General features: G+C 59.3%; 58 protein-coding genes and 1 tRNA gene (1 of these 59 only partly in view). 25 read left to right on the top strand and 34 right to left on the bottom strand.

The annotated features are described in order from the left end of the window. The 4 genes from AOA62_RS12335 to AOA62_RS12320 all read left to right on the top strand — a co-directional run. Window positions 1–903 carry the 3' portion of an alpha-L-glutamate ligase-like protein gene (locus tag AOA62_RS12335; protein WP_017134738.1) on the top strand. The gene continues 84 nt to the left of window position 1, outside the view, so 903 of the gene's 987 nt are visible here — the last part of the coding sequence; its start codon lies beyond the left edge, outside the window; its stop codon occupies window positions 901–903. A gap of 179 nt (window positions 904–1082) precedes the next feature. Further along, entirely contained in the window at window positions 1083–2426 is a 1344-nt protein-coding gene (pabB, locus tag AOA62_RS12330; protein ID WP_017134737.1) for an aminodeoxychorismate synthase component I, read from the top strand. A 227-nt stretch (window positions 2427–2653) separates the two neighbouring features. Beyond that, window positions 2654–2956, top strand: a complete 303-nt coding sequence (locus AOA62_RS12325; protein WP_099548789.1) for a type II toxin-antitoxin system HigB family toxin — start codon at window positions 2654–2656, stop codon at window positions 2954–2956. After that, complete coding sequence (locus tag AOA62_RS12320) at window positions 2956–3312, top strand: type II toxin-antitoxin system HigA family antitoxin (protein WP_099548788.1); 357 nt, start codon at window positions 2956–2958, stop codon at window positions 3310–3312. The genes AOA62_RS12325 and AOA62_RS12320 overlap by 1 nt, the downstream gene beginning before the upstream one ends. A gap of 109 nt (window positions 3313–3421) precedes the next feature. Here AOA62_RS12320 and thrH read toward each other — a convergent pair whose 3' ends face one another. Then, window positions 3422–4039 carry a bifunctional phosphoserine phosphatase/homoserine phosphotransferase ThrH gene (thrH, locus tag AOA62_RS12315; RefSeq protein ID WP_017134734.1) on the bottom strand — a complete coding sequence of 206 codons (618 nt, stop codon included), beginning with the start codon at window positions 4037–4039 and terminating at the stop codon, window positions 3422–3424. A gap of 151 nt (window positions 4040–4190) precedes the next feature. On the opposite strand from thrH, the gene AOA62_RS12310 reads away from it, so the two are divergent. The 3 genes from AOA62_RS12310 (at window position 4191) to AOA62_RS12300 (ending at window position 7658) form a co-directional block, all read left to right on the top strand. Continuing rightward, window positions 4191–4925: a phosphoadenylyl-sulfate reductase gene (locus tag AOA62_RS12310; RefSeq protein ID WP_017134733.1), complete on the top strand. Its 735-nt coding sequence runs from the start codon at window positions 4191–4193 to the stop codon at window positions 4923–4925. A 467-nt stretch (window positions 4926–5392) separates the two neighbouring features. Beyond that, window positions 5393–6922 (top strand): NCS1 family nucleobase:cation symporter-1, encoded by a 1530-nt coding sequence (locus AOA62_RS12305; RefSeq protein ID WP_099548787.1) that lies wholly within the window; start codon window positions 5393–5395, stop codon window positions 6920–6922. 13 nt (window positions 6923–6935) lie between these two features. Continuing rightward, window positions 6936–7658: an aspartate/glutamate racemase family protein gene (locus tag AOA62_RS12300; protein WP_099548786.1), complete on the top strand. Its 723-nt coding sequence runs from the start codon at window positions 6936–6938 to the stop codon at window positions 7656–7658. A gap of 201 nt (window positions 7659–7859) precedes the next feature. Here AOA62_RS12300 and AOA62_RS12295 read toward each other — a convergent pair whose 3' ends face one another. After that, window positions 7860–8783 (bottom strand): LysR family transcriptional regulator, encoded by a 924-nt coding sequence (locus AOA62_RS12295; protein ID WP_099548785.1) that lies wholly within the window; start codon window positions 8781–8783, stop codon window positions 7860–7862. A gap of 105 nt (window positions 8784–8888) precedes the next feature. Between AOA62_RS12295 and AOA62_RS12290 the strand changes: the two genes are divergently transcribed. Next, the gene (locus tag AOA62_RS12290) at window positions 8889–9635 is read left to right on the top strand and encodes a 3-oxoacyl-ACP reductase family protein (protein ID WP_099548784.1); all 747 of its coding nucleotides are present in this window, start codon (window positions 8889–8891) and stop codon (window positions 9633–9635) included. 91 nt (window positions 9636–9726) lie between these two features. Here AOA62_RS12290 and AOA62_RS12285 read toward each other — a convergent pair whose 3' ends face one another. Then, complete coding sequence (locus AOA62_RS12285) at window positions 9727–10416, bottom strand: HAD-IA family hydrolase (protein WP_017134640.1); 690 nt, start codon at window positions 10414–10416, stop codon at window positions 9727–9729. Window positions 10417–10637: 221 nt separating this feature from the next. On the opposite strand from AOA62_RS12285, the gene AOA62_RS12280 reads away from it, so the two are divergent. Continuing rightward, window positions 10638–11021, top strand: a complete 384-nt coding sequence (locus AOA62_RS12280) for a DUF2784 domain-containing protein (RefSeq protein ID WP_017134639.1) — start codon at window positions 10638–10640, stop codon at window positions 11019–11021. On the opposite strand, the gene AOA62_RS12275 is transcribed toward AOA62_RS12280, so the two are convergent. Then, window positions 10981–11949 (bottom strand): NAD-dependent epimerase/dehydratase family protein, encoded by a 969-nt coding sequence (locus tag AOA62_RS12275; RefSeq protein ID WP_099548783.1) that lies wholly within the window; start codon window positions 11947–11949, stop codon window positions 10981–10983. The genes AOA62_RS12280 and AOA62_RS12275 overlap by 41 nt on opposite strands. 93 nt (window positions 11950–12042) lie before the next feature. Between AOA62_RS12275 and AOA62_RS12270 the strand changes: the two genes are divergently transcribed. The 7 genes from AOA62_RS12270 to AOA62_RS12240 all read left to right on the top strand — a co-directional run bounded on the left by AOA62_RS12270 (window position 12043) and on the right by AOA62_RS12240 (window position 16862). Beyond that, window positions 12043–12927, top strand: coding sequence for a LysR family transcriptional regulator (locus AOA62_RS12270; protein ID WP_099548782.1), 885 nt, complete (start codon window positions 12043–12045; stop codon window positions 12925–12927). A 54-nt stretch (window positions 12928–12981) separates the two neighbouring features. Continuing rightward, window positions 12982–13560, top strand: coding sequence for a DUF4337 domain-containing protein (locus AOA62_RS12265; RefSeq protein ID WP_017134636.1), 579 nt, complete (start codon window positions 12982–12984; stop codon window positions 13558–13560). Window positions 13561–13676: 116 nt separating this feature from the next. After that, entirely contained in the window at window positions 13677–14336 is a 660-nt protein-coding gene (locus AOA62_RS12260) for a M24 family metallopeptidase (protein ID WP_099548781.1), read from the top strand. A 9-nt stretch (window positions 14337–14345) separates the two neighbouring features. After that, the gene (locus AOA62_RS12255; protein ID WP_099548780.1) at window positions 14346–14699 is read left to right on the top strand and encodes a gamma-glutamylcyclotransferase family protein; all 354 of its coding nucleotides are present in this window, start codon (window positions 14346–14348) and stop codon (window positions 14697–14699) included. A gap of 102 nt (window positions 14700–14801) precedes the next feature. Beyond that, window positions 14802–15137, top strand: coding sequence for a hypothetical protein (locus tag AOA62_RS12250; RefSeq protein WP_017138311.1), 336 nt, complete (start codon window positions 14802–14804; stop codon window positions 15135–15137). 68 nt (window positions 15138–15205) lie between these two features. Then, a complete protein-coding gene (locus tag AOA62_RS12245) occupies window positions 15206–16246 on the top strand; it encodes a DMT family transporter (RefSeq protein WP_099548779.1) in 1041 nt (346 codons plus the stop codon). Window positions 16247–16592: 346 nt separating this feature from the next. Further along, window positions 16593–16862: a short-chain dehydrogenase gene (locus AOA62_RS12240; RefSeq protein ID WP_099548778.1), complete on the top strand. Its 270-nt coding sequence runs from the start codon at window positions 16593–16595 to the stop codon at window positions 16860–16862. 124 nt (window positions 16863–16986) lie between these two features. Here AOA62_RS12240 and AOA62_RS12235 read toward each other — a convergent pair whose 3' ends face one another. The 6 genes from AOA62_RS12235 to AOA62_RS12210 form a co-directional block, all read right to left on the bottom strand. After that, window positions 16987–17889, bottom strand: a complete 903-nt coding sequence (locus AOA62_RS12235) for a LysR family transcriptional regulator (protein ID WP_218244118.1) — start codon at window positions 17887–17889, stop codon at window positions 16987–16989. A gap of 35 nt (window positions 17890–17924) precedes the next feature. Beyond that, on the bottom strand, window positions 17925–18659 hold the full coding sequence (locus tag AOA62_RS12230) for an isochorismatase family protein (protein WP_099548776.1): 735 nt from the start codon (window positions 18657–18659) through the stop codon (window positions 17925–17927). A gap of 49 nt (window positions 18660–18708) precedes the next feature. After that, entirely contained in the window at window positions 18709–19329 is a 621-nt protein-coding gene (locus AOA62_RS12225; protein ID WP_099548775.1) for a cysteine hydrolase family protein, read from the bottom strand. Window positions 19330–19815: 486 nt separating this feature from the next. After that, a complete protein-coding gene (locus AOA62_RS12220) occupies window positions 19816–20682 on the bottom strand; it encodes a patatin-like phospholipase family protein (protein WP_099548774.1) in 867 nt (288 codons plus the stop codon). A 76-nt stretch (window positions 20683–20758) separates the two neighbouring features. Next, a complete protein-coding gene (locus AOA62_RS12215) occupies window positions 20759–21364 on the bottom strand; it encodes an RNA polymerase sigma factor (protein WP_099548773.1) in 606 nt (201 codons plus the stop codon). A 442-nt stretch (window positions 21365–21806) separates the two neighbouring features. Beyond that, window positions 21807–21896, bottom strand: a tRNA-Ser gene (locus tag AOA62_RS12210). Window positions 21897–22232: 336 nt separating this feature from the next. Between AOA62_RS12210 and AOA62_RS12205 the strand changes: the two genes are divergently transcribed. From AOA62_RS12205 to AOA62_RS12195, 3 genes are all read left to right on the top strand, one after another. Then, window positions 22233–22925: a crotonase/enoyl-CoA hydratase family protein gene (locus AOA62_RS12205; protein ID WP_017138321.1), complete on the top strand. Its 693-nt coding sequence runs from the start codon at window positions 22233–22235 to the stop codon at window positions 22923–22925. A gap of 428 nt (window positions 22926–23353) precedes the next feature. Next, entirely contained in the window at window positions 23354–24094 is a 741-nt protein-coding gene (locus tag AOA62_RS12200) for a 1-acyl-sn-glycerol-3-phosphate acyltransferase (protein ID WP_099548772.1), read from the top strand. 134 nt (window positions 24095–24228) lie between these two features. Further along, complete coding sequence (locus AOA62_RS12195; protein ID WP_099548771.1) at window positions 24229–25200, top strand: magnesium and cobalt transport protein CorA; 972 nt, start codon at window positions 24229–24231, stop codon at window positions 25198–25200. Here AOA62_RS12195 and AOA62_RS12190 read toward each other — a convergent pair. The 3 genes from AOA62_RS12190 to AOA62_RS12180 all read right to left on the bottom strand — a co-directional run bounded on the left by AOA62_RS12190 (window position 25197) and on the right by AOA62_RS12180 (window position 29507). Further along, window positions 25197–25922 (bottom strand): amidotransferase, encoded by a 726-nt coding sequence (locus AOA62_RS12190; RefSeq protein WP_017138323.1) that lies wholly within the window; start codon window positions 25920–25922, stop codon window positions 25197–25199. The genes AOA62_RS12195 and AOA62_RS12190 overlap by 4 nt on opposite strands. Before the next feature lie 215 nt (window positions 25923–26137). Further along, window positions 26138–28285: a 3-hydroxyacyl-CoA dehydrogenase NAD-binding domain-containing protein gene (locus tag AOA62_RS12185; RefSeq protein WP_099548770.1), complete on the bottom strand. Its 2148-nt coding sequence runs from the start codon at window positions 28283–28285 to the stop codon at window positions 26138–26140. Window positions 28286–28301: 16 nt separating this feature from the next. Continuing rightward, window positions 28302–29507 carry an acetyl-CoA C-acetyltransferase gene (locus AOA62_RS12180; RefSeq protein ID WP_099548769.1) on the bottom strand — a complete coding sequence of 402 codons (1206 nt, stop codon included), beginning with the start codon at window positions 29505–29507 and terminating at the stop codon, window positions 28302–28304. Between the two features lie 648 nt (window positions 29508–30155). Between AOA62_RS12180 and AOA62_RS12175 the strand changes: the two genes are divergently transcribed. Next, the gene (locus tag AOA62_RS12175; protein WP_099548768.1) at window positions 30156–30962 is read left to right on the top strand and encodes a cytochrome c; all 807 of its coding nucleotides are present in this window, start codon (window positions 30156–30158) and stop codon (window positions 30960–30962) included. Between the two features lie 121 nt (window positions 30963–31083). Here the strand turns inward: AOA62_RS12175 and AOA62_RS12170 are convergent, their stop codons facing one another. From AOA62_RS12170 to AOA62_RS12100, 14 genes are all read right to left on the bottom strand, one after another. Next, the gene (locus tag AOA62_RS12170) at window positions 31084–31887 is read right to left on the bottom strand and encodes a transglutaminase family protein (RefSeq protein WP_099548767.1); all 804 of its coding nucleotides are present in this window, start codon (window positions 31885–31887) and stop codon (window positions 31084–31086) included. Beyond that, window positions 31884–32834, bottom strand: a complete 951-nt coding sequence (locus tag AOA62_RS12165; RefSeq protein ID WP_017138328.1) for an alpha-E domain-containing protein — start codon at window positions 32832–32834, stop codon at window positions 31884–31886. Before AOA62_RS12165 ends, AOA62_RS12170 begins: the two co-directional genes overlap by 4 nt. Window positions 32835–32837: 3 nt before the next feature. Further along, on the bottom strand, window positions 32838–34247 hold the full coding sequence (locus tag AOA62_RS12160) for a circularly permuted type 2 ATP-grasp protein (protein ID WP_017138329.1): 1410 nt from the start codon (window positions 34245–34247) through the stop codon (window positions 32838–32840). Between the two features lie 413 nt (window positions 34248–34660). Next, window positions 34661–35002 carry a ribonuclease E inhibitor RraB gene (locus tag AOA62_RS12155; RefSeq protein ID WP_003193463.1) on the bottom strand — a complete coding sequence of 114 codons (342 nt, stop codon included), beginning with the start codon at window positions 35000–35002 and terminating at the stop codon, window positions 34661–34663. 213 nt (window positions 35003–35215) lie between these two features. Then, window positions 35216–35452, bottom strand: coding sequence for a hypothetical protein (locus AOA62_RS12150; RefSeq protein WP_026013791.1), 237 nt, complete (start codon window positions 35450–35452; stop codon window positions 35216–35218). Window positions 35453–35555: 103 nt separating this feature from the next. Further along, window positions 35556–36161, bottom strand: coding sequence for an START domain-containing protein (locus AOA62_RS12145; RefSeq protein ID WP_099548766.1), 606 nt, complete (start codon window positions 36159–36161; stop codon window positions 35556–35558). A 41-nt stretch (window positions 36162–36202) separates the two neighbouring features. After that, a complete protein-coding gene (locus AOA62_RS12140) occupies window positions 36203–36457 on the bottom strand; it encodes a YkgJ family cysteine cluster protein (protein WP_017138333.1) in 255 nt (84 codons plus the stop codon). Between the two features lie 161 nt (window positions 36458–36618). After that, window positions 36619–37110, bottom strand: a complete 492-nt coding sequence (locus AOA62_RS12135; RefSeq protein WP_017138334.1) for a hypothetical protein — start codon at window positions 37108–37110, stop codon at window positions 36619–36621. A gap of 115 nt (window positions 37111–37225) precedes the next feature. Further along, window positions 37226–38665 carry a PLP-dependent aminotransferase family protein gene (locus AOA62_RS12130; protein WP_017138335.1) on the bottom strand — a complete coding sequence of 480 codons (1440 nt, stop codon included), beginning with the start codon at window positions 38663–38665 and terminating at the stop codon, window positions 37226–37228. A 285-nt stretch (window positions 38666–38950) separates the two neighbouring features. Beyond that, entirely contained in the window at window positions 38951–39766 is an 816-nt protein-coding gene (locus AOA62_RS12120; protein ID WP_017138336.1) for an OmpA family protein, read from the bottom strand. Next, entirely contained in the window at window positions 39763–40125 is a 363-nt protein-coding gene (locus AOA62_RS12115; protein WP_099548765.1) for a DUF4398 domain-containing protein, read from the bottom strand. Before AOA62_RS12115 ends, AOA62_RS12120 begins: the two co-directional genes overlap by 4 nt. Before the next feature lie 9 nt (window positions 40126–40134). After that, on the bottom strand, window positions 40135–40956 hold the full coding sequence (locus tag AOA62_RS12110; protein WP_099548764.1) for an ABC transporter substrate-binding protein: 822 nt from the start codon (window positions 40954–40956) through the stop codon (window positions 40135–40137). 83 nt (window positions 40957–41039) lie between these two features. After that, a complete protein-coding gene (locus AOA62_RS12105; protein ID WP_099548763.1) occupies window positions 41040–41969 on the bottom strand; it encodes an electron transfer flavoprotein subunit alpha/FixB family protein in 930 nt (309 codons plus the stop codon). A gap of 2 nt (window positions 41970–41971) precedes the next feature. After that, window positions 41972–42721 carry an electron transfer flavoprotein subunit beta/FixA family protein gene (locus AOA62_RS12100; RefSeq protein WP_017138339.1) on the bottom strand — a complete coding sequence of 250 codons (750 nt, stop codon included), beginning with the start codon at window positions 42719–42721 and terminating at the stop codon, window positions 41972–41974. A gap of 507 nt (window positions 42722–43228) precedes the next feature. Here AOA62_RS12100 and AOA62_RS12095 point away from each other — a divergent pair. Further along, entirely contained in the window at window positions 43229–44893 is a 1665-nt protein-coding gene (locus AOA62_RS12095) for an electron transfer flavoprotein-ubiquinone oxidoreductase (RefSeq protein WP_017138340.1), read from the top strand. 114 nt (window positions 44894–45007) lie between these two features. Here the strand turns inward: AOA62_RS12095 and AOA62_RS12090 are convergent, their stop codons facing one another. Then, the gene (locus AOA62_RS12090) at window positions 45008–45901 is read right to left on the bottom strand and encodes an AraC family transcriptional regulator (protein ID WP_017138341.1); all 894 of its coding nucleotides are present in this window, start codon (window positions 45899–45901) and stop codon (window positions 45008–45010) included. A 181-nt stretch (window positions 45902–46082) separates the two neighbouring features. Between AOA62_RS12090 and AOA62_RS12085 the strand changes: the two genes are divergently transcribed. Next, entirely contained in the window at window positions 46083–47135 is a 1053-nt protein-coding gene (locus AOA62_RS12085) for an NAD(P)-dependent alcohol dehydrogenase (protein WP_099548762.1), read from the top strand. Here the strand turns inward: AOA62_RS12085 and AOA62_RS12080 are convergent, their stop codons facing one another. From AOA62_RS12080 to AOA62_RS12055, 6 genes are all read right to left on the bottom strand, one after another. Next, on the bottom strand, window positions 47136–47939 hold the full coding sequence (locus AOA62_RS12080; RefSeq protein ID WP_017138343.1) for an IclR family transcriptional regulator: 804 nt from the start codon (window positions 47937–47939) through the stop codon (window positions 47136–47138). 186 nt (window positions 47940–48125) lie between these two features. After that, entirely contained in the window at window positions 48126–49091 is a 966-nt protein-coding gene (gene araH / locus AOA62_RS12075; protein ID WP_017138344.1) for an L-arabinose ABC transporter permease AraH, read from the bottom strand. A gap of 19 nt (window positions 49092–49110) precedes the next feature. Continuing rightward, window positions 49111–50610, bottom strand: coding sequence for an L-arabinose ABC transporter ATP-binding protein AraG (gene araG, locus AOA62_RS12070; protein WP_032865806.1), 1500 nt, complete (start codon window positions 50608–50610; stop codon window positions 49111–49113). Next, complete coding sequence (locus AOA62_RS12065) at window positions 50607–51587, bottom strand: substrate-binding domain-containing protein (RefSeq protein ID WP_017138346.1); 981 nt, start codon at window positions 51585–51587, stop codon at window positions 50607–50609. The genes araG and AOA62_RS12065 overlap by 4 nt, the downstream gene beginning before the upstream one ends. A 22-nt stretch (window positions 51588–51609) precedes the next feature. Beyond that, on the bottom strand, window positions 51610–52431 hold the full coding sequence (locus AOA62_RS12060; RefSeq protein WP_099548761.1) for an SDR family oxidoreductase: 822 nt from the start codon (window positions 52429–52431) through the stop codon (window positions 51610–51612). Between the two features lie 267 nt (window positions 52432–52698). Beyond that, window positions 52699–53178, bottom strand: a complete 480-nt coding sequence (locus AOA62_RS12055; protein WP_026013792.1) for a GNAT family N-acetyltransferase — start codon at window positions 53176–53178, stop codon at window positions 52699–52701. 189 nt (window positions 53179–53367) lie between these two features. Between AOA62_RS12055 and AOA62_RS12050 the strand changes: the two genes are divergently transcribed. From AOA62_RS12050 to AOA62_RS12040, 3 genes are all read left to right on the top strand, one after another. Next, entirely contained in the window at window positions 53368–54564 is a 1197-nt protein-coding gene (locus AOA62_RS12050; RefSeq protein WP_099548760.1) for an MFS transporter, read from the top strand. Between the two features lie 86 nt (window positions 54565–54650). After that, window positions 54651–54977, top strand: coding sequence for a hypothetical protein (locus AOA62_RS12045; RefSeq protein WP_017138350.1), 327 nt, complete (start codon window positions 54651–54653; stop codon window positions 54975–54977). 51 nt (window positions 54978–55028) lie between these two features. Further along, window positions 55029–55295, top strand: a complete 267-nt coding sequence (locus tag AOA62_RS12040; protein ID WP_017138351.1) for a hypothetical protein — start codon at window positions 55029–55031, stop codon at window positions 55293–55295. Window positions 55296–55386 lie beyond the last annotated feature (91 nt).

The raw sequence follows: 55386 nt of genomic DNA, 5'->3' as shown, positions 1-55386 counted from the left end.
AAGTACAACAAGCGCAGCCTGTACCCGATCGTAGATGACAAGATCATCACCAAGGAACGGGCGATTGCGGCGGGCATCCATGTGCCCGAGATGTACGGGATCATTTCCACCGAGAAGGAAATCGACAAGCTCGACGAGATCATCGGCGGGCGCAGCGACTTCGTGATCAAACCGGCCCAGGGTGCCGGCGGTGATGGCATCCTGGTGGTAGCCGACCGGTTTGAAGGGCGCTACCGCACGGTGTCCGGCAAGATCATCAGCCATGAAGAAATCGAGCACCAGATCTCCAGCATCCTCACCGGTTTGTACTCCCTGGGCGGCCACCGCGACCGCGCACTGATCGAATACCGCGTGGTGCCCGACCAGATCTTCAAGAGCATCAGCTACGAAGGCGTGCCGGATATCCGCATTATCGTGCTGATGGGCTACCCGGTGATGGCCATGCTGCGTCTGCCGACCCGCCAGTCCGGCGGCAAGGCCAACCTGCACCAGGGCGCGATTGGCGTGGGTGTGGACCTCGCCACCGGCCTGACACTGCGCGGCACCTGGCTGAACAACATCATCACCAAACACCCCGACACCACCAACGCGGTGGATGGCGTGCAACTGCCCAACTGGGACGGGTTCATGAAGCTCGCGGCCGGCTGCTATGAGCTGTGCGGGCTGGGCTATATCGGCGTGGACATGGTGCTGGACCAGGAAAAAGGTCCGTTGATCCTGGAGCTGAATGCGCGACCGGGGCTGAATATCCAGATCGCTAACGACTGCGGTTTGACGTTGCGTACCCATGCGGTTGAAGCGCGACTGGACGAACTCAAAGCGGCTGGCGTGACCGAAACTGCGGAAGAACGGGTGAAGTTTGTGCAGGAAATGTTTGGGCATATTCCTGCGGTAGAAGGCTGATGGCCTCATCGCAGGCAAGCCAGCTCCCACACGCGATCAACCAGTGGGCGCTGGCTTGCCTGCGATAGCTTTCTGACAAGCAACACCTCTATCCAGCTATCACCGACATCCCCTCTAGGACCAAACCCTTCAGGGGACTACAATCGCCACCCCCACGCCAACAGCTGATCCACCCTGCAATGTCGACCTGCTCCGTACACCCGATGCCCTACCGGGCCAACCCCGCCGACTACTTTGCGGCGATTCGTCATGCCCCTGGCGCAGTGCTGCTCGACAGTGGCCGCCCGGCTGCCGAACGCGGGCGTTATGACTTGCTCAGCGCCTGGCCGCGAGCGACATTGACGGTTGCGCCTGACGAAAGTGGCGGTGATTTCCTGCAACGCTTGCGGACCAACCTGACGCAGTTGGGCGAAGCGGATCTGCCTGCAGGTTATGCGCTGCCGTTTGCTGGCGGCCTGATTGGCTACTTGAGTTATGACTTTGGCCGGCACTTGGAGCAAATGCCTGATTGGGCTGTGGATGACCTGCACCTGCCGGATGCGCGCTTCGGGCTGTATGCCTGGGCGCTGATCAGCGATCACCAGGCACAGACCAGCCAGTTGGTCTTTCACCCCACGCTGGCCGACAGCGAACGGCTGCGGTTGGTCAACCTGTTCGGGCAACCTGCTGCTGAATCATCTGACACCTTCAAGCTCAACGGTCCCATGGCACCGGAGCTCACGCCCGAGGCCTACCGACAGGCCATCGCGCGTATTCAGGACTACATCCAGGCGGGCGACTGCTACCAGGTCAACTTTGCGCAACGTTTTCGCGCGCCCTGCAGCGGCGATCCCTGGGTGGCGTATTGCGCGTTGCGCGAGGCCTGCCCTACCCCGTTTTCCGGGTTTCAGAGCCTGCCCGATGACGGCGCGGTACTCAGTCTGTCGCCGGAACGCTTCGTGCAGATCAGCAAACGCCAGGTCGAAACCCGCCCAATCAAAGGCACCCGCCCGCGGGGTTTGACGCCTGAAGAAGACGCCGCCAACGCCGCCGAACTTCTGGCCAGCGCCAAGGATCGCGCCGAAAACCTGATGATCGTCGACCTGCTGCGCAACGATCTCGGCCGCACTTGCCGCACCGGCTCGGTGAAAGTGCCGGAGTTGTTCAGCCTGGAAAGTTATCCCAATGTGCACCATTTGGTGAGCAGCGTGACGGGGGTGCTGGCCGACGACAAAGACGCCCTCGACCTGATCGCCGGCAGCTTCCCTGGCGGCTCCATCACCGGCGCGCCGAAGATTCGCGCGATGCAGATCATCGATGAGCTGGAGCCGACCCGACGCGGGTTGTACTGCGGCTCGCTGGTGTATCTGGATGTACGCGGCGAGATGGACAGCTCCATCGCCATCCGCAGTTTGCTGGTCAAGGATGGGCACGTGAACTGCTGGGGCGGTGGCGGGATCGTGGCGGATTCGGAGTGGGAGGCGGAGTATCAAGAGTCGCTGACCAAGGTGCGGGTCTTGTTACACACTTTGGAAAACCTGTAGCACCCCGCCTTTCCTGGCGCTCGTACGCGGCGCCCAGCGACAGAAAAAACCTGAATCAGAACGGCTGTGGACGCAGTATGAGCGGGCGGATAGCGTCCGGCTCAGACCGTCCACCCGCCACCTGTGAAGGATCACATGAAGCGAATGCCTACTCGTCAGAAATTATTTCCGGGATTGCATCTCACACGAACCCCACCTAATATCTCCCAAATTGGGAGGGCGCAGCGATGCGGATAATCGCCCTCTCTACCTTAAGGACATTCTGGGAAAGCCATCGCGCTTATACCGATGCCAAGACACCGCTGGTCGAACTGTATCGCCATATGGAGAGGACCACTTACACAACGCCACAGGCACTCAAGGCAGAGCTTGGAACGGCGAGCATTCTCAAGGGCGGCAGAGTTGTTTTCAACGTGGGCGGCAACAAGTATCGAGTGATCATGGCGATCGACTATCAACGACAGCTGGGGTTCGTGCGTTTCGTGGGAACCCATATGCAGTACGACCAGATCAACGCGGAGACCGTGTGATGAACATCAAACCTATTCATTCCCAGGAAGACCTGACCGCTGCGCTTGCGCGTGTGGAGCAGCTCTGGGGCGCGGACATTGGCTCGCCAGAGGGTGACGAGCTGGAAATTCTTGCCGTGCTTATTGAGAAATACGAGGCGGAACACTTTCCCATGCCGCCTTCGGACCCAGTGGAGGCGATCAGATTTCGCATGGAGCAATTAGGCATGACTGCCCGTGATCTGGAGCCCTTTATCGGCACCAGTGGGCGGGTGTCAGAGGTGCTGAACCACAAGCGCAAGCTGAGCCTTTCGATGATCAAGCGGCTGCATGAAGGCTTGAGCATTCCATATGAGCGGTTACTGGCCGGGGTTTAAGCAATGGCCGCGCGGGCCTCATCGCGGGCAAGCCAGCTCCCACAGGTTGACCGCATTCAGTGTGGGAGCTGGCTTGCCTGCGATGGGGCCATCAACAGCGCTGAGTCACTTACAGGCTCAACTGCCGATTCGACGCCTTGATGAACGCTTTCTTCAAGTCCTCAAAGGTATGCACCGCCGGGAACTGCGGGAACTCGCGAATCACGTTTTCTGGAGCATGGAACAGAATCCCACGGTCAGCTTCACCCAGCATCGTGGTGTCGTTGTAGGAATCGCCAGCGGCGATCACGCGGTAGTAAAGGGTCTTAAACGCCAGCACGGATTGGCGCTTAGGGTCTTTCTGACGCAGTTGATAGCTCACCACTCGATCATTTTCATCAGTGATCAGGCGGTGGCACAACAAGGTCGGGAAACCCAGCTGGCGCATCAACGGCTGGGAGAATTCGTAGAAGGTGTCCGACAGAATCACCACCTGGAAGCGTTCGCGCAACCAGTTGACGAACTCGATGGCGCCGTCCAGCGGCTTGAGGGTCGCGATTACTTCCTGGATATCGGCGAGTTTGAGGCCATGCTCGTCAAGAATGCGCAGACGCTGCTTCATCAACACGTCGTAATCGGGAATGTCACGGGTGGTTGCCCGCAGGGATTCAATACCGGTTTTTTCGGCGAAGGCGATCCAGATTTCCGGAACCAGCACCCCTTCCAGGTCGAGACAGGCAATTTCCACAAGACACTCCTATTGGATGTTGTTAGTTGAGCGAGCAAAAGGACTGCCGAACTCTAGCGATTCAAGCGCGGCGCCGCAACGCAGAGCGGATTTTGATACCATCACTCCCCTATAGAGCGCTCAGCGCCACTGACCTGTAGGAACCGTCCTGATGAACCAAGCCTTCGACGTCGCTGAACTCGCCGCGACTTATGCCAACAAATCCGCTCAGGACATTCTCAAGCTGGCATTCAGCCAGTTTGGTGATGACCTGTGGATTTCCTTCAGCGGTGCCGAGGATGTGGTGCTGGTCGATATGGCTTGGAAGCTGAACAAGAACGTCAAGGTGTTCAGCCTCGACACCGGCCGTCTGCACCCGGAGACCTACCGGTTTATCGAGCAGGTGCGCGACTTCTACAAAATCGACATCGAGCTGATCTCGCCGGACCAGAGCAAGCTGGAACCCTTCGTCAAGGAAAAGGGCCTGTTCAGCTTCTATAAAGACGGCCATGGTGAATGCTGCGGCGTGCGCAAGATCGAACCGCTGCGGCGCAAACTGTCCGGCGTAAACGCCTGGGCCACCGGCCAACGGCGCGACCAAAGCCCCGGCACCCGCAGCCAGGTGGCGGCGCTGGAGATCGATACAGCGTTCTCCACCCCGGAGCGCACCCTGTACAAATTCAACCCGCTGGCGCAGATGACCAGCGAGGAAGTCTGGGGCTACATCCGCATGCTGGAGCTGCCCTACAACAGCCTGCATGAGCGCGGTTTTATCAGCATCGGCTGCGAGCCCTGCACCCGCCCGGTATTGCCTAACCAGCATGAGCGCGAAGGCCGCTGGTGGTGGGAAGAAGCCACGCAGAAGGAATGCGGGCTGCATGCCGGGAATATCATCAGCAAGGCTTGAGGGCTGACGCGGTAAAAATGTGGGAGCGGGCTTGCCCGCGATTGCGGTGGATCAGTCACTTATAAGTCGACTGAGAGGCCGCCTTCGCGGGCAAGCCCGCTCCCACATTTTGTTTTGGGCAGCCCCTAGAAATGTACACACTAATGTAACCATAAGTGCCATTTATGTGTTCAATCCGTATTCTCCCGCACCAAAACGTAACACTCATTTCCTAACGCTGCTTCCCTCTTAAATAAAGCGCCTCCCCACAAAAAATAAATACCTGTTCAATCGGTCAATTTATATTGCTTTTAATTCAGCAATTTATTCAACAGACCTATAAAAACGAAATTAACCCTGATTTTCATAGACCCAAAACTGGCACGCATGTGGCTTAAGGTGAATTGCTCTTTGTATACAATAAATACAAAACATACATACACTTTGCCATCTGCAGCGTTCCTGCAGATGCGCCGGAGCCTGCCGGAATGCGTACAAGCCTCTCGAATGACATCGCACTGGATCTGCCCTCCTCCGCCCTGAATCTCGAGGCCGCAAGCCCCGGCCCATTGGTGCTCAGCCCGCGCCTGCATAACAAGGACCTGGCTCCCACCAAAGCCGAAGGACGACGCTGGGGGCGCTACAGCATCTTCGCGTTGTGGACCAACGACGTGCACAACATCGCCAACTATTCGTTTGCCATCGGCCTGTATGCGCTGGGCCTCGGCGGCTGGCAGATTCTGCTGTCCCTGGGGATCGGCGCAGCGCTGGTGTATTTCTTCATGAACTTGTCGGGGTTTATGGGCCAGAAAACCGGCGTGCCGTTTCCGGTGATCAGTCGTATCAGTTTCGGCATCCATGGTGCGCAGATCCCGGCGTTGATCCGTGCGGTGATTGCGATTGCCTGGTTTGGTATCCAGACCTACCTGGCCTCGGTGGTTTTCCGTGTGTTGCTGTCGGCAATTCATCCAGGATTTTCCGACTATGACCACAACTCCATTCTCGGCCTGTCGACCTTGGGTTGGGCGTGTTTCATCACGATCTGGTTTGTGCAACTGGCGATCCTGGCGTACGGCATGGAAATGGTGCGCCGCTATGAAGCCTTCGCCGGGCCGGTGATTCTGGTGACCGTGGCTTCGCTGGCCGGTTGGATGTACTTCCAGGTCGGCGGCAATATTGCCTGGTCGATCCGCGAGCCTTTGAGCGGTGGCGAGATGTGGCGCAACATCTTTGCCGGTGGCGCGCTGTGGCTGAGCATCTATGGCACGCTGATCCTCAATTTTTGCGATTTCGCGCGCTCCTCGCCGTGCCGCAAGACCATCCTGGTCGGTAACTTCTGGGGTTTGCCGGTAAATATTCTGGTGTTTGCCGCGATCACCGTGTTGCTCTGCGGCGGGCAGTTCCAGCTCAATGGCCGGGTGATCGAAAGCCCGACCGAAATCATTGCGGCCATCCCCAATACCTTCTTCCTCGTGCTCGGCTGCCTGGCGTTCCTGATCGTTACCGTGGCGGTGAACATCATGGCCAACTTTGTCGCGCCAGCCTTTGTGCTCAGCAACCTGGCGCCCAAGTACCTGAACTTCCGGCGGGCCGGGCTGATCAGCGCCACCGTGGCGGTGCTGATCCTGCCGTGGAACCTCTACAACAGCCCGCTGGTGATCGTGTATTTCCTCTCCGGGCTGGGTGCGCTGCTGGGGCCGTTGTATGGGGTGATCATGGTCGATTATTGGCTGATCCGTAAAAGCCAGGTGGATGTACTGCAGCTGTATAGCGAAGACCCGAATGGCGTTTATTACTACAGCCGTGGGGTCAATTTACGCGCGGTCGCGGCGTTTATTCCTGCGGCAATCATCGCCATTCTGCTGGCACTGTTACCCGGTTTTGCCAGCGTCGCACCGTTTTCCTGGCTGTTTGGCGCCGGTATTGCAGGGCTGTTGTACTTGCTGATCGCCAAGCGCCAAACGTTCTACGCCGATGTCAGCGGCGAAAGCATTGCAGTCGATAACGCCAGTCATTAATCAAGGACATTCCATGCGCATCCTCGTGGTCAACGTCAACACCACCGCGTCAATCACCGACACCATCGCCCAGCAGGCGCGGGCTGTGGCTTCACCAGGCACCGAAATCGTCGGGCTTACCCCGTACTTTGGCGCCGAATCGGTGGAAGGCAACTTTGAAAGCTACCTGGCCGCCATCGCCGTGATGGACCGGGTGATGGCCTACGACCAACCGTTTGATGCGGTGATCCAGGCCGGCTACGGCGAACATGGCCGTGAAGGTTTGCAGGAATTGCTCAACGTGCCGGTGGTGGACATCACAGAAGCGGCGGCCAGCACGGCGATGTTTCTGGGCCATGCCTATTCGGTGGTCACCACCCTGGACCGCACCGTGCCGTTGATCGAAGACCGCCTGAAACTCGCAGGTCTCTATCAACGCTGCGCCTCGGTGCGCGCCAGCGGCATGGCGGTGCTGGAGCTGGAAGAAGACCCGCTGGCCGCCATGGAAGCCATCGTGCGCGAGGCGGAGCTGGCCATTCGCGACGACAAGGCCGAAGTGATCTGCCTGGGCTGCGGCGGCATGGCCGGGCTGGATGAGCAGATTCGCCAGCGTACCGGCGTGCCGGTGGTGGACGGCGTCACGGCGGCGGTCACCATTGCCGAATCGCTGGTGCGCCTGGGGTTGTCGACGTCGAAGATCAGGACTTACGCAACGCCAAGGCCGAAGAAAGTGATCGGCTGGCCAGGCCACCGCTGAAGGCATCCATATTCTCCTGTGGCGAGCAGGCTTGCCCTGCGTTGGGCTGCGCAGCGGCCCCAGTAAACACACTGAAGTTCCTTCTGAAAGTACTCAGCGCCTGGATTTGGGGCTGCTTCGCAGCCCAACGCAGGGCAAGCCTGCTCGCCACAACGGGCGCCTTACTACAGACGATGGCCGCGACTCGGTAGATGGTAGTGATCAAATCGCGCTGAACGCTTGCCCCAGTTTCTGCTCGGTAAACTGCTCGATGATGAAATCCACAAACGCCCGGGTCTTGCCGGGCAGTAGTTTGTGTTCGGCGTAGTAGATGGAGATGTTGCCGTCGTCGACATACCAATCGGGCAGTACGCGTACCAACTTACCGCTCGCCAGCCAAGGCACGGCAAACGGCATGCTCACCAGCGCAATGCCCAACCCCTGGTCTGCCGCGACGCAGGCCGCCTGGGAATCGCTCATGGTCATGCGCGCCTTGAGGTTCAACGGGCCGTGCTCGCCGTGGCGACCGGTCAGTTGCCAGGAACGCACACGGCCGGTTTGTGGCGAACGAATCAGGATGCCATCGCAGTGCTCAAGGTCTGCCGGCTGCACAACCTCCGCATGTGCCGTCAGGTAATCGGGCGAGGCCACCAGCACTCGATGCGCCGGCGCGAGCTTGCGTGCGACCACCCCCTGAGGCAGCTCAAACCCACCGCCCAGTGCGGCGTCAAAGCCCTGCCCAATCAGATCGACCTGACGGTTATCAAAATGCCAGTCGGGGCTGATACCCGGGAAGCGCTTCAGAAACTCGCCCAGCAACGGCACGATGTACAAACACCCCACCACCGTGCCCATGCTGACTTTCAAGGTGCCCACCGGCCGCCCTTCGGCGCTGGCCAAGTTAGCCACGGCATTCTGGATGGTGGTGAGGCTGGCGCTGACTTCTTCGAGAAACAGCTTGCCGGCTTCCGTCAGCGTCAGCCGCCGGGTGCTACGCTGAAACAGCCGAACACCCAGGCGTGCTTCCAGCTTGGCGACGCTTTTACCGACCGCCGCCGGGGTCAAACTCAGATGCCGGGCGGCTTCGGCAAAGCTGCCACCTTCGGCGCTGCGCACAAAACATTCGATACTGCCAAAGCTCTCCATATCGACCACTCTAAACTTTTGGTTTACACAGACTATAGCAATCACGGTCTACCGGCCTGGGTGGGTGAGGCCGATACTCGGTCCATCAACTACTTGGAGAACGACATGACCACACACAATCTCAGCGGCAAAGTTGCATTGATCCAGGGCGGTTCCCGCGGTATTGGCGCCGCCATCGTCAAACGCCTGGCAGCGCAAGGTGCAGCCGTTGCTTTTACCTACGTCAGCTCTGCCGCCAAGGCCGAGGCACTGCAAAACAGCGTGATCAGCGCAGGCGGCAAAGCCTTGGCCATTCAGGCCGACAGTGCCGATGCCACGGCGATTCGCAACGCCGTCAACGCCACCGTCGAAGCCTTTGGGCGCCTGGATATCCTGGTGAACAACGCCGGCGTGCTGGCCATCGCGCCACTGGAAGATTTCAAGCTGGAAGACTTCGACCAGACCCTGACGATCAATGTGCGCAGTGTATTTATCGCCACTCAGGAAGCGGCCAAACACATGGGTGAAGGCGGCCGCGTGATCAATATCGGCAGCACCAATGCCGAGCGCATGCCCTTTGGCGGTGGCGGGCCGTATGCGATGAGCAAGGCGGCGCTGGTGGGGTTGACCAAGGGCTTGGCACGGGACCTGGGACCGCGTGGCATCACCATTAACAATGTGCAGCCTGGGCCGGTGGATACCGATATGAACCCGGCAGACAGTGAGTTTGCAGCGAGTTTGATGGGGTTGATGGCGGTTGGGCGGTATGGGCAGGTCGAGGAGATTGCCAGCTTCGTGGCGTACCTGGCTGGCCCGGAGGCGGGTTACATCACGGGCGCGAGCTTGACCATTGATGGTGGTTTCAGCGCATAACCAAATGTGGGAGCTGGCTTGCCTGCGATGGCGATCTTGAGGACGCCATCGCAGGCAAGCCAGCTCCCACATTTTTTTGAGCGTGTTTTACTCAGGACATTGGTGGCAAGCCGTAGGCCGCCAGGTCGAAGTCCGCCAGCTTGCGGATGATCTGGTCGGCATGCTGGTACTTGCTGTCGGCCATGGCCTCATCGGGCACGGCGATGGCAGTCATGTTAGCGGCCTTGGCGGCGGTCACGCCAAACGGCGAGTCTTCAAACACCAGGCAATCCTCGGGCGCGACACCCAAGCGGCGGGCGGCAGTGAGGAAGATATCCGGCGCGGGCTTGGCGGCACCCACTTCTGGGTCATCGGCGGTGACGATGGTGCCGAACAAGCCAAACCACTCACGGTGCAAGGTGGTCTTGTGGCCAAACGAATTGCGCGACGAACTGGTGCCCACGGCAATCGGGATGTTGTGCGCCTTCAAATGTCGCACCAGCGCTTCGGCACCCGGCATGCCCAAGGCCTTGGGGAAACGCTCGCTCATCAGCGGTTCGCGAATCAGCAGAAACTCTGCCGGGGTGATCGGCAAGTCCAGCGCCTTCACCACATATTCAGCCAGGTCCTGAGCGCCCCGGCCGATGATGTGCTGCTTGATGCCCCAGTCGTAGGTGCGGCCGTAGCGTTCGGCGATAATCTGTGTAACTTCGGTGTAGATACCTTCAGTGTCCAGCAACAACCCGTCCATATCGAAAATCACGGCCTTGATCGGACCGACTGGAGTACGCGGTACATTCATCGCAACAGCACCTTGGGGAAGGACTAAAAGGTTTCAGCACAATAGCGGCCTACAGCGTAGGTAAGCAACCTTGGCGGCCCTCCACCCTGCGGCGCTATTCAAGGTGCCCACAATGCGCTGTACTTGTATGACTTCAACCGCAGCAACACACCGAAAAAGCTGCGCGTGTTTATCGACTACCTGCAAACTCAACGCCAGCCCTGATAAAAGCGAACCTCTTCATGCTCTATCGCATTGCCGCCGACAGCCTGGTGCTGTTCCACCTGTGTTTTATCCTGTTCGTGCTGTTTGGCGGGTTGCTGGCCCTCAAGTGGCGGCCGGTGATGTGGCTGCACCTGCCCGCTGCGGCCTGGGGCGTGGCGGTGGAAGTGTTCCACCTGCCCTGCCCGCTGACCCGCTGGGAGAACCTGCTGCGCCACCTCGCCGGGCAGGACGGTTATGGCGGCGGTTTTATCGAGCATTACATTCTTACGCTGATCTACCCGGCCGGGCTGACCCCACAGATTCAACTGGGGCTGGGCGCCGTGGTGTTGCTGATCAACAGTGCAGTGTATGTACGCTTGATCAGACAGCGTCAGGCAAACACCCCAGACCGAGCAACGTAGCTTCCACCGCCTGCTCCAGCGGCGTGTGCGGCTCGCGCCCCAAAGCCGCGACCAAGCGCGTGTTATCCAGACGCAATGGGGTTTGCCACAGGTAACGCATCTCCTGCATTTCGCGAAGGGTGACGACAAAGGGCGCGGCCACTTTCAGCAACCACCATGGGAAACGACCTACGCGTGGTTGCTGGCCCGTCCTGCGCAACACCACCTGCTGGATCGCCTGGGTCATCTGCGTGCCATCCGTGTCCATATGCCCGGCCATATGAAAGCGCGCAAAAGCCTCCAGGGTTGACCGGCGTTCAAGCAACTCGACCATGGTGCGCGCCACATCCGGCAAATAAGCCCATTGATGCGCCACACCCGGTGCGCCCGGATAACTGATGGCGTGTACCGGTTTACCGGGCTTGATCAAGCCTTGGGCAAACCAGTTGTTGGCCACCCGAGCGCCGAAAAAATCCCCGGCGCGCACAATCAACACACGGGCGCCACGGCGGGACGCCTGTTCCAGACGCTGCTCGAGTTGTACGCGGATAGCCCCCTTGCGCGTTTGCGGGTGCTGCGGCGAATCTTCATACAGCACCGGAAACACATCCGGCCCGAAGTTGTAGACCGTGCCCGGCAACACAATCGTCGCGCCCTCGGCGATGGCCGCCGCAATGCTGTTGTCGATCATCGGCATGACCAGCTCAGCCCAATTGCGGTAACCCGGTGGGTTGACGGCATGTACGATCACCGCACAACCACGGGCCGCGGCGCGTACCTCATCACGGTTGAGCGCGTCACCCTCGATCCAGGAAAAGTCGGCATTCACGCGGCGCGCCTTGACCACATCCCGCGTCAGTGCACACACCTCCCAGCCTGCCGCGTGGAGTTGCCGCGCCACTTCACCGCCGATCCCGCCGGTTGCCCCCAGTACCAGAACCTTGCTCATGACCTTCTCCTACATTAGTTGGTGAGGCCATTGTGTGTGCAGCCTTGCTATAGATAAATTGCCCAAGACCATCCTGCCGCTATACATTTATGCATGGCATCGACTATTGGATGGGAGCTTTACCGGTCGTTCCTTGGCGTACTCAAGGAGGGATCGTTATCGGGTGCCGCGCGGCAGCTCGGTATCACACAGCCTACGGTGGGCCGGCACATCGCTGCGCTCGAAGCCGAACTGGGCGTGGTGCTGTTTACCCGTTCGCCTGCCGGGCTGTTGCCGACGGCGGTGGCCCACACCTTGCGCGCCCATGCCGAAACCATGGAACGCACTGCCGCCGCCCTGGAGCGCGCCGCGTCTGCCCACGGCGATGAAGTGCGCGGGGTGGTGCGGGTGTCGGCCAGCGAGGTGGTCGGCGTGGAAGTACTGCCGCCGATCATCACCCAATTGCGCCGCGAGCACCCGCACTTGCGGGTTGAACTGGTGCTGACCAACCGCCTCAGCGACCTGCTGCAATTGGAGGCCGACATCGCCGTGCGCATGGTCCGCCCCAGCCAGGAGCAACTGCTGGCGCAGCGCGTCGGCCTGATCGAAGTGGGACTGCACGCCCGCGACGATTACCTGCAACTGCAGGGCATCCCTTTGCAGATGCAAGACCTGGCTGGCCATTCAGTGATCGGCTTCGACCAGGAAAACGCGTTTATCCGCAGCCTGGCGATCAAGGGCTTTGAACGCAGCGCCTTCGCCATCAGCAGCGACAGCGACCTGGCGCAATTGGCGCTGATCCGCGCCGGTGCCGGTATCGGCGGCTGCCAGGTGCAACTGGCCAAGCGCGACCCGCGTTTGCGCCGGGTACTGCCCGATGGCTTTGCGCTCAAATTGGACACCTGGGTGACCATGCACGAAGACCTGCGCAACAGCCCGCGCTGCCGGGTGACATTCGACGCGCTGGTGCAAGGTTTGCAGCGTTACGTACAGGATTGAGACAGCTTCACTGGTAAAGAATCAGTCTCCCTCAGTCCCTTCATAGACGCCCCCATGTCCGAAGCCTTCGAAGTCCCCAGCCCCCACGAAAAACACATCGAACACACCACCGAACATGCGCACGGGCGCGGTGACAATTTCGCCAGCCGCATCGCCGTAATGACCGCGTTGATGGCCACCCTGGGTGCCATGCTCAGCTACCAGGCCGGCTCCACCGAAAGCGAAGCGGCCATGGACAAGAACAACGCCGCCATCATCAAGACCGAAGCCGCCAACCAGTGGAACTACTACCAGGCCAAATCCAGCCGCCAGAACCTGGCGGAGCTGGCCACGCATATTCCGGGTGTAGATGCCGCGCATTACAAGGACGAAATCGAGCGCTACAAGGGCCAGAAGGAGGAGGTGCGCAAACAGGCCGAGAAGCTTGAGGCGACATCCAAGGAATGGGACCAGAAATCCGAAGAGGCACTGCACCAGCATCACCGCTGGGCACAGGCAATGACCGCGATTCAGATCGCGATTTCGTTGGCGGCGATTACGTTGTTGACGCGTAAAGAGTGGCTCAAGCGCCTGTCCTACACCGCAGGTGGAGTGGCGATGGTGCTGGGTAGCCTGGCCTGGCTGCACCTCTGACAGCAAGCCAGCTCCCACATTTGATCTGTGGTGTTTTAACGGTTGGGTTCCATCTCGGCATCGCTATATAGTAAAACGCATAACGACCAGCACAGCCTGACTGCGAGGGAACACCGGTGACTGCACAACCCAAAGAAGCCGTGGGCGCCGCCTACAGCATCGACGCCATGCGCTACGCCCAAGCCATGACCTGGCAAGCCATCGAACACCTCGCCCAACGCATCCGCCCCGGCATGCTTGAATCCGAGGCTCGCGAGCTGGGCAAACAGGTACTCACTGAGCTCGACATGCAACGCATCTGGCACCCGCTGCTGGTGCGTTTCGGCGCCAACACCCTCAAGGCTTTCAACCAACGCTCCGAAGGCGACCCGGTGCTGGCTGAAAACGATATCTTCCTCATCGACATGGGCGCCGTGTGGCAAGGCCATGAAGGCGACGCCGGAGCCACCTTCACCGTTGGCAACGACGCGGACATGATCGCCTGCGCCAACGCCGCCAAGGCGCTGTTCGACCGCGTACAATCGCGCTGGCAAAACGACCAGGTCGCAGGCCTTGAGCTTTACCGCTACGCCCAAGAGCAAGCCCAAGCCATGGGCTGGCGCTTGAACCTCGACATCAAGGGCCACCGCGTCAGCGACTTCCCCCATGCCATCCATCGCGGCGGCGACCTGGGCGATTTCGAGCATTACCCGAATGCCGGGCTGTGGATCCTGGAAATCCAGATCGCCCACCCGAGCAAGCCCTACGGCGCTTTTTACGAAGACCTACTCGCTTAAGGAACATCCATGGAACGCTCCACCCAATTTCCCGTGCTGCTGTTTTCCTACGGCACCTTGCAGGACAAGGCCGTGCAACTGGCCAACTTCGGCCGGGAACTGGTCGGCCAGCACGACGCCATGCTCGGCTATGCGCAAAGCTGGGTAGAAATTACCGACCCGCAAGTGCTCGCCACCAGCGGCAAGACCCATCACCCGATTGTCGCGCGCACCGAGGAAAAGGCTGCCAGCGTTGAAGGCATGGTCTTTCAGATTAACGAGCAGGAACTGGCGGCAGCGGATGCGTATGAGGTGTCGGACTATAAGCGCGTGTCCGTGGCGTTGGCTTCGGGTCTTACAGCGTGGGTGTACGTGCAGGTGTGAAAATGAAACATCCAGGTAATTGATTTCAATCTGCCAATGCAGGAATTAAAGTAGCGCCCCCTCGAGAATTGAATCCCGAGGGTCAGTCCATGGAGTTTCACAGTGAAGTACGTCAGTAAAGTAGTTGCAGCAGCTGTTCTCGGTTTCACCCTCGCAGGCTGCACCGGCACCGCCATCAAATCCCCGCAGTACGACAGCAGCCAATACACCGTTTTGGGCCACAGTGAAGGCAGTGCCACCGGCATCATGTTGCTCGGCGTCATCCCGATCGGCCAGAACAACCGCTTCGTGCGCGCCCAGGATGCCGCCATCAAGGCCAAAGGCGGCGACGCGCTGATCAACACCCAAGTGCAGGAAAAATGGTTCTGGGCCTGGGTACTGAATGGTTACACCACCAAGATTTCGGGTGATGTGATCAAGCTGAAAACCGCGCAGTAAGTATCAAGTTGTCAGGGCGCAGACCCTGGCAAGCGACGTATCATGGGCCAACCATTCGAGGACGGCCCATGAACCTCAGTATTCTCTACGCACTCGCCGCTGCTGCCCTGTTCGGCGCCAGCACGCCGCTCGCCAAAAGCCTCGGCCTGAACCTTTCGCCCGTACTGCTCGCCGGCCTGCTCTACCTCGGCAGCGGTCTAGGCCTGGCCTGCGTGCGCCTTATCCGTGATCGCGGCTGGAAACCCAGCGGGCTGACCCGTGCTGAATGGCCCTGGCTGCTCGGCGCCATCGCCTTCGGTGGCATCCTCGGCCCGGTTGCCTTGATGTTCGGCCTCACGCGCACCGCCGGCGCGACCGCCTCCCTGATGCTCAACCTTGAATCGGTGCTGACTGCCGTGATCGCCTGGCTGGTGTTCAGAGAAAACGCCGACCGCCGCATCGTCCTCGGCATGCTCGCGATCGTGCTGGGCGGCGTGGTGCTGTCATGGTCCGACGGCGGCGGCGCCAGCCACGACTGGACCGGGCCGTTTGCCGTGGCGGTAGCTTGTTTGTGCTGGGGGATTGATAACAACCTGACGCGCAAGGTCTCGGCCTCGGACGCGCTGTTTATCGCCGGAGCCAAGGGGTTGATTGCCGGGCTGGTGAATAGCAGCCTGGCGCTTTACCTCGGCGCGCAAATACCGGGTGTGGCACAGCTGGCGCCCATCTTGTTGGTTGGGTTTTTGGGGTATGGCATCAGCCTGGTCATGTTTGTGCTGGCGTTACGCGGGCTGGGCAGCGCGCGCACGGGCGCTTACTTCTCAACGGCGCCGTTCCTCGGCGCGGCTGTTGCCCTGCTGATGTTTGGGGAATCGGTGACAGTGGCGTTCTGGATTGCATCAGCGCTGATGGCCGTGGGCGTGTGGCTGCACCTGACGGAGCGGCATGCCCATGAGCATCTGCATGAAGCGACGGAACACGGGCATCGGCATGTGCATGATGAACATCATCAGCATGAGCACGGGTTTGAGTGGGACCCGGCGCAGCCGCACAGTCATGTGCATGTTCATAGTGTGATGCGGCATAGCCATGCGCATTTTCCGGATGTGCATCATCGGCATCGGCATTGAGGATGGCGTCTTTGGCAGCCATATAAATGGGTTTGGGCAACGTCCTACAGCTCATTCGGAAGCGTCGGCCTGCCGCTTCAAAATTGCAAAGCCTATAGTCACTCGGTCGCCCACAGGGCGAACGGGTTTGGCGACTCGACTATTAAGACGGCAGAAGTCTCCCGGCAGATTTGCGGGATGCGCCTGCACGCAATAAGCTGCTCAACGGCTGCTGTGCGTGGGAGACCTTCGGGTCTGCCGGTCTTTGTCCGTTCTTATACCGGTTCGCCAACCTGCGTACAGCGGCCACCTTTTGTTTGGCGACAAATGCGTGGCTCATATTCCTCTAAGTGAACGGACTTAACGCATGAACCAATACATAGCCCTCACCAGCAACGACAGCGCCACCCCTGCCCTTTTTGTCGATACCACCGTCCCCCTGGAAATTCTCCTCGACGCCGCGAGTTTTCGGCTGCGTGCCGTCACCCAAGTCCTTGAGAACCTTGCACTGCGCAGCGAGATCAGTAGTGATGCCGTTGTTCTCAGTGATTTTGCCTTGCTGTGTTCAATCCCGTTGCGCGACGGGTGCGATTTGCTGGACGTCCTAGGCCGACGCATGGATGTACCCGGCGCGTGATCTAGAAACGGCAGCTTTCAAACTCCAGAGATCACAAAACCCCTGGTTTCTCCCGAAATCAGGGGTTCGATTGCCTCGCACGGAGTACGTGACGAGACTCACATAAATCTGTCCTTTTCCTTTCTCAGACAGCGGCTTTAGCATCCACCTGGTAAAAATCCGCCATGTAATCCACAAACGCCCTGACCTTGGGCGCCAAGTGCCGGGATTGCGGGTACAGCGCGTAATAACGCCACTCGCCCATCGAGTAGTTGGGCAGGATGGGCACCAGTTGCCCTTGCGCCAGGTTGTTGCGCACCGTCGCATGCGTAAAGCAGCCGATGCCTGCGCCGGCCAGTGTGGCGGCGTGCAAGGCAGTGATGGTGTTGGTCTTGAATTGGCCTTTGGGCGTGACGCTCACGGTTGCACCACGGGCCGAGGTGAGTTGCCAGTCTGACGCCTCCCCGACAAACCTCAGCAAGCGGTGCTCGTCGAGTTCCTGGGCGGTGCGCGGTAAACCGTGGGTGTGGATGTAGGCAGGCGACGCCACCAGCACGCGTTTTGAAACAGTCAAGGTGCGGGCGATCAGGGTGGTATCACCCAACGCGCTGGCGATGCGGATGGCGACATCAAAGCCCTCGGCCACCAGGTCAACGAATTTGTCGTCGCAGCACAGTTCGACTTCGATATCGGGATAACGCTTCTGAAACCCCGGCAGCCAGTGCGGCAAGTCCAGCGTGCCCACCACCAGCGGCACACTGACCCGCAACAGGCCTTCGGGGCGCTGATGCCCCTGTGCCATGGCCTGGGTAGCCGCATCGAGGCGGTCAAGAATATCGACACAGGCTGCGAAGTACTGCTCCCCAGGGCCGGTCAGGCTGAAACGTCGGGTATTGCGGTTGATCAACTGAACGCCCAGTTCAAGTTCCAACTGCTGCAACTGCCGAGATATCGTCGAGTGGGTGGTGTCCAGCCGCTCTGCCGCAGCAGAGAAGCCCTTGGCCTCGACAATGCACCGAAAGGCGCGCATGGCAGATAGCTGGTTCATGAAGCGGGCGTTACTCCAATGAGTGATCAGGCTGATCAGTGAACCGGCAGGGCAACGATTTGTGCGGTGGTCAGCACTGAACCGAAAGTGTCTTCGATCTCGGCCAGCGCCGAATCATGCAGCTCGTCCTTGGTCACCGAACGCCCATTAGCGCGAGTGATGGCGCGGGTTGCCGTAGCGTCGGATGCTACCACAACGTCGTAGCCCAACGGCGTGGCGTCGCGGGCTGCAGCGGCGACACAGGCGTGAGTCATGAGGCCGGAAATGATCAGCGTCTTGATCCCGGCGTTCTTCAACTGGGCATCAATATCGGTGCTGGCAAACACGCTGACGGTGGTTTTCTGAATCACCTTATCTTGTGGGCGCGGCTTCATCAGCGGATGGAAATCCACGGTCTTGCCATCTTTGGCAAATACTGCGGCGCCATTTGGAGCGATGTGCTGCACGTGGATCACCTGGATGTGTTCCTTGTCTGCGAATGCAATCAGGCGCTGGGTGTTTTCGAGGGCTTTCATGCCATCCGGGATCGGCATGCGGCCGGTGTAGTACTCATTCTGGAAGTCGATCACCAACAGTGCGGTGGTCTTGGCGTCCAGTTTGTCAGTTGGCTTGGCACCGAACATGGCGCGAATGGTTGGGTGTGGGTTAGCCGGTGCCTCGGCGGCGGCGGCAAACTGGCCGAGGCCCATTATCAAGCCCAGGCCGATGACGGCAGATTTGAGCAGCTTGGGCAGAAGGCGGCTCGATGGAGTGGCGAATGTGCAAGCCATGATGCAGTCCTGTTTGACGAGTTGAATTAGGGTGCTGAAAGGCCGACCGTTAGCGCACAGACAAGCCGATGACCTGGGACGTGGTCAGCACGTCACCAAAAGTGTCTTCAATTTCGGCGAGTGCCGAGGCATGCAGTTGGTCCTGGGTCACCGACTCACCGTTGGCGCGAGTAATCGACCGGGTCGCCGATGCATCGCTCGCGACCACGATGCCGTAGCCCAAAGCCGCACCATCACGGGCCGCACCCGCGACACAGGCGTGAGTCATCAAGCCGCAGATGATCAGGGTACGGATGCCCTGGTGCTGAAGTTGGTTGTGCAGGTCAGTGCTGGCGAACACGCTGACGCTGGTCTTCTGCACCAGTGTGTCTTGAGCGCGCGGCTGCATCAGTGGGTGGAAATCGACGGTGTTGCCGTCCTGGGCAAACACTGCAGAACCGGCTGGCGCAAGGTGCTGGATGTGAATGACCGGGATCTTCTGCTGGTCGGCGAATTCGATCAGGCACTGGGCGTTATGTAACGCGGTGGCGCCGTCGGGGATCGGCATCTTGCCGTTGAAATATTCGTTCTGGAAATCGATGACCAACAGTGCGGTGGTGGCTGGATCAAGCTGGGTGACGGGTGTTGCGCCAGACATTGCGCGGATGGTCGGTTGAGAGGGGTTGGTCATTTGTGCGTTTCCTTAAACCGTGACGGGGTGAGTGGCGTCGAGTTTAAGGGGGGCTTTCATGTTTGAAATACACACAGGAATGAACAATATCTGTGCAAAAACTGCACATTTATTGCGAAATAAACCGGTCGTGTCCAGCTAATATCAGGCAGTTAAGAGGTCACTTTATTGTGGCGAGCAGGCCACCCCTGTGTTGATCCACGAAGCGGTGTAAGCACTTTCTTACTGGCCCACCAAGAGAAGTGAGCGATTGAATAAATCCGTCCCGTTTTTCAGTGTTAGCCAGTTGAGGTGGGATTGGTATACCAGCCATACCGGATCTGGTATCCACGCTCACAAAAAAGCCCCCCACACTTGGCTTCGATGTGGGGGCCTGTTTTATATAAGTGGCGTTATTCGAATTTCGCTTTCAATCTAACTTTCGTGAACCGTCGCAATCGGCCAATCGAAACCGACCGATCGCTTCTAGAAACCCGGGCTATTTACCTATATCTGGGTGTGGGTGTGAGCCTGTAACGAATCCGGCACACCAGTGCGAATTAACCCACCTTCCTCAATCCACGTTTGGGTCGACTGGTAAGCGCGCTTTAGGAGCTGATCTGTTTGGCTGAAATCGAATACCGAAGCATTTAATGGGCACAAGGGCGCAACAACGTGAATAGACGCCCGCGGAGCGTACAACTCAATATCACGTACCAGTTGACGCATGCTCATTAAATTGAGTGTGTGCAAGGCTAATGCAACGAGCCCGATCGGCGGATTAGGGCAGGCACAACCGAAACCAGTTGGTACCACAACAACACGATTGGCCCCTAGTGAGATCGCACTGGCAATAGGTGTGTTGCTAGCCACGCCACCGTCAATTAAGAGTTTGTTACTTATTCGGACGGGTGGAAACACCAGCGGGATCGCTGCGCTGGCGAGTAATGCCTGCTCAGCACTGCCACTGGAAAGTAACTCTTCAGCACCGCTGAGCAGATTGGTGGTGACGATATACAAAGGCAACTCAGTATCTTCGATCAATTTCACCGGCAGCGACCGGCGCACCAGGTGTTGTAACGCTGAAGCGCGTAGAAGATATCCACGACGTCGCAATATTGCCGTCAGGGTGTCGATTACAGAAAATGGAAACACATCCGCCTTTCGCAAACCCCGCCAGAAGTCAGCGAGCTCAGCGATCCCCTGCGCATTCGGCCTGGCTGCGAAATACGCACCATTGATGGCCCCGACAGATGCGCCGACCACCAGATCGAATCTAATGCCGTCTTCCACAAGAGCTTGCAACATTCCAACCTGAACCGCACCGAGGCTACCGCCACCTGCGAGAACGAGTGCAGTTTTTACAGTCGCCATGGCAGACCTCCAGTGGAAATCTCAGTACCATTTTTCGAGTGCCAACATCCAGGCAGTTGGGAAATCACCATGATGCTCACATATCAAAAACAGACTGGTACTCCGCAATTGCCGAAAAAACCTTTAAACGCGCTCGGTGCAAAAGCACTCTTACGTTAGTCAGCGATATTCCGAGGAGCGTAGAAATTTCATCCAGCTCCAATCCAGAGCGCTCTCTCAGTATCAACACGCTTCTTTGCAGATCCGGTAGCGCCTCAAGAGCAACGTTAATTCGAGCATATAGCTCGGATTCGCTCAGAAGTGCTTCGGGGCTATCTTCATGCAACGCCCCAGGCGAAGTGTAGGAAAGATCATCTACAAATAAAACGCTTCTTCCTTCAACCCAAGAGGTCCATGGGATACAGTTCGATTCACTGCGCCGAGCTTTGTATCTACATTTCGCCGTATTCGACGTGATCCTTAGCATCCAGGTTTTTAAGCTGGATCGTCTCTGAAATTTCCCCATGCCTCTCACAATCGCAAGCCATGCATCTTGCACTACATCGTCCGCATGGCGCGGCCCCACGATTCCATAAGCTATGGCCCTCATTGCGCCCTGATGCGTGCACACCAAATCACGATATGCGTCTTGTTCTCCGCGCAATAGGCGGTCCAAAAAATGAGCGTCATCCGTGGCGTTCATGGCAGTACCTGACTGTGGTCCTATCATGATCGTAGCTGTCCTTGGCAGGAATGATGGTTCGGATCAAGAAATGCCTGAACCGCTCATCGCACTGCATCGCTTGATGATCTCGGATACTCATCGCACTCGAGCCCTCAAGAGGACATACGGATCAATCCCTCCGCTGGATGCACAGCACAGAGAATCAAATAAGGGAGGAGATTAGGTATGGCAATGAATCGCCTTTGCTTTGATTGACACCATTGAGTTGCAGCTACCTGCCAAAGTTAGCCAACCGCATACCCAATCAACGGCGCAGAGATGCAATGCATTTCGCGAACAAAAAACACACCAAAAATGCGCACTAGTCCCATGACGGCCCCATGGGGCTATTTTTTGGACGCCAAAAACCACAAACCCCCGACTTTCACTAGGAAAATCAGGGGTTTGTGTTTGTAGAATGTGGCGGTGAAGGAGAGATTCGAACTCTCGATACAATTTCTTGTATACACACTTTCCAGGCGTGCTCCTTAAGCCACTCGGACACTTCACCGTATCTCGTCAAACCAGTTCAGTCTGTCGAGGCGCGCTAATGTAGTCGAAAGCCTTTCTGATGGCAAAGGTTTTTTTCAGAATTTTCATGCGCTTAGACGGTTATGCCGGGACTCGCTCGGTGAGGGGCGGTGAATCTGCCATTCTTGGGCATCGGTCGCGGGCGTCTGGCACGGCGGCTGTGCCCTGCTGCGGGCCGTCTACCCTTGGGAATGCGGGAAAAGCCTGACTGTGTAGTCAGTCACGGCGCTTTACCGGGGCGGGCGTGGTGGGTAACGTCTGCGCATGCGCTTCTATTAACAGCCTATCTATAACAATTCCTACAAGGAACCGCGTCATGAGTGAGTTGATTGCCTACCACCTCGAAGACGGTATTGCGACCCTGACCTTGAGCAACGGCAAGGTAAACGCCATTTCTCCGGCAGTGGTTGCTGAGTTCAACGCTGCGCTGGATCAGGCCGAGAAGGATCGGGCGGTGGTGATCATCACCGGCACGCCGGGGATTCTGTCGGGTGGTTATGATTTGAAGGTGATGACCGCCGGGCCTAAAGAAGCCATTGGCCTGGTAACCTCGGGTTCGACGTTGGCGCGGCGCCTGTTGTCGCACCCGTTCCCGGTGATTGTGGCGTGCCCTGGGCATGCGGTGGCCAAGGGTGCGTTCCTGCTGTTGTCGGCGGATTACCGGATTGGCGTGGAAGGCCCGTTCAGCATTGGCCTGAACGAAGTGGCGATCGGCATGACCATGCACCACGCCGGTATCGAGTTGGCGCGGGACCGTCTGCGTAAGTCGGCGTTTCATCGTTCGGTGATCAATGCCGAGATGTTTGATCCGCAGGGCGCGTTGGGCGCTGGCTTCCTGGATAAGGTGGTGGCGCCGGAGGAGTTGCACGCAGCGGCCCTGGAAGCGGCGCGGCAGCTGAAGAAGATCAATATGAATGCCCACAAACACACCAAGTTGAAGGTGCGTAAGGCACTGTTGGAAGCGTTGGATGATGCAATCATTCAGGATCAGGGCCACAACCTGGGCTAATGCCCTATAGCTGAGTAGCTAAAGGCAACATCCGTTCTGAGCGGGCTGTTGTGGCGAGCGGGCTTGCCCCGCGTTGGGCCGCGCAGCGGCCCCAGTAAAGGCACTGAGGTTTCGCCTGAAAGAACGCGGGGCCTGGTTTTGGGGCTGCTTCGCAGCCCAACGCGGGGCAAGCCCGCTCGCCACAGAATAGGTGACCACCGTCAATAATTGTCTAGATACCTACAGCTGATGTGCCAAAGCCCGACCTTGAGTCGGGCTTTTTCTTACAAATAAATCCGAAACGTCTTTAGCCGCTCTAGTCGGGCTATGTCGGCATACGTTGAAACATGTGCTTAAACATCGCCCATCTCCTACGTCTGTAGGGGCAATTGCCGAATACAGTGCACATCCGTACACTGCGCCACCTTTTGTCCCGATGGGCTGTGTCGATGCTTTTTCTGTTACGTATGTTGTTGATGGGCCTGCACTTTATGGTCGCCGGGGTATTGGGCGTGCTGTTGGGTGTGTGCCGGCCGTTCAACCCGGACAACAGCCGTTTGTGTGCTCGTCTCTATGCGCTGCCTGCCATGCGTATCCTCGGCTTGAGCCTGAAGGCCGATGTCGACTCGCTGCGTAACAAGCCCGGCACCTGTGTGGTCATCGCCAACCATCAGTCCAACTATGACCTGTTTATATTCGGCAATGTGGTGCCCCATCGCACCGTGTGTATCGCCAAAAAGAGTCTGAAGTGGGTGCCGTTGTTCGGCCAGTTGTTCTGGCTGGCGGGCAATGTGTTGATTGACCGTGGCAATGCACACAAGGCGCGCCGGGCGATGCTCACCACCACACAGACCTTGCAGCACAAGGACACCTCGATTTGGGTGTTCGCCGAAGGCACGCGCAACCTGGGCAAAGGTTTGCTGCCGTTCAAGAAAGGCGCGTTCCATATGGCGATTGCGGCCGGCGTACCGATTGTGCAGGTGTGCGCCAGCACTTACGTCAAGCATATGCAGCTCAATCGCTGGAACAGCGGTGAGGTGCTCATACGCTCGTTGCCGCCGATTCCTACCGTCGGGCTGACTTCGGATGACATCCCGGCGTTGATGCAGACGTGTCAGGCGCAGATGGAGGCATGCATTGCCGAGATGGACCATGAGCTGCAAACCGCTTGGGCACCTGCGCCTTTGTGATTGCTGGGGGGCTTCGCCCCCAGCGCAAGCGAGCTTGCTCGCCACAAAAAGCTGACCTCTGCACCGCAACAAGGGAACGCCATTCAGGCTAAGCTGCCCAACACCTGTCCTCCTAATAAGAAGCGATCAGCACCATGGGTAGAGTTGTTGCGGCAGCCGTTTACAGCGCCGGTAAGAAAGTCACGGATATCACCCTCGACGAAGGCGCCGCCTGGGCCGCCAAACCCGACCATTTTGTGTGGATCGGCCTGGAAGAGCCCAGCGCCCAGGAGCTGGCCAACCTGCAACGCCAGTTCAACCTGCATGAACTGGCCATCGAAGACGCCCTGGAAAAACACAGCCGCCCCAAGCTTGAAACCTTCGGCGATGCGCTGTTTATCGTCACCTACTCACCGGTGCGCGAAAACGGCAAGCTGGAGTTTATCGAGACCCATATCTTCGCCGGCAACGGCTACATCATCACCGCCCGCAACGGCCACTCGGCGTCCTACGGTTTTGTGCGCCAGCGCTGTGAGGCGCGGCCATTGTTGCTGGAGCATGGGGAAGATTTCGTACTCTATGCGCTGCTGGATTTCGTCACCGAAAACTACCAGCCGGTGAGCGAAGCGATCCACGCCGAGATTGATGAGCTGGAACGCAACGTGCTGTGCAGTTCCCTGAGCGAGCACGATATTCAAAACCTGCACGGCCTGCGCCGCGATGTGCTGCGGCTCAAACGGTATGTGGCGCCGATGGTGGAGATCAGCCAGGAGCTGCAGAAGCTCAGCTTCCCGTTTATCGACAAGAATATGCGCCCGTATTTTCGCGATGTGCAGATCCACGTGACGCGGCAGATGGAGGACCTCACTACCCTGCGCGATATCGCCAGCCAGACCATCGAAATCGGTGTGTTACTGGAGGCTTCGCGGCAAAGCGTGGTGCAGCGCAAGTTCGCCGCCTGGGCGGCGATTCTGGCATTCCCCACGGCGGTGGCGGGGATATATGGGATGAACTTCCAGAACATGCCCGAGCTGCAATGGCACTACGGCTATTTTGCGGTGCTCGGGTTTATTGCGGTGGGCTGCACGAGTTTGTGGGCTAGCTTTAAACGCTCGGGCTGGCTTTAAGCCGCAGCCTCTGGCTTGTGGGCGACAAAGCGCATCATCCATTCCGCCACGGTGGCACCGTGGTGGTCACGCGCAAGGCTGGCCACGCCGTGGGTGTAGACCTTTTCGCCCAGGGTTGTCTGAAGAATCTCCAGTAACTCGCGGGAATAGTCGTGGATAAACTCCGGGTGGCCCTGGAAGCACAGCACCTGGTCTTCGATGTGGTACGCGGCATACGGGCAAAAATCGCTGGAGGCGATCACCGTGGCGTTGTCCGGCAGCGCGGTGACCTGGTCCTGGTGGCTGATCAGCAAGGTCAATTCTTCCACCACCGGGCTCATCCACGGCGCTTTGGCGTTGAGCTTGTAGTCGTGGATGCCCATGCCCCAGCCTTGGCTGGCGCGCTCGGTCTTGCCGCCCAGCAGCAGCGCGAGTAACTGGTGACCGAAACACACGCCCAGCAACTTGTCGCCACGCTCATAGCGCTCAAGCACGTAGGTTTTGAGGGTCTGGATCCACGGGTCGGTGCCGAAGGAATCGGCCTTGCTGCCGGTGATCAGGTAGGCGTCAAACACCTCGTCAGCTGGCGGGTATTCGCCCTGCACCACGTTGTAGATGACGAATTCGGCGGCAATCGGTTGCTTGGAGAACAGGCGCTTGAACATCTGCCCGTACCCTTGGTATTGATCGATCAAGCCTGGACGCAGGATATCGGTTTCCAGGATACAGACGCGTAGCGACATAAAAAATACCTGACACGGTGATGGGAATAATGCACAGCCCAGAGCCTGCCTTGAAACACCCCAGCAAAGCAAGTCCCGCCGCGTGACTACCTGTGGGAGCGGGCTTGCCCGCGATAGTGGTGTGTCAGCCACTGCAAATATCGGCTGATATGACGCTATCGCGGGCAAGCCCGCTCCCACAGGGGTTCTCCATCATTCAAAACAGGGCGATTTGATCAGGCAAATAGTTCACCCCGTGCGGCCTTCTCAAGCAACAACGCTGGCGGTGAGAACCGTTCGCCATATTGCTCCGCCAAATAGCGCGCCCGGGCAATGAAGTCGTTCAGGCCATACTGGTTGATAAACTGCAGCGCACCGCCACTCCACGCGGCAAAGCCAATGCCGAAGATCGAGCCGACGTTGGCATCTGCCGTGGACATCAACACGCCCTCCTCCACGCACCGCACGGTTTCAATCGCCTGAATAAACAGTAAACGGTCGCGCACATCCTGCGCTGAGATCTGTTTGCCCGGTTGTTCAAAGCGGGGTTTCAGCTCGGGCCACAGATGCTTGTGCCCGCCTGCGGGGTAGTCGTAAAAACCGCCGCCTGCCGCCTTGCCCGTGCGTTTGTATTCATTCACCAACAGGTCGATCACAGCCGTCGCCGGGTGAGCCGGCACTTGCTTGCCTTCGGCTTGCAGATCCTTCGCCGTCTGCTGTCGGATATGGCTCATCAAGCTGAGGGACACTTCATCCGACACCGCCAACGGCCCCACCGGCATACCGGCCTTGCGCGCTTCGGTTTCGATCATCGGCGCCGCCACACCTTCGCCGAGCATGGCGATGCCCTCGTTGGTGAAGGTGCCGAACACCCGCGAGGTGAAGAAGCCGCGGCTGTCGTTGACCACGATCGGGGTTTTCTTGATTTGCAGTACGAAATCAAAACCTCGGGCCAGGGTTTCGTCGCGGGTGTGAGCGCCCTTGATGATTTCTACCAGCGGCATCTTGTCGACGGGGCTGAAGAAATGCAGGCCAATGAATTGGCCTTGATCGGGCACCGCTGTTGCCAGGCCAGTGATGGGCAAGGTGGAGGTGTTGGAAGCGATCACCGCCTCGCTGCCGACCACGCTTTGCGCCGCCGCCGTGACCCTGGCTTTGAGTTCACGGTCCTCATACACGGCTTCGATGATCAGGTCGCAACCGGCCAGGTCGGCATCGGAGGCCGTAGGATGAATCCGCGCCAAGGTGCTTTCCCGCTGTTCGGCGGTCAATTGCCCACGACTGACTTTCTTGTCCAGCAGCGCGGCAGAATGCGCCTTGCCCTTCTCGGCCGCCGCCAGGTTGATGTCCTTGAGCACCACCTCAACGCCCGCACAGGCACTCACATACGCAATGCCCGCGCCCATCATCCCGGCGCCCAGCACGCCCACCTTACGCGTGACATAAGGGGCAAAACCTTTCGGCCGTGAGCTGCCGGCGTTGATCTCATTGAGCTGAAACCAGAAGGTGCCAATCATGTTTTTCGCCACTTGCCCGGTGACCAGCTCGGTGAAGTAGCGGGTTTCGATCAGGTGCGCGGTGTCGAAATCCACTTGGGCGCCTTCTACAGCCGCACAGAGAATTCTCTCCGGCGCGGGGAAGCAGCCATTGGTTTTACTGCGCAAAATCGACGGCGCGATGGCCAGCATCTGCGCAACTTTTGGGTTTGACGGCGTGCCGCCGGGGATCTGGTAGCCCTTGGTGTCCCACGGTTGTTTGGCCTCGGGATTGGCCAAAATCCAGGCGCGGGACTTGGCCAGCAGCTCATCGCGATCCGCCGCCAGCTCATTGATCAAACCCGCCTGCAACGCCTGCTGCGGCCGTACTTTTTTACCTTCCAGCAAATACGGCAAGGCCTTCTCCAGCCCCAGCATGCGCACCATGCGCACTACCCCGCCACCGCCCGGCAACAGGCCCAAGGTGACCTCCGGCAGGCCAAGCTGAGTGGATTTGTCATCCAGCGCAACGCGGTAATGACACGCCAGGCAAATCTCCCAACCGCCGCCCAGCGCTGCGCCATTGATCGCGGCCACCACCGGTTTACCGAGAGTTTCCAGGCGCCGCAGTTGCGCCTTCAACACCAGCACGCTGTCGTAGAAAGCCTTGGCGTGGGCTTTGTCGACTTTGATCAGTTCATTGAGGTCGCCACCGGCGAAAAAAGTCTTCTTCGCCGAGGTGATAACCACGCCGGCGATGTTGGCCTTTTCCGCCTCAAGGCGTGTGACGATGGCCGCCATGGCCTCGCGGTACACGCCGTTCATGGTGTTGGCGCTCTGGCCGGGCATGTCGAGGGTCAGCACCACAATCTGGTCCTGGCCTTTTTCGTAACGAATGGCTTCGGTCATGACAAATTCCTTGGGCTCAGAGGCGTTCGATGATGGTAGCGATGCCCATGCCACCGCCGACACACAGGGTGGCCAGGCCGTAGCGCTGCTGACGCACCTCCAGCTCGTCGAGCAGGGTGCCGAGGATCGCGCAGCCGGTGGCGCCCAGCGGGTGGCCCATGGCAATGGAGCCGCCATTGACGTTGACTCGAGCGGCGTCTATGCCCATGTCTTTGATGAACTTGAGGACCACGGAAGCAAACGCTTCGTTGACCTCGAACAGGTCGATGTCTTCAACGCGCAGACCGGCTTTGGCCAACGCCTTGCGCGTCGCCGGTGCGGGGCCGGTGAGCATGATGGTCGGGTCGGTGCTGGTGACTGCCGTGGCGACGATGCGCGCTCGCGGTTGCAGGCCCAGCTCGCGGCCCTTGGCCTCGGAGCCGATCAGCATCAACGCGGCGCCGTCGACGATGCCGGAGCTGTTGCCCGGCGTGTGTACATGGTGGATACGCTCCACATGGCTGTAGACCCGCAGCGCGGTGGCGTCGAACCCCATCTGCCCCATCATTTCGAAGCTTGGCTTGAGCTTGCCGAGGCCTTCGAGGGTGGAGTCACCACGGATAAATTCATCATGATCCAACAGCACGATGCCGTTCTGATCCTGCACCGCAATCAGCGACTTGTTGAAGGAACCGTCTGCACGAGCTCTGGCCGCTTTCTGCTGGGACTGTAGGGCGAAGGTGTCGACGTCCTGGCGGGTGAAGCCTTCGAGTGTAGCGATCAGGTCCGCACCAATGCCCTGTGGCGTGAAGTGGCTGTGCAGATTGGTCTGCGGGTCGAGCACCCAGGCGCCGCCGTCGCTGCCCATGGGCACGCGGGACATGGACTCGACACCGCCGACCACCACCAGGTCTTCGAACCCCGAGCGCACTTTCATTGCGCCAAGGTTCACCGCTTCGAGGCCCGAGGCGCAAAAGCGGTTGATCTGCACGCCAGCAACGCTGACGTCCCAGTCGGCCACCAGTGCAGCGGTCTTGGCAATGTCGGCGCCCTGGTCACCCACCGGGGTGACGCAGCCAAGGACGATGTCATCTACCTGGCGCGTGTCGAGGTCGCTGCGTTGCGCCAGCGCCGTCAGCAGGTCCGCCACCAGGTTGACCGGTTTGACGCTGTGCAGGGCACCATCGGCCTTGCCTTTGCCACGGGGCGTACGTATCGCATCAAAGATCAAAGCTTGGGTCATGACATCCTCGAGCAGCCAGTGCGTGTGTGCCTACCTTCAGGCCCGATTGACACGGTTTCAATGACCGATGCGCTCATTGCTTTTGACCCCCTCGCTCGGACGAACGGTAGGCAGCTATGGGAAACCGCTGATTAATCGTTTTAGCTGTCTAGCCCTAGGGCTGGCGCCAAGATGGCACTAAGCCTCATGCCGTTTTTAGCGCTAATACTGATTAGCTGATATGAAATGGATCTAAGCCGCGAAGAACGAGGGCTCTAAGGTTGAATCAGTAGGAAGCTGCTGCCGGGTTTTGCTGGGGCAGTTGTAAGAAAAGTGCAACGTCACATCGCGATACTGAAATTTATCGGCACGCATTTGACGCTCAGGAATAACAACAAAAGGCAGTCAGCCATGTTTAAACATTCGAAAGTACGTCAGGCGGGACTTATTCTGTTCGCCACCACACTGATTCTGATCCTGCCCAATTTAACCAAGGTTATCGGGTGACGATTCAGCCTCCAGATTCCGTGCACACACAGCACCAGGACTGCAGCTTTTGGCAGCACCTGCCAGGACATTGCGCATAGCGGTCCTGTTGCAGGGGCTGTCTTTTTGCGCGCAGCTTTCCGGTATTGTGGGCGCCACCGCCACCTTGAACCGGGCTCTCCCTTGAAACCGATCCTTGCCTTCCTCGCTTTGCTGTTGGCCCTGCCGGCAACGGCCGCGCAGTTGACCATCGAACTCGACCACACCCGCAAGACCTGGCAGACCGCTGAGCTGCTCAAGCACCCGGATGCGCAGACGGTGCAGATCGTCGATGACGTTTCCTACAAGCGCACTATGGCCTATCGCGCCGTGCCGCTGGCCTCTCTGCTACCGGGTCTCACGCCTGCGAACCATCTGCAAGCCGTGGCCCTGGATGGGTTCGCCGCAGAACTGACAGCCGCGCCGCTTCTGGAGAAACACGGTGCACGCGCCTGGCTGGCAGTGGAAGACCCAGCCCAGCCGTGGCCTGCACTGGCAGACGGTAAACCGAGTGCCGGGCCGTTTTATCTGGTATGGACCGACCCGCAAGCCGGGCATATCAGCCCTGAACAGTGGCCGTTCCAAGTGTCCGAGATCAAGCAATTGAAGACGGTGGCTGAGCGTTTTCCAGCCTTGTTGCCTGACCCGAAGCTGGCGGCGAATGACCCGGTCAACCAGGGCTTTGCGCTGTTTCAGAAGAATTGCCTGGCGTGTCATCGGCTCAATGGCGCCGGCGATGCGCAGGTGGGGCCGGACTTGAATATTCCCTACAACCCCACCGAGTATTTCAGCGGGGATTTCCTCAAGCGTTACATCCGCGACCCGCAGAGCTTGCGGCATTGGCCACAGGCGAAGATGCCGGCGTTTAACGCCAGTGTGCTGCCCGATGGCGAGTTGGATTTGCTGGTGGGGTACTTGAAGCATATGGCGGGGCGTAAGCAACAACCCTAAGCCCATCACAAATCCAATGTGGGAGCTGGCTTGCCTGCGATAGCGGCCTGCCAGCCCGCACAGGTGTAGCTGACCCACTGCTATCGCAGGCAAGCCAGCTCCCACACTTAAAGTGCTGTGCCTATTGCTGCTGCACCGAAATCACCGGCGTCGGCGCCACGAACACCTTGGCATGCATTTGCTCATGCCCACCGCCTCTGCGCATACCGCGCACCGGGCAGGCGTCGAGGTAATCCAAACCTACGGCCAGCTTCAAATGCCGCTCCGGTCGGGCCAGTTGGTTGGTCACGTCAAAGCTGTACCAGGCGTCATCCAGCCAGGCTTCGGCCCAGGCGTGGCTGGCCAGGTGTGTGCTGTCTTCGGTGTACAAATACCCCGACACATACCGCGCAGGTATCCCCAGGCTGCGCGCGCAGGCCAGGAACGCGTGGGTGTGGTCCTGACATACGCCTGCACGCCCGGCAAAGGCCTGGGCCGCGCAGGTGTCGACTTCGGTGGCGCCAGGCGTGTAGACCATTAATTGGTTGAGCGCGTGCATCAGGTCGATCAACGCGTTGCGATCGCGACGTTGCTGGCAGTGCTGTTGCGCAAAACCCAGCAATGCTTCATCGGGTTCTGTCAGGCGCGTGCTGCGCAGGAACGGAAACGCTGACTGGCTCTCGTGTTCCGCCTCGCGCAACTCGTCGATATCCACCTGGCCCCGCGCGCCAATAATGATCGCATCGTGGGGCTCATCCAGGGTCAACACGTGCAGGATATTGCCGAACGGGTCGACTTGCGCGCGCACCGGGCGCGGCAAATCCAGCTGCCAACTGATCACATGCTGGCGCTCGCTGTCGTGGGGCGTAAGGCGCAGGTACTGAATGCTGGCGCGCACCTGGTCTTCGTAGTGGTAGGTGGTTTCGTGGCTGATGGAGAGTCTCATGCGGCCTCCAGGTAGGAACTGTAAATGGCGTCGCCCAACTGGCGCACCAAGGGGATGAAGTCGGTCAGCCAGGCGTGCAGGCCTTCCTCGATGATTTCGTCAATGGCGGTAAAGCGCAGGCGCGCGTCCATCTCGGCGGCCAGGCGCTGGGCCGGACGGCCGTTGATGCCGGGCAGGCTGGCGAGGATCTGGTCGATCTCTTCGCTGCACGCCCTTAATGAGCGCGGGACGTCGGCGCGTAGCAACAGTAATTCAGCCACTTGCCGGGCGCCGGGCGCGTCGCGGTAGATCTCGGTGTAGGCCTCGAACGACGACAAGGCGCGCAGCAAGGCGCTCCACTGATAGTAGGCGTGGGCCGTGCCGTCGGTGACGACGGCTGCTTGGTCACCGGCCATTTCGTAGCGAGCGTCAAGCAGCCGCAGGGTGTTGTCGGCGCGTTCGATAAAGGTGCCCAGGCGAATAAAGCGAAACGCATCGTTACGCATGATGGTGCCGTAGGTGGCGCCCCGGAACAGGTGCGAGCGCTCCTTGACCCATTCACAAAAACGGCTCATGCCATAACGGCTAAGCCCTTGCCGGGCGATATCGCGAATATCCAGCCAGGTGGTGTTGATGTTTTCCCACATGTCAGCGGTAATTCGCCCGCGCACCGCATGGGCGCTGGCCCGCGCGGCGCCGAGGCAGCTGTAGATGCTCGCCGGGTTGGCCGCGTCCAGTGCGAAAAAGTGCAGCAGGCGCTCGGCATGCAACTCGCCGTGACGCGCGTGGTAATCATCGAGGGTGCCGGTGATCAGCAGCGGCATGGCCAGTTCGTGCAGGCCATCGCCGCGTCCATCCTGGGGCATCAGCGACAGCGAATAGCTGACATCAAGCATGCGCGCGAGGTTTTCCGCGCGCTCCAGGTAGCGAGACATCCAGTACAAATCCGAGGCAGTTCTACTCAACATGGTTCAATCCTCGACCACCCAGGTGTCTTTGGTGCCGCCGCCCTGGGACGAGTTGACCACCAGCGAACCTTCACGCAGCGCCACGCGGGTCAGGCCGCCGGGGACCACGCGGGTTTCCTTGCCGGACAAGACGAACGGGCGCAGGTCGATATGCCGTGGCGCGATGCCGTTTTCAACAAAGGTCGGGCAGGTGGATAAACACAGGGTCGGCTGGGCGATATAGGCGTGGGGTTTGGCCTTGATACGGGCGCGGAAGGCTTCGATTTCCGCCGCAGTGGAGGCTGGGCCGACCAGCATGCCGTAGCCGCCGGAGCCTTGGGTTTCCTTGACCACCAGATCCGGCAGGTTGGCCAGCACGTGGGACAATTCATCAGGCTTGCGGCATTGAAAGGTCGGCACGTTCTGCAGGATCGGTTCTTCATCCAGGTAAAACCGGATCATCTCGGTGACAAACGGGTACACCGATTTGTCATCCGCCACCCCGGTGCCGATCGCATTGGCCAGCACCACATTGCCCGAGCGGTATGCGGCCAGCAGGCCGGGCACGCCGAGCATCGAGTCGGGGTTGAAGGCCAGCGGGTCGAGGAAAGCATCGTCGAGGCGACGGTAGATCACGTCCACCGCCTTGGGACCGTCGGTGGTGCGCATGAACACACGGTCATCACGCACGAACAGGTCGGCGCCCTCCACCAGTTCCACGCCCATCTCACGAGCCAAAAAGGCATGCTCGAAAAACGCACTGTTGAAACGCCCCGGTGTCAGCACCACCACGCTTGGGTTATCCAGTGGGCTTGAGCTTTTCAGGGTGTCGAGCAGCAGGTTGGGATAGTGGTCGATGGGCGCAATGCGCTGGGCCGCAAATAGTTCCGGGAACAGGCGCATCATCATCTTGCGGTCTTCGAGCATGTAGCTCACACCGCTTGGCGTGCGCAAATTGTCTTCCAGCACGTAGTACGTGCCGTCACCGTCGCGCACGAGGTCGACGCCGGAGATGTGGGAATACAGATCACGGTGCAGGTTCAAGCCCTGCATGGCCAGTTGGTATTGGTCATTGGCCAGCACTTGTTCGGCGGGGATGATGCCGGCCTTGATGATGCGTTGCCCGTGGTACAGGTCGGCCAGGAACAGGTTCAGCGCCTTGACCCGTTGAATGCAGCCACGCTCGACCATCCGCCATTCACTGGCGGGAATGCTGCGTGGGATGGTGTCAAACGGGATCAGGCGCTCGGTGCCCTGCTCGTCCCCGTAAAGGGTGAAGGTGATGCCGGCACGGTGGAACAGCAAATCGGCTTCACGCCGACGTTGCGCGAGCAGTTCGGCGGGCGTATCAGCCAACCAGCGGGCGAACTCGCGGTAATGGGGCCGGACCTGCCCTGCCCCGTCGTACATTTCATCGTAATAAGTGCGGGTCATGCCGTACTCCTTGTCACTCGGACGCAAGCAGTGTTGCAAGGCCCGCGCCATCGGCATAAACACTTAAAAATCAGTGAGTTGAATAAATAACGGAATCCACTCGCACCTTCCTGGTGCGTAGAATGTCCGCCGTCACGCCCCGCGCTTCATCGTAATGCGGGTTTTGACTATCAACAGCATAGCCAGAGTTGATTTCACTGCCCGCCCACGCTTGCGGATAATCACCCCCATCGGCTGAACAGGACACGTCCTACAGTTTCAGCGAACCGCTCTTCCCTTTGGGCCACCCTGTTTGGGTGGCTTTTTTTTGGTGCAAGAAAAGTGAGGTGGCGGTTAGGAGATTTCATACAGCACACACAAAAACGGCCGACCCTAAGGTCAGCCGATACGCTGCTTTACTCATACAAATCGCACTACATGGGTAACCCACGCACCTCCTGCTTGACGCCCCATCCCTCGATGATGCCGCCCAGCGGTTCCACCACCGCCTCAAAGTCTTGCTCGAAGTCTCCTATGCCGTCGTAGGTTGCGAACATGATTTTGCTCAATTCCAGGTACCAGGCGCCATCGTCGCGCGCGCTGACCTGGGCATTCAGGGATTCCCCGCGAAAGCGACCCGCAGCCCTGCGCGCACGTTCCTCATCCGGGAAAATGGCGTAGAACTCGATGGGGTGAAAACGCGAGAAGTCGAACCCGCCTTCTTTCATCCGGCGCAGTACGTTGGTGCTGATGTCTTCTTGATAGGCTGTGCTCATGAAACGTCCTCCTCAAACCGATGGATAGACTTTCCGTGCTTCCCGAAGCCCGCGCCCTACTGGCGCGGGAGCTACGACAAATACAACACCGTTGGAAAACAAGCCTGTAGCTGACAAGACCAAACCTTAGCGATTCATTCGCTGATCTCAATTGCAGAGTAGCGCGAAGCTATCACCTCCACCAGAGGGGTTTCGTGGTCCTACAGGAAATGTTCAGGCGGCGGGTGAGATGTCGAGGATTTGAATACTGTTCTGATCTTTGAGGATCTTGACCGTCGGCTCGGGCTTGCGGCCCTCCAGGTCATTGAGATCAAGTTCGGCGGCCACGGGCACGAGCTTGTTGCGGATCATGTGTGCCGCATCTTCGAGGCTGGGCTTTTGCGCGCAGGCGAACTGCTCCACGGTCTTTACACCGTGATCATCTACGAAGGTAATCTGCCACGTTTGCATCGGTGCCTCCTCGATAAAGCCCATGTGTGGGCTCACATCTATCTGGACCTTGAGCGGTCGGCAAACGTTCCACTCAAGGCCTCGGGCACCGGATCAACTGCGCTTATTTTTCAGCGTGTTCTTTCAAGGCTTTCAAGGTGTTAAACGGTGCGTCCACCACGAACTTGTTGGCCAGCCACGATGGCACGCTGCCGCCTGGCTCGGTGTGCACCTGGTAAGTGACTTCGGTCTGGTTATCGCCCTTTGGCACCAGTTTCCAGTAACCTTCCACTTGGGCTACGCGCACGTAACCTTTGACTTCGGGCTGATAAGTCGGCACTTCCAGCAGTTTGCGGGTCACGGTGCCGTCGGCGGCCTTGGAAGTGGTGATCTCCAGGATCGAGTCGCGGTCGGTCACCGGAAACGGCGCCTTGAACTGGGTGTAGGTCCAGCTCTTGTCACCTTCGGTCTTGAGCAGTTTTTGCGATTTGCATTCGTGGATCCAGGCGCAGGCACCGGCCACGTCTTCCTGCAGGGCCTGGATCTTGGCGACGGGGGCTTTGATCAGGGTGACACCGCGATAAGCCTTGTACTTGGAGCCGGCAATTTCGCTCAAGGACACTTTGATACCGTCTTCGTCCTTGGCGACTTGCCAATCTTCAGCCTGGGCAGTGGCAGCAAACAACACCGTAAAACCGCACAACACAGCCAATCGTTTCAACGAACCCATTGTTGTATTCCTTATTTTTGAAGTTCCGATAGTAAAGCCCATCAAGCCGCCGTCATCTGCTCCCACCAGCCGATCAAACGGATCGCATCGGCCTGATCATTGCCGCACACCTCAAGGTCTGCCTTGAAATCACTGCACACCGCCGGCCGCTCCGGTTGCCCGAACAGCTGGCATAGCTGTTCGACCGACAGGTGCAGGCAACGTTCTCCCGCAGGTTTGCCATTGGGCATTCCCGGTAACGGTGAACTGATGGAGGGGGCAATGCAGCATGCGCCACAGCCTTCACGGCATTTCATGACCGGCAGGTCCTCGACGACTCAATATGGATGGCCGGGCTAGAGTACGCCCTTAAACAGCCGTTTTAAAATGGTCTAACAGGGGTTTTTCGCACAAAACAAAAGTGACCGACCAGTCTGCGACAGATGGTCGAGGGCGTGCGTCACCTAAGCGCGCAATTTTATTGCTTGAATTCGAAATCCAGCGCAGCGCCTTCAATGTCGCGGCGCTCTTCGTTACGCAGCTGCAACTGCATCTGGTTGCTCAGTAGGCGGCCATTGATCTGGAACGCGCTGTTGTCGGTGGGTTTTTCCGCAAACATCGGCGGCAACAGCGGCACGCTCTTGGGTTTAGGCATAGTGCCGAGGGGCTGCAAGTGCCTGACCATTTCGGTTGGCAAGGACAGGTCCAACTGTGCCGGTGGCAGTTTGGTCTGGGCTACTTCGTGGGCAGATTTGGATTTACTCGCCACCGGTGCACGTTTTTTCACGACGCCGGTTTTTTTCTTGGCCGCCGGGGCTTTTTTAACCGGCGCCGGTTTCTTCGCCGAAGTCTTCTGCTGGGTATTGGCTGCGGGCTTGCTTTCAGTCACGGGGGCTGCCGCCAGGACGGTGCCGACGTTACACAGACTTAACAGGCCAATTACCACAACAGCACGAAAAATAGAGGTCATATTGCCTACAGCATTAACGGCAGAGGGCCATATGCTCGCTTGTTGAACGCGGCATGACAAGCCTGCTGATCAGTCGGTCAACATGAGTGTCCCCTTTACGCGCCTCAGCCCTGGTTCAAAACCCGGCCGCAGTTTCCTGGCACAACTGGCTGGCCAACATCCCCAGCGTCATCAGCGCCCGCTCTGCCTCACGGTTCCACGGCGTGCCGCAGTTAAGGCGAATACAGTGGTTAAACTGTTCCGTATTACTGAAGATGACTCCCGGTGCAATGCTGATGCCCTGCTGCAGCGCACGCACGTGCAGTTCCTGGGTATTGACCCTGCCGGGCAAACTGACCCACAGGATAAAGCCGCCGGTCGGCCGAGTCATCTGCGTGCCTTCGGGGAAATACTGCTGCACCGCCAGCTGGAATGCGCTGAGGTTCTTGCGGTATTCCTGGCGGATGTAGCGCAGGTGCCGGTCGTAGCCACCGTTCTCCAGGTACGCCGCCACACCCATCTGGGTGACGCTGCACGCCGAGTGGGTGCTGAACATTTGCAGCCGCTGGATTTCCTGCTGGTACTTGCCGGCAATCATCCAGCCGATGCGCACGCCGGGGGACAGGGTTTTGGAGAAACTCGAGCAGTAGATCACCCGATCCAGGCGGTCATAGGCTTTGAGCGCCTTGGTGCGGCCCAGTTCGAACATCAGCTCGCCGTAGATATCGTCCTCGACGATCTGGATATCGAAATCCGAGGCCAGGCGCAGCAACTGTTTCTGCCGTTCCTCGGGCATGGTCGCGCCCAGCGGATTGCTCAGGCGCGTGGTCAGCACCAAGGCCTTGATCGACCATTGGTTGGCCGCCAGTTGCAGCGCCTCAAGGCTCATGCCCGTAGCCGGGTCGCTGGGGATCTCGATGACTTTGAGGCCCAGCAGGTCGGCCAGTTGCAGCAAGCCGTAATAGGTCGGTGACTCAGCCGCGATGAGGTCGCCCGGACGGGTCAGTACGCGCAACGACATCTGCAACGCATCAACGCACCCGTGGGTGATCACCACTTCGGAGGGGTCCACTACCACGCCAGCATCGCGCATGCGAATCGCCACCTGGCGGCGCAATGGTTCAAAACCCGGGCTGAACATGTAGCTGAAGGCCCGCGGGCTTTGGAAGCGCGTGACCTTGGCCAGTTGCTGGTGCAACGCGCGCACCGGCAAATAATCGACACTCGGCACGGCCGCACCCAGCGGAAATACGCCTTCGCGGCGCGACTCGACCAACACCTGCTGGATAATGCTGCTGCGGGTGACCAACCCCGGACGCTCAACCCGGGCGATATCCGGCGTCGGCGCCGTGAGCGCAGGCGTCTGGTGCACGTAATAACCCGACTGCGGCCGCGCGCGGATCAGCCCCTGGTCTTCCAGGTTCGCATACGCCTGCAACACCGTGGCGTGGCTGACGTTGAGCTGTGAGCTCATCTTGCGCACCGAAGGCACGCGCTCGCCGGGTTGATAGACACCGCGCCGGATGTCCTCAGCCAGTTGCTGGGCGATACGTTGGTAAAGCAACAGATTGGTCATGACGCAGCACTCGATTTCACGGGTATTTTATTTTTGTGTGAAACATACCGGCACAGTTTAGAAGTGTACGGGGACAGTTGCCACAATAGTCGAGCGCGGGCGGCAGTGATAGAGAAAACTGTAGAGGCAAGGTGCATAAAAAAACCGATCAATGATCGGTTCTGTGTGTACGCGGCAACCTGTGGGGAGCTGGCTTGCCTGCGATAGTATCGCCTCGGTTTGCCTGACATACCGAGGCGCCTGCATCGCAGGCAAGCCAGCTCCCACACTGATCGATGCAGGTTTTTAGCGAGCGGCGCCCAGCTGGCCTTTTTCGTCGGAGAACACAATTTCCACCCGGCGGTTCTGCGCGCGGCCGCGCTCTGAGGCGTTGGCCTCTACCGGGTACTGGTCACCGTAGCCCTCGACCTGGATACGTTTTTCATCAATCCCCAGGTCCATCAGCACATCAGCCACCGATTGCGCACGGTCGCGCGACAGCTTGAGGTTTTCCTGCTCGCCACCGGTGTTGTCGGTATAACCCTCGATGCGCACCACGCGCTTGGGGTTCAACTGCAAGAACTGCACAATTTTCAGCACGGTGCGGTTGGCCGAGTTTTGCAGCTCGGCGTCACCGGTGTCGAACAACACATCGCCCAACGTCATGACCAGGCCGCGATTGGTCTGGGTGGTGGTCAGGCTGGCGATTTGCTCTTCGAGCCACTTGCCTTGCTGCTGCACGCTCGCCAACTTGCTCTCACGCAGGGCCAATTGCAGGCGCTGGCGTTCCAGCTCCAGCTTGGTGCCGCGCTCGGCGTTGAGCCCCTGCTCGGTGTGTTCGCGGGCGATCTCACTGTAGCGCTGGCTCAGGTAGGCGTAATGCACCACGTCGGGGCCGCTGCCCCAGTAGCTGGACAAGCGATCGGCGCGGGCCAGGGATTCGCCGGCACGAATCACATCCTTGGGCGCAAAACGCAGCACATTCGCGTCTTCCTTGACCTTCTGGAAGTCGCTGCCAGCCTGCTGCAACGCCTGCTCGCTGTTGGGCTGGCTGGCGCAACCGCCCAACGCCGCGCTGCCCAGCAGCAACACACAACTCAAACCACGGATCAGCGGGCTCATTGGGCTTCTCCCAGCTGCAATTGTTTGCGCAGTCGGGCGATGCGAGTGTTGAGCACGTTCAGTTGTTCCTGGCTTTTACGCGTCAATACCCGCGCTTCAGCGAGGCGCGCATCCAGCTCGGCCTGTTCGGCCTGCATGCGCGCATCTTTGTAGGATTGGTCGGCCATGTCGGCCCGGGCCTTGGCGAACTTGTCTTCAGCCAGTTTCAGTTCAGGCGATTCATCGGTGCTGGCGCCCACGGCGTTGGCCTGTTCCAAGGCCTGCTGGGTGAGGCGTATTTGTTCGTTCGGCGCAGGATCAGCTGCACATCCCGCCAGAGCGACAACGGCGAGGGCCGCGAGAAGAGGTCGAAGAGTCACTGAAAATCCTTACTTTGCTGGGGTGCCGACGGGTTGCTGCAATTGCGCTTTCCAGCGTTCGAGGTTGCGCTGCAAAGCGGCTTGCGCGACACCAGACGCGGGTAATTCTGTCATCTTTTTCGCCAGCTGTCCGCGCAGCCACGGATCGTTGCAGGCGGAGTTGTGGGAAATCGCCAGGTACAGGCCGGGCTGGTCGACGGGTATTTCACGGGCGACAAGGTCGTTGCTCATGCCCAGCGTCTGGGCCATGGCCATGCCCGAGTAGCGCCCGGCCAGCACGTAGTCGACTTCACCCAGCAGCAGTTTCTGGAACGCCGGGGTCAAGTTGGGCAGGCGTTGCAAGCTGAGCTGCTGGCCGGCGAAGGTGTCGAAACCAGCGCTCAAGCGCGCACGCTCGGAGACCGCGCCTTTATGCCCGTGCAAGTCTTCAGCGCTGGTGTAGACCAGCGGCGAATCCTTGCGCGTCCACACCAGGTAGTCGATCTGCACCAGCGCCGGGTGGATGTAGTCGAGGGTTTCCAGCTCGCCGAGGTTCAGCGGCGCATCGGCGAGAATGTCCATGCGCCCGCTGCGCACTTCATCCAGGGCCAGGGAGCGTTTGCCGCCGTAAAGCAGGTCGATTTTAACGCCGAGGTCCTTGCCGACTTGTTGCAGTACATCGGCAGTGGCGCCGATCAGGTGCGTTGGGTCTTGAGGGTCGCGCCAGAGCAAAGGCGGCGCATCCGGGCTGCCGGTGATCACCAGGCGCTCACACTTGCCGGCAGCCAGCGCGAGGCCAGGCAGTAGCGCCAATCCAAGTGTCAGTGCCAGCAATACGGGACGCAGATCCATGGCGGTTTCTCCGATGTTCAAAAAAGCCGGGCAAAAAAAAGCCCGGTCACAAGACCGGGCTCTTTATAAGTGAAGCAACTGGATTAGACCAGCTTCGAAAGCTCTGGTACGGCTTCGAACAAGTCCGCAACCAGGCCGTAATCAGCCACTTGGAAGATTGGCGCTTCTTCGTCCTTGTTGATCGCAACGATCACCTTGGAGTCTTTCATACCGGCCAAGTGCTGGATCGCGCCGGAGATACCGACGGCGATGTACAGCTGTGGCGCAACGATTTTGCCGGTCTGGCCGACCTGCATGTCGTTGGGTACGAAACCTGCGTCGACGGCCGCGCGGGAAGCGCCGACCGCAGCGCCCAGCTTGTCGGCCAGGGCGTACAGGTGTTTGAAGTTGTCACCGTTCTGCATGCCGCGGCCGCCGGAAACAACGATTTTGGCAGCGGTCAGCTCAGGGCGATCCGACTTGGCCAGCTCTTCGCCAACAAAGCTGGAAGTGCCAGCGTCGTGGGCAGCAGCCACAGCTTCAATGGCAGCCGAACCACCTTCAGCGGCAACCGGGTCGAAACCGGTGGCACGCACGGTGATGACTTTGACCGAAGCGTTGGACTGTACGGTGGCGATAGCATTACCGGCGTAGATCGGGCGCTTGAAGGTGTCAGCGCTTTCTACCGAGATGATCTCGGAGATCTGGTCAACGTCCAGCTGCGCAGCAACGCGTGGCAGGATGTTTTTGCCGTTGGAGGTAGCAGCAGCCAGGATGTGGCTGTAGCCAGCGCCCAGCTCAGCTACCAGCGGAGCAACGTTTTCTGGCAACTGATGCGCGTAGGCGGCGTTATCAGCGTTCAGGACTTTGCTCACGCCCGCGATTTTCGCAGCGGCTTCAGCCACGGCGCCAGCGCCCTGACCTGCTACCAGCACGTGAATGTCGCCGCCGATTTTAGCGGCAGCGGCCACGGTGTTCAGCGTGGCCGGGGCCAGCACCTTGTTGTCGTGTTCGGCGATTACGAGGATAGCCATGATCAGATCACCTTCGCTTCGTTTTTCAGTTTCTCGACCAATTCAGCCACCGACTTGACCTTGATGCCCGCGCTGCGTGCAGCCGGTGCTTCAACCTTGACGGTCTTGTTGGTAGAGGCGGTGGAAACGCCCAAAGCTTCTGGAGTCACCGACTCAAGCGGCTTCTTCTTGGCTTTCATGATGTTTGGCAGGGACGCATAGCGCGGCTCGTTCAAACGCAGGTCGGTGGTGACGATGGCCGGCAGTTTCAACGAAACGGTCTGTGCGCCGCCGTCGATTTCACGGGTCACAGCGACGCTGTCGCCGCTCACTTCGACTTTGGAAGCGAAGGTGCCCTGGCCGTAACCGGTCAGCGCAGCCAGCATCTGGCCAGTCTGGTTGTTGTCGCTGTCGATGGCTTGTTTGCCGAGGATCACCAGCTGAGGCTGTTCCTTGTCGACAACGGCCTTGAGCAACTTGGCCACGGCCAGGGAGGTCAGGTCTTCAGCCGACTCAACCAGAATGGCGCGGTCGGCGCCCAGGGCCAGGGCGGTACGCAGCTGCTCTTGAGCAGTGGTAGGGCCGATGGAAACCACCACGATTTCAGTCGCCACGCCTTTCTCTTTCAGGCGTACAGCTTCTTCCACAGCGATTTCGCAGAAAGGGTTCATCGACATTTTGACGTTAGCAAGGTCGACGCCGGAATTGTCCGCCTTGACGCGAACTTTCACGTTGTAATCGACAACGCGTTTGACAGCTACAAGAACCTTCATGGATTCCTCGTTACTCTCCGGTGAAAAGAAAGTCGCCTAGGCGAACCTGGCGGTTGATGCTCATCGGCACACAAGGGCACCTCCAAAAACTTCGGCGGATGACTTAGCGATGGGGAAATGATGACCGTTCGTCAGGGGTGACTGAGAGGTCATTCTTTATCGCAGTGTGTAAACTGCGCACCATTGTTTAGGCACGCGTCACCTGTCTTGCTTTTGGACGTGCTCTTGAAACCTGCTGTCTGCCTACGGTAAGCGCAAAACCGACCGTATATTGACCGGAACGCCTATTCTGGTCAATACGCCAAAATAGCCAGTCATAAGCCGCGTTGCTTTGATTTACCTAGCCTGCGAGCAATTCAAACAAACGTTTGTATTGGACGCTGCCAGTGGTGTAGATATAATGCGCCACCTAGAGAGAAAGGTGGGTCTTGCCGTTGTTGCAAGACGACACCGAACCTCCATCCATTAGAAAAAAAAGCCTGTTGAGCCTTGAGTAGGAGATAGCCTGTGGAACGCGAATACATGGAATTCGACGTGGTCATCGTCGGCGCTGGCCCGGCAGGCCTGTCTGCCGCCTGCCGACTGAAGCAGAAGGCCGCCGAAGCCGGTAAAGAAATCAGCGTCTGCGTGGTCGAGAAAGGCTCCGAAGTCGGCGCTCACATCCTCTCCGGTGCCGTGTTCGAACCACGCGCCCTGAACGAACTGTTCCCGGACTGGAAGGAACTCGGCGCTCCGCTCAATACCCCGGTTGTGCGCGACGACATCTATGTACTGCGCAGCCCTGAAGCCTCCACCAAGGTGCCTGACTTCTTTGTGCCCAAGACCATGCACAACGAAGGCAACTACATTATCTCCCTGGGCAACCTGTGCCGCTGGCTGGCCCAGCAGGCCGAGAACCTGGGCGTAGAAGTCTACCCAGGCTTCGCCGCCCAGGAAGCGCTGTTCGACGAGAACGGCGTGGTGCGCGGGATCATCACCGGCGACCTCGGCGTCGACCGCGAAGGCCATCCAAAAGAAGGCGTGTACACCCCAGGCATGGAGCTGCGTGGCAAGTACACGCTGTTCGCCGAAGGTTGCCGTGGCCACATCGGCAAGCAACTGATCCAGCGTTTTAACCTGGACAGCGACGCCGACGCCCAGCACTACGGCATCGGCCTCAAGGAAATCTGGGAAATCGACCCGGCCAAGCATCAGCCTGGCCTGGTGGTTCATACCGCCGGCTGGCCGCTGGACATCATGAGCAACGAGAACACCGGCGGCTCGTTCCTTTATCACCTGGAAAACAACCAGGTGGTTGTCGGCCTGATCGTCGACCTGTCCTACAGCAACACCTTCCTGTCGCCGTTCGATGAGTTCCAGCGCCTCAAGCACCACCCGGTGCTGGCGCAATACCTGGAAGGCGGCAAACGCGTCAGCTACGGCGCGCGTGCCCTGGCCAAAGGCGGCATCAACTCGTTGCCGAAGATGGTCTTCAAAGGCGGCGCCTTGATCGGCTGCGACCTGGGCACCATGAACGTGGCCAAGATCAAAGGCAGCCACACCGCGATGAAGTCCGGCATGCTCGCTGCCGACGCCGTGGCCGAGCGCCTGTTCGCGGACTCCGAAGGCGGTGACGAACTGACCAACTACGTCGACGGTTTCAAGGCCAGCTGGCTCTACGAAGAGCTGTTCGCCAGCCGCAACTTCGGCCCGGCGATGCACAAGTTCGGCCCGATCATCGGCGCCGGCTTCAACTGGTTTGACCAGAACATCCTCGGCGGCAAAATGCCGTTTACCTTGCACGACACCAAGCCGGATTACGCCTGCCTGAAGCTCGCCAAGGACAGCAAGAAGATCGACTACCCAAAACCCGACGGCAAACTGAGCTTCGACAAGCTGAGCTCGGTGTTCATCTCCGGTACCAACCACGAAGAAGAGCAGCCGTGCCACTTGAAGCTCAAAGACCCAAGCATCCCGATCGGCACCAACCTGCCGCTCTACGATGAACCGGCGCAGCGCTACTGCCCGGCTGGCGTGTATGAAGTGATCACCAAGGAAGACGGTGAGAAGCGCTTCCAGATCAACGCCCAGAACTGCGTGCACTGCAAGACCTGTGACATCAAGGACCCTTCGCAGAACATCACGTGGGTGACGCCGGAAGGCGCGGGTGGGCCAACTTACCCGAATATGTAAGGCAGTTGCTTGAACAAAAAAGGCTCCCAAACGGGAGCCTTTTTTATGCCCGGCACAGATCCAATGTGGGAGCTGGCTTGCCAGCTCCCACATTTAGAGAGTGTGTTGCCTGACCTACGCCGCCCGTTCTTCACCCGGGTTGCGCAAGAAGTAACGCTTATATTCCCGACTGAACTGCGATGTACTCTGATACCCCACGTTGTGCGCCGCCTGCGCCACGCCCAAGCCTTCCACCAGCAGCAACTGCTGAGCCTTCAACAACCGCAAGCGCTTCAAATACTGCACCGGCGACAGCAGCGTGCAACGCTTGAAGTGCTCATGAAAGGTCGACGCACTCATATGCGCATACCCGGCCAACGTCTCAATGTTCAGCGGCTCGGCGTAATGGGCATGCAGGTGATTCAACGAGGTGGCAATACGTGAGAATTGCCCTTGTTGTTCCACCAAGGCACGCAGCACATCCGCCTGTGGCCCGCGCAATGCGGTAAACAACACTTCCCGGACCCGCGCCGGGCCCATGATCCGGCTTTCCAGCGGATCGTGCAGGCACTGCAATAGCCGTTCGACGCTGCCGCGCATTGCATCATCGAGCATCACCGAGCTCATGGATTCCAATGTCTGCGCCGTCGGCGGCGGCCCGGCCTGCATGCCCATGGCCATGACCAGTTCGCCGAGCACCACGCGATCAATCCCCACGGTAACCCCGTACAGCGGCGCGTCGGGCGCCATGGCAAAGGTTTCGCATTCGAACGGCACCGGCATCGCCTGGATCAGGTAGTGCCCGGCGCCATACTCCAGTGTGCGTGGGCCTAAATAGGCGACCTTGCTGCCTTGGGCCACGAACATCAGGCTCGGTTCGTAGATCTGCGGGCCGCGTGCCACGTCGCAACTGGCGCGCAATACCTTCACACCGGGCAGGTACGTCGGGGAGAAACCGTCGCAGGGCGTGAGGTCCTCAATCAAGGCAACCAGCGTGGCGTTGGCATCGAGATGGCGGGTCAACAACATGGCAAAAAACTTCGTTAAAAAGGGATAAGAGCATCATCGCAGGTCTGAGCGCACATGAATCCAAACACAGGGCACTCCCGGACGAATAGGCATGAGGTTCGGAGCAATCGCCATGGCCGCATCCCGGCCCTGCGCGGAAAATACGCCGCCTCCCTAGTCAATCCTTTTGCGAGGTTTCTGTATGTACACCGCCATCGGTTATGCCGCCCAGTCGGCCACCACTCCCCTCGCCCCCATGTCCTTCGAACGCCGCAGCCCGCGCGCCGACGATGTAGCCATCGAGATTCTGTACTGCGGCGTATGCCACTCCGACATCCACCAGGCACGCAACGAGTGGGGCATCGCCGTGTACCCGCTGATGCCTGGCCATGAGATCGTCGGCAAAGTCACCGCCGTCGGCACCAGCGTGACCGCGCACAAAGTCGGCGATCTGGTCGGCGTGGGCTGCATGGTTGATTCGTGCCGCCACTGCGACGCTTGCCATGCGGACCTTGAGCAGTACTGCCTCGAAGGCCCGACCATGACCTACGCCACCCCGGACCGGGTGGATGGCAGCAACACCATGGGCGGCTACTCCGACAGCATCGTGGTCAGTGAGCACTTCGTGGTGAAGATCCCGGCCAAGCTCGACTTGGCCAGCGCCGCGCCGATTCTGTGCGCAGGCATCACCACCTACTCGCCACTCAAGCACTACGGCGTGAAGGCTGGCGACAAAGTCGGCGTGCTGGGCATGGGTGGCCTGGGCCACATGGGCATCAAGTTCGCCAAGGCCATGGGCGCAGAAGTGACGCTGTTCACCCGCTCCGCGAGCAAGGCTGAAGAAGGCCGTCGCCAGGGTGCCGACCATGTCATCGTGTCCACCGATGCCGAGCAGATGAAAGCCGCCGCCGGCAGCTTCGATTTCCTGCTGGACACCATTCCGGTGCAACACGACCTGAACCCCTACCTCGACGTGCTGCGCTTTGACGGCGTGCATATCCTGGTTGGCTTGATCGAACCGGTCGACCCACCGGTGAACGCTGCCAAGCTGGTGCTGGGCCGTAAAGTGCTGGCCGGTTCGTTGATCGGCGGCATTGCCGAAACCCAGGAAGTGCTGGATTTCTGCGCCGAGCACAACATCACCTGTGACATTGAAATGCTCGATATCCGCCAGATCAACGAGGCCTACACCCGCATGATCGCCGGCGATGTGAAGTACCGCTTTGTCATCGACATGGCGACCTTGAAGGCCTGATCAGGCCTTAGCGCCCAACTCCGCTGACAGCCGCGCTGCGACCTGCTTGATCACAGGGATCAGCTCGGCCATCTTTTCCAGCGGCATGTAGGGCACGGTACTGGCGATGCTGATGCCGGCGACGATTCGCCGGCTGGCATCGCGCACCGGTGCCGCCACACAACGGATCGACGGTTCGTTGTCTTCCAGGTCGAACGCATACCCACCCTCCACGTATTCGCGCATGCGCTGCTCGAACTGCGCCCAGGATTGCTCCGGGTGCGCTGGCCATTGCTGGCTCTTGCCCTCGGCGGGCAGGCTGGCTTCATACAGGCGCTGCCACTCCTGCACAGAGTCATCCAGCAACATTGCCTTGCCCACACCGGTGCGCGCCAGCGGCATGCGATGGCCGACTCGCGAGCGCATTTCCGGGCCGTAGCGGCCGGGGTTCTTGTGCAGGTAGAGCACATCGTCGTATTCACGAATCGCCAAGTGGATGGTGTCGCCAGTCAACGCCGACAGTTCATCCAGGTACGGCACCGCCAGGGTCACCAGCGGCAGTTCGTCACGGGCCTGAAAACCCAGTTCGATCAGTTTCGGCCCGAGCAAATAACCTACTTGCGGCACCACGCGCAGGTAACGCTCCTCAACCAGGCAACTGGCCAGCCGGTGAGTGGTACTGCGGGTGGTGCCGATGCGCCTGGCGATCTCTTTCAAGTCGCGCGCACCCGCCGCCACCGCTTGCACCACGCCCAGGCCACGCAGCAGGGTCTGGGTGCCGGTGGGGGCGGCGTCTTTGACGGGGATGTGGGCGTTTTCCTGCATATCGGGCCTATTGGGAAGTACGAAAACGGCGCCATTATGGCAAATGCAGCCCTGCTGAACAGAGGAGATCCATTGTGGGAGCTGGCTTGCCTGCGATGGCGGTGCATCAGCCTACAAATAATTAGCTGACCCACCGCTATCGCAGGCAAGCCAGCTCTCACATTTGGATCTTCATAGGGCGAGAGTTCAGCGTTGCTTCATGCGGTCGATGATGACCGCCAAGAGCAGGATCGAGCCCCGGATCACATACTGGTAAAACGTGTCGATGTTCTTCAGGTTCATCGCGTTCTCGATGATCGCCAGAATCAACACCCCGGCAATCACATGGCGGATCATGCCGATACCGCCGCTCAACGACACACCGCCCAGCACACACGCCGAGATTACCGTCAGCTCGAAGCCCTGGCCGATCATTGGCTGGCCCGAGGTCATGCGCGAGGCGAGGATCACCCCGGCCAATGCGCCGATCAAGCCGTGCACGGCAAAGATGATGATTTTGGTGCGGTCGACATTCACCCCGGCCAGCAACGCCGCTTCCTGGTTGCCACCGATGGCCATGGTGTTGCGCCCATAGGTGGTGTAGTTGAGCAGCCAGCCGAAGAACACAAAGCACAACACGGTGATGATAATCGGCACCGGCACGCCCATCAGTTGGCCGTTGCCGAACACAAAGAAGCGTTCGTCCATCACGCCGACCGCCTTGCCGTTGGAAAAGATATAGGCCAGCCCGCGCACGATCTGCATGGTCGCCAAGGTTGCGATCAACGCGTTGATGCGCAGCTTGGCGATCACGATGCCGTTGATCAGCCCCACTACCAGGCCCATGGCCAACGCAGCGGACACGCCGAGTACCACGCTGTCGGTGTCACGAATCACAATCCCCGCGACCACACCGGCACAGGCGATCACCGAGCCGACTGACAAGTCGAAATGCCCCGACGCCAGGCAGAACAGCATGGTGCACGCAGCGATGCCCACCGTCGAAATCGCCAGGCCCAGCCCGCGCATATTCAGCGGCGAGAGGAAGTTGTCGATAAACAGCGCGCTGAGCACAAAGATGCTCAATGCCGCGAGCAGCATCACCCAATCATCGAGAAATTTACGTTGGTTGAAACCCGGCCAAAAGCCCTTTGCAGTTTTTACCTGTGACATACCTATACCCTCGAATTCTTCAAGCCCGCGAACGCGGGAGAGCCAGTTGCAACAGCTTCGCTTCATCCGCCTGGTCGCGGGTCAACTCGCCAGTCAGCGCGCCTTCACTCATCACCAGGATGCGATCAGAGATGCCCATCACTTCCATCAGGTCGCTGGACACCACAATCACCGCAATGCCGCTGGCCGCAAGGTTATGAATGATCTGGTAGATCTCCGACTTGGCGCCGATATCGATGCCGCGTGTAGGCTCATCCAGCAGCAACACTTTCATCGGCATCGACAGCCAGCGGCCAAGAATGGCCTTTTGTTGATTGCCGCCGGACAGGTACATGATTTTCTGCTCGGCGTTCGGCGTTTTGACTTTCATCGCCTTGATCTGCTTGTCGGCGTTGCCCTTCTCCCAGCCTTCACGCAACAGCCAGCCAAAGGTCGAATGCGCGCCACGCGCACTGATGTTGATGTTCTCGGCCACGCTGGACAGCGGGATGATGCCTTCCTTTTTGCGGTCCTCCGGGCACAGCAGCACACCGGCGGCGATGGCATCGCGTGGTGAATGTAATGGCAGGGCTTGCCCAAACAACTCCAACTGCCCGGCCGTTGCGCGTTCCAGGCCACTGAGCAAACGAAACAGCTCGGTACGCCCGGCGCCCACCAGCCCGAAAAGGCCGAGAATCTCGCCCTTGTGCACCTGCAGGCTGACCGCTTCGCGCAGGCCAGGCCCAAGCAAACCGTTGACCTTAAGCGCCACCTCACCGCGCTCACGCGGGCGATAGTCATAGATATCCTGAATATCGCGCCCGACCATGCAGGTCACCAACTGGTCGTGAGTCAGTGTGGCCATGTCGTCAAAAGTGCGCACATAACGGCCGTCCTTGAACACCGTCACCGCATCACAAATACGGAACACTTCTTCCATGCGATGCGACACATACAGCACCACTTTGCCCTCATCGCGCAGGCGCGTGATGATCGCCATCAAGCGGTCGATTTCCCGCGCCGACAGGCTGCTGGTGGGTTCGTCAAAAGCAATCACATGGGCACCACGGGACAACGCCTTGGCGATTTCCACCAGTTGGCGCTGGCCGAGGGACAAACGCCCAAGCTTCTCTTGCGGATCGATTTCATCGGCCAGGCCTTTAAGGCACGCCAACGCCTGCTTGCGCAGCTGGCCGCCGTTGACCACGCCGAAACGCGACGGCAAATGCCCGAGAAACAGGTTCTCGGCCACGGTCATTTCCGGCACCAGATGCAGCTCCTGGTGAATCACCGCCACGCCGTTGGCGATGCTATCGGCGGCGTTCTTAAACGCCATGACCTGCTCGCCGATCTGCACCGTGCCGCTGCTGGGCGTGTAGGCACCGCCGAGGATCTTGAGCAGCGTGGACTTGCCCGCGCCGTTCTCGCCCATCAGCGCATGCACCGAGTGCGGCCGCGCTTCAAAGCTGATTTGCGCCAGCGCCTTGACCCCGGGAAACTCCTTGCCGATGCCGTTGAAACGCAAGGCCGCGCCGGTCATTTCCACAGACCGATTTTGCTCAACTCTTCCTTGAAGTTGGCGCGGGTGATGAGGGTTACGTTATCCAGGGCGGTGAACTTGGCAGGCTCGGTGCCTTTGGTGACCCACTCGAACATCGCCGTGGCGGTTTTGTAGCCGGATGCATCGGGGCTGAGCAGCATTGAGCCGTAGAAGCCGGTGTCGGTTTTCTTCAACTCTTCAATCGCATCAGTGCCATTGATGCCCACGCCAATCACATTGGCCGCCTTGAAACCGGCGCTTTCGGTGGCGCGCACGCCGCCCAGCACGGTGCTGTCGTTCATGCCGCCGATGATCAGGTTTTTCGCGGTGCCCGGCAGCTTTACCAGCGCCGAGTTGGTTGAATCCATGCTGCCTGGCACGTCGAGGGTTTTCTGCGCGCTGAACAGGATGTGGTCAGCGGGCAAGCCGGCGGCCTTGAGGCCTTCGACCGAACCGTCGGTGCGTTTTTTGCCGGTTTCCAGCTCGTCAAAGGTGTTGATGACGGCGTAGGTGTCCTTCCAGTCCCAGTTACGATGCTTGGCTTCGGCGGCCATGGCCTCGCCTTGTTTCTGGCCGATCTTGTAGGCATCGAGGCCCACATAAGGCACGTCTTCCATGGGCTTGCCCTTGGCATCGACAAATCGGTCATCCACCGCCAGCACTTTCAAGCCGTTGAGCTTGGCCTTGGCCATGATCGCAGGGCCGAGGGACACGTCCGGCGGGCAGATCACAAACCCCTTGGCGCCGTTGGCGGCGAGGGTGTCGATGGCGGACAAGGTTTTCTCGCCGTCGGGCACGGCGATCTTGATCACGGTGAAGCCCTGGTCCTTACCGGCCTTTTCGGCAAAGGCCCATTCGGTCTGGAACCAAGGCTCTTCGGCCTGCTTGACCAGGAAGCCGATCTTCACTTCTTCGGCCGCTGCAAAACCGCTGAAGGCCATCGCCAGCGCCACGGCGCCTAACGTCTTCTTGAACATGAACCACCTCTCTTGATTGTTGTTAGTCGTGGTACATCACGGAACGCCCGCCATCGATCATCAGGCAGGTTGCGTTGATAAAGGGCGCCTCGTCGGTGGCCAGAAACAGCGCCGTCATCGCCACCTCGACCGGTTGGCCGATGCGCTTGGGCGGGTGCAAATCGAAGGCGCGCTGGCGCTCGGCATGCGGGTCAGGGAAGCCGTTCCAGTAATCGACGTTGAGCTGGGTTTCGATGTAGCCCGGCGCAATGGCATTCACGCGGATGCCTTTGGGCGCGTATTCGATGCCGAGGGCGCGGGTGAGACCGAGCAGGCCATGCTTGGCTACCGGATAGGGAAAACAGCCGGGAATGATGTGGCTGGAATGGGTGGAGGCGATGTTGATGATGTTGCCGATGCCCTGCTCGATCATGTGCGGCAACACGGTGCGGCAGCCGAACCAGGCACCGTCGAGGTCGATGGCGAAGCAGCGGCGCCAGTCTTCGTCGGTCATCTCCAGCGGGTCACGGAACACGTTGACGCCCGCGCAGTTGATCAACACATCCACACGGCCAAAGCGCTCGATGGCCACATTGACTAGCGCCTGCCATTGCTCTTTGGAGGTGATATCGACGGCCTGCGCGACAATCTCAGCGCCGCGTTCGCGCCAGTGGGCGGCGACTTGCTCAACCTTTTCGGCCTGGATATCCGCAATCACCAGCCGTGCCTGCTGGGCCTGGAAGCAGGCGACGATCGCCTCGCCTATCCCTTGAGCGGCACCGGTGATGATCACCACTTTGTTTTTCAGCCGCTCGCCATAGGTGGGTTCGGGCACGGCGGGTAATGACAACGGTTGGGGCTGCATCGCTTCACCTGTTTTATTTTTGGTAGTGAGTGCTGATGCCGCCGACTATAAACCCATCTTTTGAAATATCTCAATATATAAATTTGCATCCCATATAGTGAGACATGGCACAAAAAAATGTGGGTGCCGATCTCTGTGGGAGCTGGCTTGCCTGCGATACGGGCACCTCGGTATTTCAGTTACACCGAAGTGATGCTTTCGCAGGCAAGCCAGCTCCCACACAAGCCCGCCCCCACAGTGGGCCTTCAGTGTTTTTGAAAGAGGGTTTCAGCCCTGGGCAAAGTCGCGCAGTGCATTACCCTCCATGCGATAGCGCACCCACTCCTCCTGCGGCTGGGCGCCGATGGACTTGTAGAAGGCAATCGCCGGCTCGTTCCAGTCCAGCACGCTCCACTCGAAACGCCCGCAACCGTTGTCGCAGGCGATCTTGGCCAGGTGCCGCAAGAGCTTCTTGCCCGCCCCGCCGCCACGTTGCTCGGGGTTGATGTAGAGGTCTTCGAGGTACAGGCAGTTGCTGCCCAGCCAGGTGGAGTAACTGAAGAAGAACACCGCAAAGCCAATCGGCAGGCCATCCCGCGAACAGATCAGGCCATGGGCGGTGGCGCCCTCGCTGAACAGGCTGCGCTCGATATCCACCACACTGGCGATCACTTCGTGCCGGGCCTTTTCGTACTCGGCAAGTTCAGTGATGAAAGTCAGGATCTGCGCAGCATCGCTGGGCACGGCAGGGCGAATCTCGATGGTCATGGGCGGGCCTTGGGCAATGTCAAAGGCCACATACTAAGGCGCTTTGATGACTGATTGCAGTGCAATTTGTTTACTCCGGCCACGCGTAAAGCAAGTACCACCAACCACGCAACATTCGCCATGCACGGGCATGGTAAACAGTCGGGCATAACGCTAATAACTGCATGCTGATAACTGCAAGGTCGCCCGATGCCTTCCACACCCGCCGTGAATACCAAACTGTTCGCCTTTTTCTGCCTCGCCAGCTTCTTGCTGTCACTGTCCTATGGCTCGACGTTTTTGCTGTCGCTGCTGATCCACTCGCGCGGCGGCAATGAACACGACGCCGGCAGCGTGATCTCCATGGCGATGCTCAGTACGTTCGTGGCAGTGCTGTTCTGCGGGCACTTGGCCGATGCGGTCGGTGCGGCGCGCGCGATTGCGGGCATGGGCGTATTGCTGGTGGTGGCGTGCCTGGGGTTTGCCCTGACACCCGGGTTTGGCCAGGGCTTGATGCTGTTCGGTCTGTCGCTTGGGTTGGGCTGGGGCGTGTTCTACACCTTGGGGCCGATCATCGTGACGCTGCTGGTGCAATCGGCGCAGCGGGCCAAATATTTTGCGCTGCTGTCGGGCAGTATGTTGAGCGGGATCGGCTCCGGCCCTTTGCTCGGCCGTGCCGCCGACGCGCTGGGCCTGCCGCTGACAGCAGCCTTCTATATCGCCGGCCTGGCCAGTCTGGTCGGCGTCCTGATGTTCTGGCGAATGGGCGCACAACTTAACCACCACGCGAATGCGCCCACCTCGAAGATTTCCTGGGCGTCCAGCCGCCGCGTGCTGTCATCCAAAGCCGCGTTTGCGATCCTGATGGTCGGCCTGGGCGGCTGTGTGTTTGGTGGGCTTTCATCGTTTCAAACCAGCTACGCGGCTGCGCAGGGGTTGGACTATTCGTTGTTCTTTGGCGGCTTCCTGAGCGCCGCCATTACCAGCCGGCTGTTGATCGCCGGCCACGTGGTCAAGCGCGATGCGTACTGGGCCGCCTGCGTGCTGTCCGGGATCATGCTCGGCTCGATCGCGCTGTTTGCGTTTGGCGTGAGTGGCAACCTCAGTTACCTGTTGGCAGCCGGCACGCTGGGCGTGGGTTACGGCCTGACGTACTCGGTGATCAATGGGCTGGTGGCCAATGAAGCACCGCCTGGAACGACGTCACAAGCCTTGCTGCTGTTCAGCCTGGCGTACTTTGTCGGGGTGTTCGGCTTTCCGCTGCTGGCGGGCAAAATCATTGTCGACTCTGGGCTGCCGACGCTGCTGGCGAGTGTGTTGGCCGTGGCCTTGTTCAACTGGTTGATCACGGTGGCGCGACTGATCTGGCGCCAGCGTTCGGCTAACAAAATCTTACAGGTGAATTAGCACCGTTCGTCGCCATCAAGGCACGAACCGCAAACTGGGGCGGACCAATAAGGGGTAAGGACATTAATCATATGGAGACACCCCTCATGAAGAATTCCAAATTTGCTGCCCTCGCCCTCATCGGCCTGCTGTCCGCCGCCTCATTGAGTGCCGTTGCCGCCACCTCATCCACCGGCACCACCAACCCTGCTACCAAGGAGTCTCAGGATTCGATGGGCACAGGGATGGAAACCAACGGTGGCGCGATTATCGATAACGGCGCAGACCCTCGCACCAAAGGCGCCGATACCCAACGTCAGGCACCGGCTGCAGTCGGTAACGGCAAAATGGGCCCAGGCGTCAATGAAGAACCCAAAATCAACAAGGGCGATGACAGCAACATCCCGGGCGCCCCGAAACAACCTGCGCCTTGATGCATCGATAGCCGCACCGACACCCGATCATTTCCCAGTGAAGAGGTACGCATGAACGTCGATAGAAACCTTGAAAAAGAAGTCCTCACCCGTCTGCTGCACGCCCACCCCAACGGCCTGGGCAAGGAGGTGCTGGATAACTACCGCGGCGAAAAGGTGGTGGCCAGTGTGCTGGCATTTCTGCAAGAACGCGGGTTTATCAAGGATGGGCATGTGACCACCGACGACGCCGGTGAATATTCGTTGAACCTGCCGATCAAGCTGACCGCCTCGGGTGTTGATGAGGCGCGCAAGCTGGAAGGCGAAGGCACCGTGTGAACTAGACGAAGATCAAATGTGGGAGCAACTGTCTTAACCCACCGTCCGTCAGCGCCATTCTGTACCGTCTCGCAGCATGGCATTTAGTCTG

The organism is Pseudomonas sp. 2995-3 (genome assembly GCF_002742565.1).
Classification (GTDB): domain Bacteria; phylum Pseudomonadota; class Gammaproteobacteria; order Pseudomonadales; family Pseudomonadaceae; genus Aquipseudomonas; species Aquipseudomonas edaphica.
This window is presented reverse-complemented; position numbering and strand designations above follow the sequence as displayed.

Coding starts and splice junctions, on each gene's coding strand:
- AOA62_RS12230 (WP_099548776.1), bottom strand. CDS start 18,659: ATGGCTTGCACATTCGCCACTCCATCGAGCCGCCTTCTGCCCAAGCTG.
- AOA62_RS12265 (WP_017134636.1), top strand. CDS start 12,982: ATGTCCGAAGCCTTCGAAGTCCCCAGCCCCCACGAAAAACACATCGAA.
- AOA62_RS12300 (WP_099548786.1), top strand. CDS start 6,936: ATGCGCATCCTCGTGGTCAACGTCAACACCACCGCGTCAATCACCGAC.
- AOA62_RS12195 (WP_099548771.1), top strand. CDS start 24,229: ATGGGTAGAGTTGTTGCGGCAGCCGTTTACAGCGCCGGTAAGAAAGTC.
- pabB (WP_017134737.1), top strand. CDS start 1,083: ATGTCGACCTGCTCCGTACACCCGATGCCCTACCGGGCCAACCCCGCC.
- AOA62_RS12225 (WP_099548775.1), bottom strand. CDS start 19,329: ATGACCAACCCCTCTCAACCGACCATCCGCGCAATGTCTGGCGCAACA.
- AOA62_RS12120 (WP_017138336.1), bottom strand. CDS start 39,766: ATGAGCCCGCTGATCCGTGGTTTGAGTTGTGTGTTGCTGCTGGGCAGC.
- AOA62_RS12145 (WP_099548766.1), bottom strand. CDS start 36,161: ATGGGTTCGTTGAAACGATTGGCTGTGTTGTGCGGTTTTACGGTGTTG.
- AOA62_RS12105 (WP_099548763.1), bottom strand. CDS start 41,969: ATGGCTATCCTCGTAATCGCCGAACACGACAACAAGGTGCTGGCCCCG.
- AOA62_RS12305 (WP_099548787.1), top strand. CDS start 5,393: ATGCGTACAAGCCTCTCGAATGACATCGCACTGGATCTGCCCTCCTCC.
- AOA62_RS12090 (WP_017138341.1), bottom strand. CDS start 45,901: ATGTTGTTGACCCGCCATCTCGATGCCAACGCCACGCTGGTTGCCTTG.
- AOA62_RS12255 (WP_099548780.1), top strand. CDS start 14,346: ATGGAACGCTCCACCCAATTTCCCGTGCTGCTGTTTTCCTACGGCACC.
- araH (WP_017138344.1), bottom strand. CDS start 49,091: ATGTCACAGGTAAAAACTGCAAAGGGCTTTTGGCCGGGTTTCAACCAA.
- AOA62_RS12085 (WP_099548762.1), top strand. CDS start 46,083: ATGTACACCGCCATCGGTTATGCCGCCCAGTCGGCCACCACTCCCCTC.
- AOA62_RS12325 (WP_099548789.1), top strand. CDS start 2,654: ATGCGGATAATCGCCCTCTCTACCTTAAGGACATTCTGGGAAAGCCAT.
- AOA62_RS12110 (WP_099548764.1), bottom strand. CDS start 40,956: ATGGATCTGCGTCCCGTATTGCTGGCACTGACACTTGGATTGGCGCTA.
- AOA62_RS12320 (WP_099548788.1), top strand. CDS start 2,956: ATGAACATCAAACCTATTCATTCCCAGGAAGACCTGACCGCTGCGCTT.
- AOA62_RS12240 (WP_099548778.1), top strand. CDS start 16,593: ATGAACCAATACATAGCCCTCACCAGCAACGACAGCGCCACCCCTGCC.
- AOA62_RS12275 (WP_099548783.1), bottom strand. CDS start 11,949: ATGAGCAAGGTTCTGGTACTGGGGGCAACCGGCGGGATCGGCGGTGAA.
- AOA62_RS12205 (WP_017138321.1), top strand. CDS start 22,233: ATGAGTGAGTTGATTGCCTACCACCTCGAAGACGGTATTGCGACCCTG.
- AOA62_RS12280 (WP_017134639.1), top strand. CDS start 10,638: ATGCTCTATCGCATTGCCGCCGACAGCCTGGTGCTGTTCCACCTGTGT.
- AOA62_RS12185 (WP_099548770.1), bottom strand. CDS start 28,285: ATGACCGAAGCCATTCGTTACGAAAAAGGCCAGGACCAGATTGTGGTG.
- AOA62_RS12220 (WP_099548774.1), bottom strand. CDS start 20,682: ATGGCGACTGTAAAAACTGCACTCGTTCTCGCAGGTGGCGGTAGCCTC.
- AOA62_RS12170 (WP_099548767.1), bottom strand. CDS start 31,887: ATGAGACTCTCCATCAGCCACGAAACCACCTACCACTACGAAGACCAG.
- AOA62_RS12150 (WP_026013791.1), bottom strand. CDS start 35,452: ATGCAAACGTGGCAGATTACCTTCGTAGATGATCACGGTGTAAAGACC.
- AOA62_RS12310 (WP_017134733.1), top strand. CDS start 4,191: ATGAACCAAGCCTTCGACGTCGCTGAACTCGCCGCGACTTATGCCAAC.
- AOA62_RS12050 (WP_099548760.1), top strand. CDS start 53,368: ATGCCTTCCACACCCGCCGTGAATACCAAACTGTTCGCCTTTTTCTGC.
- AOA62_RS12040 (WP_017138351.1), top strand. CDS start 55,029: ATGAACGTCGATAGAAACCTTGAAAAAGAAGTCCTCACCCGTCTGCTG.
- AOA62_RS12245 (WP_099548779.1), top strand. CDS start 15,206: ATGAACCTCAGTATTCTCTACGCACTCGCCGCTGCTGCCCTGTTCGGC.
- AOA62_RS12295 (WP_099548785.1), bottom strand. CDS start 8,783: ATGGAGAGCTTTGGCAGTATCGAATGTTTTGTGCGCAGCGCCGAAGGT.
- AOA62_RS12215 (WP_099548773.1), bottom strand. CDS start 21,364: ATGAACGCCACGGATGACGCTCATTTTTTGGACCGCCTATTGCGCGGA.
- AOA62_RS12100 (WP_017138339.1), bottom strand. CDS start 42,721: ATGAAGGTTCTTGTAGCTGTCAAACGCGTTGTCGATTACAACGTGAAA.
- AOA62_RS12135 (WP_017138334.1), bottom strand. CDS start 37,110: ATGACCTCTATTTTTCGTGCTGTTGTGGTAATTGGCCTGTTAAGTCTG.
- AOA62_RS12190 (WP_017138323.1), bottom strand. CDS start 25,922: ATGTCGCTACGCGTCTGTATCCTGGAAACCGATATCCTGCGTCCAGGC.
- AOA62_RS12140 (WP_017138333.1), bottom strand. CDS start 36,457: ATGAAATGCCGTGAAGGCTGTGGCGCATGCTGCATTGCCCCCTCCATC.
- AOA62_RS12285 (WP_017134640.1), bottom strand. CDS start 10,416: ATGAATGTACCGCGTACTCCAGTCGGTCCGATCAAGGCCGTGATTTTC.
- AOA62_RS12235 (WP_218244118.1), bottom strand. CDS start 17,889: ATGAACCAGCTATCTGCCATGCGCGCCTTTCGGTGCATTGTCGAGGCC.
- AOA62_RS12200 (WP_099548772.1), top strand. CDS start 23,354: ATGCTTTTTCTGTTACGTATGTTGTTGATGGGCCTGCACTTTATGGTC.
- AOA62_RS12290 (WP_099548784.1), top strand. CDS start 8,889: ATGACCACACACAATCTCAGCGGCAAAGTTGCATTGATCCAGGGCGGT.
- araG (WP_032865806.1), bottom strand. CDS start 50,610: ATGACCGGCGCGGCCTTGCGTTTCAACGGCATCGGCAAGGAGTTTCCC.
- AOA62_RS12155 (WP_003193463.1), bottom strand. CDS start 35,002: ATGAGCACAGCCTATCAAGAAGACATCAGCACCAACGTACTGCGCCGG.
- AOA62_RS12130 (WP_017138335.1), bottom strand. CDS start 38,665: ATGACCAATCTGTTGCTTTACCAACGTATCGCCCAGCAACTGGCTGAG.
- AOA62_RS12180 (WP_099548769.1), bottom strand. CDS start 29,507: ATGACCCAAGCTTTGATCTTTGATGCGATACGTACGCCCCGTGGCAAA.
- AOA62_RS12065 (WP_017138346.1), bottom strand. CDS start 51,587: ATGTTCAAGAAGACGTTAGGCGCCGTGGCGCTGGCGATGGCCTTCAGC.
- AOA62_RS12270 (WP_099548782.1), top strand. CDS start 12,043: ATGGCATCGACTATTGGATGGGAGCTTTACCGGTCGTTCCTTGGCGTA.
- AOA62_RS12060 (WP_099548761.1), bottom strand. CDS start 52,431: ATGCAGCCCCAACCGTTGTCATTACCCGCCGTGCCCGAACCCACCTAT.
- AOA62_RS12080 (WP_017138343.1), bottom strand. CDS start 47,939: ATGCAGGAAAACGCCCACATCCCCGTCAAAGACGCCGCCCCCACCGGC.
- AOA62_RS12045 (WP_017138350.1), top strand. CDS start 54,651: ATGAAGAATTCCAAATTTGCTGCCCTCGCCCTCATCGGCCTGCTGTCC.
- AOA62_RS12165 (WP_017138328.1), bottom strand. CDS start 32,834: ATGTTGAGTAGAACTGCCTCGGATTTGTACTGGATGTCTCGCTACCTG.
- AOA62_RS12160 (WP_017138329.1), bottom strand. CDS start 34,247: ATGACCCGCACTTATTACGATGAAATGTACGACGGGGCAGGGCAGGTC.
- AOA62_RS12055 (WP_026013792.1), bottom strand. CDS start 53,178: ATGACCATCGAGATTCGCCCTGCCGTGCCCAGCGATGCTGCGCAGATC.